Source organism: Streptosporangium subroseum (assembly GCF_900188345.1).
Taxonomy (GTDB): domain Bacteria; phylum Actinomycetota; class Actinomycetes; order Streptosporangiales; family Streptosporangiaceae; genus Streptosporangium; species Streptosporangium subroseum.
Genome location: NZ_FZOD01000013.1, coordinates 1 through 57,344, shown reverse-complemented (window position 1 = coordinate 57,344; position 57,344 = coordinate 1). Strand labels below are relative to the sequence as shown.

The window sequence follows — 57,344 nt, the reverse complement described above, 5'->3', positions numbered from 1 at the left end:
CTGCTGACCACCCACTACCTGGACGAGGCCGACGCGTTGTGCGACCGGCTGGTCATCATCGACCACGGCCTGATCGTCGCCGAGGGCACCCCCGGGGAGCTCAAGAAGGAGGTCGCGGGCGACGTCGTCACGCTCCGGATCGACGACCAGGCCGCCGCCCAGGAGCTTCTGTCCGCGCAGCCGTACATCAAGGAGACCCAGGCGGAGGGCGACGCCCTGCGCGCCTACCTCGACGACGGCGAGCACAACCTGCCCGCGCTGCTCCGCGCCCTGGAGGCCGGTGGCCTGGCGATCCGGTCCATCTCCCTCGACCGGGCCACGCTCGACGACGTCTTCCTGCGGCACACCGGCCGCTCCCTCCGCGACGCCGCCTGACCTCCCGGCCGTCTGACCCCGTTAGGAACCCCCCATGTTTCGACACACCATGCTGTTTCTGGGCTACGAGCTGGGAAATGTCCGTCGCAACCCGGTATGGCCGCTGTTCGGTCTCATGCAGCCCATCCTCTATCTCCTGCTGTTCGCTCCCCTGCTGACCGGCCTGCCCATCGGCGGGAAACCCTCCGGCGGGACGCTCGCCAACGCGCTGCTGGTCTTCACCCCCGGTGTGATGATGATGGTCGCCCTGTTCGGTTCGCTGTTCACCGGTTTCTCCATGATCAACGAGACCCGTAACGGCGTGCTGGAGCGGCTGGCGGTCAGCCCGGCGTGGCGACCGGCGATCATCCTCGGCCGCGTGCTCAAGGACATGATCGTGCTCATCCTCCAGGCGATCCTGGTGATGGGTGTGGCCGTGCTGATGGGCCTGCGGCTGAGCCTGCCGGCGGTGCTCCTCATGCTGCTGCTGATGGCAGCGACCGGCCTCTTCGCCTCCAGCCTCTCCTACGGCCTGGCCCTGTCCATCCGCGACGAGGGCGGCATGTCGCAGGTCGTGCAGCTCTTCACGCTGCCGCTGATGCTGCTCGCGGGCATGATGCTGCCGATCTCGCTCGGACCCGACTGGATGCAGACGGCGGCCAGGTTCAACCCCCTCTACTACTCGGTCGAGGCCGGCCGGGCGCTGTTCGCCGACAACTTCTCCGACGGCTCGATCCCGCTGGCCTTCGGCCTTTTCCTCGTGCTGGCCGTGCTCTCCCTCGGCTGGGCGGTGCGCTCGATGAAGCGCATCGCGGGCTGAACGACCCGCAGGAGCAGGCACGTCAGGGGCAGGCGGGGTCAGGGGCAGGCGGGTCAGTCGAGCTGGCCGGTGAAGACCCCCGCCTGGTCGGTCATCCGTTCGTACTCCTCCAGCCGGGCCCGCGTCCGCAGCGGCGCCGCGTCCGCCATGGCCTCCACCAGCACCATGGCCAGGGCGAGCGGCGCCGCGTGCGAGTCGAACACCAGCCGCTCGCCGACCGGGGCGTCCAGGATCACGTCGGCCTCGAACGGCACGTCACACCGATCGGTGATCACCGCGATCCGCAGACCCATCTCGCGGGCGCTCTTGAGGGCCTGTACGGCCTCGGCCGGGTAGCGCGGCAGGATCACCGCGATCAGCCAGCCCGCTCCCGCCCTGCGCGCGGCGTGCAGTCCGTCCGCGAGCTCGGAGCCGCCGTGGGTCAGCAGGCGGACGTCGGGATGGATCCGGCGGGCGAAGTAGGCGAACGTGGTGGCCAGCCCGCTCGACACCCGCAGCCCCAGCACCGGCAGGGGCTCGCACCCGGCCAGCGTGGTGCCCAGCTCCACGATGGTCGAGGGATCGGCCAGTCCCTGCCGTACGCTCCGCAGGTTCTCGATCTCCACGTCGATCGCGGTCTGCAGGTCGTTGGCCCGCGACGAGCTCCGCCCGCCCACGACAAAGGGCCGCAGCGCCTGCCTGAGCTCCGGGTATCCCGCGAACCCGAGCACCATGGCGAACCTGGTCACCGACGGCTGGCTCACCCCGGCCCGCTCGGCCAGCTCCACGCTGGACAGGAAGATGGCCTCGGCCAGATGGTCTCCGAGGTAACGCGCGATCCGCCGCTGCACGGGCGACAGCCGCCGACCCTCCAGAAGTTGATCGAGTCCGTCCCCCACGCCCCCTCCAACCGCTCGACGCCCCCGAGCATTCCCCCCCGGGCCCCATGTCGTTCATACACCGGGACGGGGCCCGAGGCAGGCCGCGTTCTCAGGATTCGCGCATCGGAATACGGACGTCGCGCTCCTCCGCGACCGTGACGGCGTCGTCGTAACCGGCGTCGACGTGGCGGATCACTCCCATGCCGGGGTCGTTGGTGAGGACCCGGTTGAGCTTCTCGGCGCTGAGTTTCGTGCCGTCGGCGACGGTGACCTGGCCGGCGTGGATGGAACGGCCGATGCCGACGCCGCCGCCGTGGTGGATGGAGACCCAGGCGGCTCCGGAGGCCACGTTGAGCATGGCGTTGAGCAGCGGCCAGTCGGCGATCGCGTCGGAGCCGTCGGCCATGGCCTCGGTCTCCCGGTACGGGCTCGCGACGCTGCCGCAGTCGAGGTGGTCGCGGCCGATCACCAGCGGGGCCTCGATCTCGCCGGAGGCCACCATGTCGTTGAAGCGCTCCCCCGCCAGGTGGCGCTCGCCGTACCCGAGCCAGCAGATCCGCGCGGGCAGTCCCTGGAAGTGGACCTTCTCCTGGGCCATCCGGATCCATCTGGTCAGCGGTTCGTTGTCCGGGAACAGCTCCAGGATCGCCCGGTCGGTCTTGGCGATGTCCTGGGCGGATCCGGACAGCGCCGCCCAGCGGAACGGGCCCTTGCCCTCGCAGAACAGCGGCCGGATGTAGGCGGGCACGAAGCCGGGGAAGTCAAAGGCCCGGGCGTAGCCTGCGAGCTGCGCCTCGCCCCGGATCGAGTTGCCGTAGTCGAAGACCTCGGCGCCCGCGTCCTGGAAGCCGACCATGGCCTCGACGTGCCTGGCCATGGACTCGCGCGCCCTCCGCGTGAAGGCGGCCGGGTCCTTCTCCCGCTCGGCGGCCATGTCCGCGAAGGCCATGCCGGCCGGCAAGTACATGAGCGGATCGTGCGCCGACGTCTGGTCGGTGACGATGTCGATCTCGGCGCCCCTGCGGAGCAACTCGGGAACGGCCTCGGCCGCGTTGGCCTCGACGCCGATGCTCAGCGGCCTGCCCTGGTCACGGGCCTCGTAGGCGAGGCGCAGCGCCTCGTCGAGGTCCTTGGCCTTCACGTCCAGGTAACGGTGCTCGATCCGCCGGTCGATCGACCTCGGGTCGCAGTCGATGCAGATGACCACGCCGCCGTTCATGGTCACGGCCAGCGGCTGGGCGCCGCCCATGCCGCCGAGCCCGGCGGTCAGCGTGATCGTCCCGGAGAGGTCGGCCGACGAGCCGGCGCGGTGGAGGGGTTTCCTGGCGGCGAGCTTGGCGGCGACGGCCACGAAGGTCTCGTAGGTTCCCTGCAGGATGCCCTGGGTGCCGATGTAGATCCAGGACCCGGCCGTCATCTGCCCGTACATGGTCAGGCCCGCGGCTTCCAGACGGCGGAACTCCTCCCAGTTCGCCCAGTCGGGCACCAGGTTGGAGTTGGCGATGAGCACCCGCGGCGCCCACTCGTGCGTGCGGAACACCCCGACGGGGCGGCCGGACTGCACCAGCAGCGTCTCGTCACCCTCCAGCGTGGTCAGGGTGCGGGTGATCGCGTCGAAGGAACGCCAGTCGCGTGCGGCCTTGCCCGAACCGCCGTAGACGACGAGCTCCTCCGGATGCTCGGCCACCTCGGGGTCCAGGTTGTTCTGGATCATGCGAAGCGCGGCCTCCTGTGGCCACCCCTTCGCGGTGAGCGTGGTGCCGCGCGGCGCGCGCACGATCCGGCTGCCGGTCATCGCCGAGCCTCCCCATCAGACCTGAATGAACGCATTCATATTTGTCACTCGAAGGCCACAGGTCAACCCGGCGGACAGAGATCAGACCAAGAACCACAGGTCAGATCGACTCAGAGGAAGGGGGCACTCAGGGCGACGTACCCTGAAATGCCCCCGACCCCTGGTCGCCGTCACGATCATCGCCCCACACTCGTCCCGCACGGACGAGTCCGGGGGTCGAGCTCGGCAAGCGTCCGATGGACGCCCTCACGCGAAGGAGAGGCTCCGCACAGGCGTGGATGCCCGGTTTTCCCGGTGGCGAATCAGCCAATGGCCCCCGTGTCCGAACGATCTCCCTACTCACCCTGCACATTTGCATAATTCGCGCCAAACCTGAGAAGCGGACTAGACCAGCGGCGGACCGCGACCGGGGAGATCGCGCTCTCAGGTGGGGAGCAGGAACTGGGTGGCGGCGAGCTCGCGATAGAGATCGTCGTCGGTGAGCAGCTCGCGGTGGGTGCCGACGGCCCGCACCCGGCCCGCCTCCATCACCACGATCCGGTCGGCGCCGGTCACCGTGGACAGGCGATGGGCGATCACCAGCACGGTCGTCTCCGTCGCCACCTCGGCGATCACCTCGCGGAGCCGTAGCTCGTTGACCGCGTCGAGCTGGGAGGTGGCCTCGTCGAGCAGGAGCAGCCGGGGGGTGCGCAGCAGAGCGCGGGCGATGGCGACCCGCTGGCGCTCGCCGCCGGAGAGCATGATCCCGCGATGGCCGACCCTGGTCTCCAGTCCCTCGGGGAGCCGGGAGACCAGGTCCTCCAGACGGGTCCGCGCGAGCACCCGCCAGATGTCGGCCTCCTCCACCCCCGGCGCGGCGAAGACGAGGTTCTCCCTGAGCGTGCCGTCCAGCACCGGCGCGTCCTGCTCGACGTAGCCGAGGCCGGAGCGGAGCTCGGCCAGCGGCCACTGCCTGATGTCGCGGCCGTCAACCGTGATCGTTCCGGCCTGCTGCTCGTAGAACCGTTCGAGCAGGGCGAACACGCTGGACTTGCCCGCGCCCGACGGGCCGACCAGGGCGGTCAGCCCGCCCGCGGGAACCTCGAAGGAGACGTCGTCGTGGACGATCGGCCGGTCGTCGCCGTAGCGGAAGACCACGCCCTCGAAGCGGACCCCCGCGGGGGTCCTGCCGACGTGGTAGACCGTGTCGTCCGGCTCCTCGGCCGGGAGCTCCTCGATCTCCCGGATCCGCTTCACCGCCGCCAGGCCGTTCTGCACCTGCGTGAATCCCTGGATCAGCTGGCCCATGGGAGCGACGAGGTAGAACAGGTAGAGCAGGAACGCGATCAGCGACGACACCTCCAGCGTGCCGGCGGCGACCCGCGCTCCGCCCACGCCGAGCACGGTCACGAAGGCGAGCTGCGCGGAGAGCCACGCGGAGATTCCGGCGATCGAGGTCAGCCAGGCCACCGCGATGCCCCGGTCCCGCGCCTCCCTGGCCGCCTCTCCCACCGCGGCGATCTCCCGCTCCTCGGCTCCGCTGGCCTTGACCGTGCGGAAGGCCTGCAGCACCCGGTCGAGCACCGCGCCCATCTCGCCCACCGCGATCTGCGCCTGCATGGCGGCCCTGCGGATCCGCGGCATGACCAGGCCCACGAGCGAACCCACCACGGCCAGGACCGCCAGCGTGATGAGCAGCAGCAGCCCATCCATGATCGCCATCATCACGATGGCGCCCACGAGCATGAACACCGCGCTGATCGTCTCCACGACGCCGTCGGTGAACACCGCCCGGAGCAACGTGGTGTCCGAGGTCACCCGGGACAGCAGGTCCCCCGGCTTGAGCTGGTCCACCTGGGGCACTCGCAGCCGCAGCATCCTGTCCACCAGGCTTCGCCGGGCGGAGTACACGATGCCCTCGCCCATTCGCTCCAGCACGTATCTGCCGAGCGCGCCGACGCCCGCGCCCACGAGCACGGCGGCCGTCAGGCCGAGCACCGGCCCGAGCAGGGAGCGTTGCTCGCCGAAGGCGTCGATCACCGTTTTGGCGAGAAGCGGCATCGCCAGCCCGGCCACGGAACCGATGAGGCTGAGCACGCCTCCCAGCAGCAGGGCCCGTCTGTGGGGCCGGATATAGCCGAACAGAAGCCGCCAGGACGCGGTCTCGGGCACTGCGGTCTCCTCTGGACTGAAGTGACCGGCCCCCGGTCGCTGTTCTTCTTGTCTACCTCGCACGCGCTCACCCCGGGCGTTCCGCCCGATTCCATTTCCACAGCCGAAAACCGACCACGTCAACATAAGTTGACGCGATCGATCCTGTCAACCAAAGTTGACGACCAGGAATCCGGAAACGCCTCGGAGAAAGGTCCAGGCACCTCCGCCGCGGGCTCCGAGCTCCTGACCGGCAGGGCGGGAAAGCGGCCCGAATCGCCGAATGCCGGTGTTCCGTTGATCGCTCCCCGATCAACGGAACACCGGCACCCGGTGCGATGGTCTAAAGATCAGCGGCGCTTGACGCCGTACTCCCTGCGCATCTCGGCCACGGTGTCCAGGATCTCGTCCTGGGTCTTGAGCAGCTTCGCCTCGGCCTCCTCGGTCCGGCCCTCGGCGGCCAACCGGCGGTTCCCGGTGCGACGACCCAGCTTCAGCTTGGCCTGAGCTTTCATCGCACGCAGGTTGAGCTTCTCCATGAGACCCATGATCCACACCCTTCGACAGGAAGGCCCGTCAACTGCCCCATAAACGGCCGACTATGCGCCCCAGGACCTTTCCCGTCCCTCCTGAGCCCTCAGCCTCACCACCGGCCCAATCTGGCAGGCATCTCGCCAGGGGCGACGTGCTCGCGGGAAAGGCCGTTGAACGGCCCGCGGTGAAGAGGCTTTCCCCGGTGAGCTCAGCGCCGGGATCGGCGGCGGGTGGAGGGGAGGTCGTGCCGGCCGGAGACGAACTCCTGGAAAGCGATCTTGGCGCGGATCACCGGACGGCGCCAGCGTTCTTCCCGGCGTTCGGCCGTGGCCATCTTGCGGGGCTGGGGACGGCGGGCGCCGGGGGCGAAGAACAGGTGAGCCCAGGGAGATCCCGGGCGGGCCAGCCGTATCGCGCCGGGAACCAGGAGGACCGGGACGAACAGGCCCGCCAGACCGGTCCAGATCTTGCCCTTGAGCAAGGTGATCACCGCGAGCACGAGGTTGGCCACGATGAAACCGGCCGTGATCCACGTTCCCCGGAGCGTGCCGTCGGAGTTCTCCCAGCCCAGCGGGCGCAGGCCGATCAGGAGGAGGCCGGTGACCGCGATCGCGATGAACACGGCGTCGACCGACGCGCGGCCCTCCTCCTCCCAGTAGACGTCGCGCAGGTGCAGGATCAGCGCGAACTCGTCCAGGATCAGGGCGGCGCCGATGCCGAAGACGGCGGCCGTCACGGCATACCAGCCGGCGGAGATGTCCGACATGATCAGACCTGACACCCCGCCGAGCAGGGTCAGCACCACGCCGAACACCACGTGGTGGATGTGCATCTCACCGACGTTGAGGTTGCGGAACCAGCCGATCTTGGCGCGGATGAGCCGGACGTTGATCCTGGTGAGCACGAAGGTGACGATCAGCGCGGCGAAGAAACAGAACAGCGGTAGCCGTTCTGTGTCCACCATGCGTTGCCCGAACAAATCCCCCACTGCTCTACCAGGTTATGCGAGAGATCCGATTATGCGAGGAAACCTCGCAGAAGCGCCGCGGTGCCTTCAAGGTGTTCGGCCACCGCGCGACGCGCGGCGTCGGGATCACCGTTCAGGATGGCCGCCACGATCGCCTCGTGCTGGGTGGCGGCGTGCTCGATGTTGCGGTGGAGCACCGGGATGGCGTTGAGCAGGTCGGTGACCCGGAGCCGGGCGTCGGCGCCGGTCGCGGCGAGCAGCGGAGAGCCGGTCATCTCCGCGATGGCCAGGTGGAAGGCCGTGTCGAGGCGGCGGTAGTCGTCGGGCCCGGCGGAGTTGACCTCCAGCAGTCGCTCCCGCAGCGTGCTCCGCTGCGCCTGGCTCAGCTCGGCGGTGGCGAGCACCTGCGCGGCGCCGCAGTCCACGGCCATCCTGAAGGTGAGCGCGTCGGCCAGGTCGTCGGTGCCCATGTCGTTCACGGCCTTGCGCAGCTCTGTCTGGCTCGGGGGCGGCGGGGCGTAGGTGACGAACGCGCCGCCGTACCTGCCTCGCCGTACGTCGAGGTAACCCGCCTCCTGCAGGGCGCGGATGGCCTCGCGCAGGGTGACCCTGCTGATCCCGAGCTGTACGGCGAGCTCCCGCTCCGGGGGCAGCTTCTCGGTCACCATGCCAAGCTTGATGACCTGGAGCAGGCGTTCCACGGTCTCCTCGAAGGCGTTGCCTCCGCGTACGGGACGCAGTACGGCCGCCAGCCGCGACACCTCGCTCATCCTGCCTCCCCCCTTGACGGTCGCGAGATCTCGCCCAATCCCCCGCGCCCCCTTGACAAGAGACCCCTCATGCATCAATGGTCTGATACTAGCCCAAAGGACTCCGGCGAGGAGAGCGCAGTGGACGTCGGTGAGCTTCACGACGAGGTACGGGCAGGACGAATCGACACCGTACTGCTTGCGGTGGTCGACATGCAGGGTCGCCTGCAGGGAAAACGACTGTCCGCGCGCTACTTCCTGGAAGAGGTGCTGGACCACGCCTCCGAGGGCTGCAACTACCTGCTCGCGGTCGACATCGACATGAACACGGTCGATGGCTACGCGATGTCGTCATGGGAACGAGGATACGGCGACTTCGTGATGAAGCCCGATCTGTCCACCCTGCGGCGGGTGCCGTGGCAGGAGGGTACGGCGCTGCTGATGGCCGACCTGGTGTGGGAGGACGGCTCCGACGTGACCGCCTCCCCGCGGCAGATCCTGCGCAGGCAGCTGGCCCGCCTCCAGGAGCGGGACTGGGGGGCGTTCGTCGGGACCGAGCTGGAGTTCGTGGTCTACGACGACACCTACGAGGACGCCTGGCGGCGCGGCTACCGCGACCTGGCCCCGGCCAACCTCTACAACGTCGACTACTCCCTCCTCGGCACCGCCAGGATCGAGCCGCTGCTGCGCAGGATCAGGCTCGGCATGGAGGGCGCGGGGATGTACGTCGAGTCGGCCAAGGGCGAGTGCAACCTCGGCCAGCACGAGATCGCCTTCCGCTACGCGGACGCCCTCGCCAGCTGCGACAACCACTCCATCTACAAGAACGGCGCCAAGGAGATCGCCTCCCAGGAGGGCCGGTCGATCACCTTCATGGCCAAGCCGAACGAGCGCGAGGGCAACTCCTGCCACATCCACATCTCGCTCAGGAACGGCGACGGGGAGCCGATCATGGCCGGGTCCGAGCCACACGGGCTGTCCGGGATCGGGCAGCACTTCATCGCCGGACAGCTCGCCTTCATGCGCGAGCTCACCCTCCTCTACGCCCCGAACATCAACTCCTACAAGCGGTACGTGCCGGGCAGCTTCGCCCCCACCGCGATCAAGTGGGGCGTGGACAACCGGAGCTGCGCGCTGCGCCTGGTCGGCCACGGGCAGTCCCTGCGGATCGAGAACCGGGTGCCCGGCGGCGACGTCAACCCCTACCTGGCGGTCTCCGCGCTGATCGTGGCCGGGCTGTACGGCATCGAGCACGAGCTGCCCCTTGAGGAGGCGTTCACGGGGAACGCCTACGTCTCGGGCGCCGACACCGTGCCGCCCACGCTCCGGGAGGCGCTGGGGCTGTGGGAGGGTTCGGAGCTGGCCAGGACCGCCTTCGGCGAGGACGTCGTGGCGCACTACGCGAACAACGCCCGGGTGGAGCTGGCCGCCTTCGACGCGGCGGTCACCGACTGGGAGCTTTTCAGGGGATTCGAACGGATGTGAGCGTGAAAATCATTAACCCGGCGACCGAAGAGGTCGTCGCCGACGTCGAGATGGCGGACGCCGCCGAGGTGGACCGGGCGGTGGAGCGCGCCAGGCGCGCGTTCGCCACCTGGCGGAACGTCGGACCCGGGGACCGGGCCCGGCTGCTGCGGAGGTTCGCCGCGCTGGTGGAGGAGCACGCCGAGGAACTGGCCCAGCTGGAGATCGCCAACTCCGGGCACACGGTCGGCAACGCCCGCTGGGAGGCCGGCAACGTCCGGGACGTGCTGAACTTCTACGCCGGAGCGCCCGAGCGCAACCACGGCCTGCAGATCCCGGTGCCCGGCGGGCTGGACGTCACGTTCCGGGAGCCGCTGGGCGTCGTCGGCGTGATCGTGCCGTGGAACTTCCCGATGGTCATCATGACCTGGGGGGTGGCCCCGGCACTGGCCGCGGGAAACACCGTGATCGTCAAACCCGCCGAGTGGACGCCGCTGACCGCCCTGCGACTGGCCGAGCTCGCTCTCGCGGCGGGTCTCCCCGAAGGGGTGCTGCAGGTCCTGCCCGGAATCGGGGAGGTGGCGGGTGCCCGGCTGGTCGACCACCCGGACGTGGCGAAGATCGTGTTCACCGGCTCGACCGAGGTCGGCAAGGAGATCGCGGCGAAATGCGCCGGGCAGGTCAAGCGGATCACGCTGGAACTGGGCGGCAAGAACGCCAACGTGATCTTCGCCGACGCCGATCTGGAGAAGGCGGCGGCGACCGCGCCGTACGCCGTGTTCGACAACGCGGGCCAGGACTGCTGCGCGCGTTCGCGGATCCTGGTCGAGCACTCGGTGTACGACGACTTCCTGGCGCGCCTTTCCGAGGCGGTGCTGAAGGTCAAGGTCGGCGACCCCCGCGACGAGAGCACCGAGATGGGCCCGCTGATCAGCGCCGAGCATCGCGGCCGCGTGGCCTCCTTCGTCACCGGGACTCCCCACCTGCAGGGTTCGTGCCCGTCCGGTCCCGGCTTCTGGTTCCCCGCGACGATCCTGACCCCGCGGACGCTGGACGACCCGGCGTACACCGAGGAGATCTTCGGTCCGGTGGTGTCGGTGGTGCCGTTCGACGACGAGGCGGACGCCGTACGGATCGCCAACGACACGCGGTACGGACTCAGCGGATCCATCTGGACCCGGGACGTCGGGCGCGCGCTCCGGGTGGCGCGGGCGGTCGAGGCGGGCAACCTCAGCGTGAACTCCCATTCGAGCGTCCGCTACTGGACGCCGTTCGGCGGCTTCAAACAGTCCGGGCTCGGACGCGAACTGGGCCCGGACGCCCTGTCCGCGTTCACCGAGACCAAGAACGTCTTCATTTCGGAGGATTGACAGATATGCAGCGTTTGCAGGGCCGGGTGGCCGTCATCACCGGTGCGGGAAGCGGCATCGGCCTGGCCACCGCACGCCGGTTCGCCGAGGAGGGCGCCCACGTCGTGTGCGTGGACCTGGACGAGCCGAGCGGATCCTCGGCCGCGGCCGAGGTGGGCGGCCTGTTCGTCAAGGCCGACGTCACCAGCGAGAGCGACGTCATCCGGATGTACCAGACCGCGTTCGACACCTACGGCAGCGTGGACATCGCGTTCAACAACGCGGGCATCTCGCCGCCGGACGACGACTCGATCCTGGAGACCGGCCTCGACGCCTGGCGCCGGGTCCAGGAGGTCAACCTCACCTCGGTCTATCTGTGCTGCAAATACGCCATCCCCTACATGCAGCGCCAGGGCAAGGGCTCGATCATCAACACCGCGTCCTTCGTGGCCGTGATGGGATCGGCCACCAGCCAGATCTCCTACACCGCGTCGAAGGGCGGCGTGCTGGCCATGTCCCGCGAGCTCGGCGTGCAGTTCGCCCGCGAGGGCATCCGGGTGAACGCCCTCTGCCCGGGACCGGTGAACACGCCGCTGCTGCGGGAACTGTTCGCCAAGGACCCCGAGCGGGCGCAGCGCCGCCTGGTGCACATCCCGGTCGGCCGGTTCGCCGAGGCCTCCGAGATCGCCGCCGCGGTGGCCTTCCTGGCGTCGGACGACGCCAGCTTCATCACCGGGTCGGAGTTCCTGGTGGACGGCGGCATCTCGGGCGCGTACGTGACCCCGCTGTAGCCGCTCGGGGACGTACGCCACCGCCGCCTTCGAGCGTGTCGTACCTCACCGCCGCTTTCAAGCGGTGTGTCGTATCTCTGCTTTTGAGGGTGCGTCGTACCTCACCGCCATCTTCGGGCGTGCGTCGCGCTTCGCCACTCCCCGGGGTGTCGTACCTCACACTCCCGGCGTCAAGCGGGTGCCGCATGTCACACCGCCGTCATCGATAACGTGCCGGGACGTGGGCATAATGTCCCACGTCCCGGTATCCCGTAAGAGAGAGATCATGTCCCGTCCCGTCATCGGAATCACCTGTTACGTCGAGCCCGCGAAGTTCGCCGCCTGGGAGATGAGCACCGCGCTCCTGCCGTACGACTACGTCGACCACGTGGTCCGCGCGGGCGGGCAACCGGTGATCCTGCCCCCGGCGGGCGACCCCTCCGCCCTGGTGGGGCGCCTGGACGGGCTGATCCTGGCCGGTGGCGGAGACGTCAGCCCGGCGCGGTACGGCGAGGCCCCGCACGAGCGGACCGGCTACGTCCGTGATTTCCGCGACGAGGCCGAGCTCGGGGTGACCCGGGCGGCCCTGGAGCGGGGCGTCCCGTTCCTGGGGATCTGCCGGGGCCTCCAGATCCTGAACGTCGCCCTCGGCGGCAGCCTCCACCAGCACCTTCCCGACGTCGTCGGCCACCCGGGGCACGCCCCGGCCCCCGGTCGCTACGGCCGGATGCCCGTACGGCTGGAGCCGGGCGGCCAGATCACCAAGATCTTCGATACCGAGAGCGTGGACGTGGCCCACTCCCACCACCAGGCGATCGACCGCCTGGGGACGGGCCTGACCGTGACCGCCTACGCCGAGGACGGCACGATCGAGGCCGTCGAGCTGGTGGACCACCCGTTCGCCCTCGCGGTCCAGTGGCATCCCGAGACCGAGGACGAGTCCGCCCTGTTCGAGGCCCTGGTCGAGCACATCCGCCTCTGAACGAGATCGCCGCCTTCGTTTCGGGTCATCGGATCCGCCACGACTCGTTCCTGAGCGAGGATGCGCGCCAACGGTGGCCGCCGATCCCCGGGACCGGTCGAGCGAGGTGGGTGAGACGCCGGAGAAGGAGCGTCACCGCGAAGGGATTTCGCCGGGCAGGTGCGGGCCGTTAGGCTGGTCGCAACACCGATGAATCCCGTGCGGGAGAGCGTCCTGACAGCCAGACCAGGACCCCTGAAGGAGCAAGCCCTCCCCGCGAACCTCTCAAGGCAAAGGACCGTACGGGTAGGTGTCCTCTGGAAAGCAGGCCCCGCGGCCTCGCCGAAGGTGAAAGTCCGGCAAAAATCGGGCGAAACTCTCAGGCACCCATGACAGAGGGGGAGGATGCTCTCATCTGTCCCCTGCCTGAGGTGCGAACATGTCCCGACCTACGCCGCTGCGCGGCGTCCACGAGACCCTCGGCGCGACGCTGACCGATTTCGCGGGCTGGCTGATGCCGCTCCGCTACGGCAGCGAGTCCACCGAGCACAACGCGGTCCGCCAGGCGGCAGGACTGTTCGACCTGTCCCACATGGGCGAGATCTTCGTGACCGGCCCGCAGGCCGGCGAGGCCCTCGACTATGCGCTGGTCGGCTACATCTCCGCCGTCGAGCCGGGCCGCGCCCGCTACACGATGATCGTCGACGCCGAAGGCCACGTGCTGGACGATCTGATCGTCTACCGGCTGGCCCCCGACGAGTTCATGGTCGTCGCCAACGCCTCCAACTACCCCCGCGTCGCCGCCGAGCTCACCGACCGCGCCAAGTCCTTCGACGCGACGGTGGACGACCGCTCCGAGGAGTACGCGCTGATCGCGGTCCAGGGCCCGCGGGCACAGGCCATCCTGGGCGAGCTCACCGACGCCGACCTCGACGGGCTCAAATATTACGCGGGGCTGCCCGCCACCGTGGCCGGCCGCGAGGCGCTCGTCGCCCGCACCGGTTACACCGGCGAGGACGGCTTCGAGCTGTTCGTCCCGGCCGCTGACGCGGAGCCGCTCTGGGCGGCGCTCACCAAGGCGGGCGAGCCGTACGGCCTGATCCCCGCCGGACTGTCCGCACGCGACACCCTCCGCCTGGAGGCGGGCATGCCGCTCTACGGCAACGAGCTGTCGGCGGAGCACACTCCGTTCGACGCCGGGCTGGGCCGTGTGGTGAGGTTTGACAAACCGGGCGACTTCGTCGGCCGGGCCGCCCTGGAACCACTCAAGGACGTCCCGCCGACCCGCCGCCTGGTCGGATTGATCGCGACCGGCCGCAGGGTGCCCCGCCACGGGTATCCGGTGGTCGTCACCGGTGGCGGTGACGTCGTCGGCGAGGTCACCAGCGGAGCGCCCTCCCAGTCACTGGGCAGGCCCATCGCGATGGCCTATGTGGACAACGGCCTGTCCACCGGCCTGGCCGTGGACATCCGGGGTAGCCACGAGGCAGTCGACGTCGTCGAACTGCCTTTCTACAGGAGGAAAAAGTGAGCAGCATTCCCGAGGACCTGCAGTACACCAAGGAACACGAGTGGATCGCCGGCGTCGACGACGGCCTGACCCTCACCGTGGGCATCACCGCATATGCCGCCGAGGCGCTGGGTGACGTGGTCTTCGTACAGGTCCCCGAGGCCGGTACGACGGTCGCCGCCGGCGACGCGGTCGGCGAGGTCGAGTCGACCAAGTCGGTGAGCGACATCTTCGCCCCGGTCAGCGGCGAGATCGTCGAGGTCAACCAGACGGTCGTGGACGACCCCTCGCTGGTCAACAGCGACTCCTACGGCGACGGCTGGTTGTTCCGCATCCGCATCGAGGGCACCGCCGACGACCTGCTGTCGCCCGAGGAGTACACCGCGCTCACCTCCGGTGAGTCATAAAATCTCCCATCTTGCGCCGTGATCACGCGTACCGACGCGTACGCGTGATCACGGCGATGTTAAGGACCGGATCAGTCAACGACCCCGGCCTGAAGGTCAGGGCTTGAGGTGCCGTACCGCGCACCGATGGCCTCGCGTTGACCAGCCCGAGTCGATCATCGTGGAGGAGGTGCATTCGATTGACTACGTTTCTTGTGAGTGAGAAGACCCACCAAGCCGTGCTTCCTCAGCGGCTTGCTCTGGAATCGGTGGGAGCAGACAACCCCGGGGGTGGGGACGAAACGGCTCACCGACTCCCGGCCATGCCGGGCACTGGCATGGAACATGGGCGAGGGGAGATCGGTTCGGGCGGCACCCGCCTGCACCGGCGTCACCCCGAGGGCGCTTCGGTGTCCGAGGGAGCGAACCGTGAGGTTCACCCGGTCGTGTTCGTTCTGGACAAACACGACCAGCCGCTGGATCCGTGCCATCCGGCCCGTGCTCGCCGTCTGCTGGCGGCGGGTCGGGCGGTGGTGGCCCGGCACACCCCGTTCGTCATCAGGCTCAAAGACCGCACCGCCGCCGACTCCACCATCCAGGGCGTGCAGGTCAGCATCGACCCCGGCAGCAAACACACCGGTATCGCCGTATTCACCGAACACGGCGGAGACCGCAGCGGCGGGTACGCACTGCAACTCGACCATCGGGGCGGGCAGATCCGCGACAAGCTCACCGCGCGCTCGCAGTACCGGCGGCGACGCCGCAGTAAGAACCTGCGCTATCGCGCGCCCCGGTTCAAAAACCGGACCAAGCCGAAGGGTTGGCTCGCGCCGTCCCTGCAACACCGCGTCGACACCACCATGTCCTGGGTGGGACGGCTGAGAAGCTGGGCCCCGGTCACCGCCATGCACGTGGAGAAGGTCGCCTTCGACACCCACGCCTTGTCGGCGGGCAAGCCGCTCGAAGGGGTCGACTACCAGCAGGGCACCCTCGCCGGATACGAGGTCCGGGAGTACCTGCTGGAAAAGTGGGGGCGTGCCTGCGCCTACTGCGGCGCCCAGAACGTGCCGCTGAACCTCGACCACCTGCACGCGCGCTCCCGAGGCGGCTCCGACCGGATCAGCAACCTCGCCCTGGCCTGCATCCCGTGCAACCAGACCAAGAACGCCACCCCGATCCAGGAGTTCCTGACGACCAGGCCCGCGCTCCTGACGAAGATCCTCAAGCAGGCGAAGGCCCCGTTAGGAGACGCTGCCGCGGTCAACGCGACCCGGTGGGCGTTGTGGCGGGCGTTGGAAGCGACCGGCTTGGCGGTGGCCACGGCCTCGGGCGGTCGGACGAAGTGGAACCGATCGCGCACCGGCGCGCCGAAGTCACACACCCTCGATGCGCTGCACGTCGGCGACCTGGAGACGGTGACCGCCTGGCCGTCCATCGTTTTGGTGGTGAAGGCGACCGGGCGCGGCACCTACTGCCGCACCCGCACCGACGCCTACGGATTCCCCCGGTTGCGGCTGCCCCGGATCAAGCAGGTCAAGGGGTTCACCACCGGCGACCTGGTCGGCGCGAACGTACCGACCGGTAAGAAAGCCGGGGTTCACACCGGCCGGGTCGCGGTCCGCTCCACCGGCCGTTTCAACATCACCACCCGGCACGGCACCGTTCAAGGCATTCACCACCGCCATGTTCGACTGCTTCAGCGAGCCGACGGCTACGGCTACACCACCCACCCAGAGGCGCGGGACCGTTCCGTGTTTTCTCCCGGTCCTGAAGGATCGGGTTTCCACGCTGGAGGTAATCGATGACGATCAGTGTCTTTGATCTTTTCAAGATCGGAATCGGCCCGTCCAGCTCGCACACCGGCGGCCCGATGGCCGCCGCCCACAAGTTCGCCCGGGGGCTCAGCCAGGACGGGCTCCTGGAGAAAACCGCCAGGGTCGAGGTCATCCTGTACGGCTCGCTCGGGTTGACCGGCAAGGGCCACGGCAGCGACAAAGCCGTCCTGCTCGGCCTGACGGGCGAGAAGCCCGAGCTCGTCGACGTCGACACCGTGGACGAACGGCTGGCCGCCATGCGAACGTCCGGCAGGATCTCCCTGTACGGCTCCCACGAGATCCCCTTTGTCATCGGCGAGGATCTGGTCTTCGAACGCAAGATCTCCCTTCCCGGCCACCCCAACGGCATGCGCTTCACCGCCTTCTCCGAGACCGGAGAGGTCCACCGCGAGAAGGTCTACTACTCGGTGGGCGGCGGTTTTGTCGTGGACGAGAACGCCACGGGCGCCGACCGGATCAAGCAGGACGACACCGTGGTGCCGTACCCCTTCCTGTCGGCCGTCGAGCTGCTCGCCCACTGCCGCGAGACGGGCCTGTCGATCTCCGGGCTGATGCTGGAGAACGAGAAGGCCTTCGGCCGCACCGAGGCCGAGATCCGCGCCCAGCTCCTCCGCCTCTGGCAGGTCATGTCGGAGTCCGTACGGCGGGGCATCGCCAAGGAGGGCGTGCTGCCCGGCGGCCTGAAGGTCCGCCGCCGCGCCCACCAGCTCCACCGGCAGCTGCAGAGCGAGTCCCCGGACAAGGACTCGCTGCAGACGATGGACTGGGTCTCGCTGTTCGCCCTCGCCGTCAACGAGGAGAACGCCGCCGGCGGCCGGATCGTCACCGCCCCCACCAACGGCGCAGCGGGCATCATCCCCGCGGTGCTCACCTACTACGACCGCTTCACGCGGAAGTCCGACGACGAGGGCGTGGTCCGCTTCCTGCTGACCGCCGGAGCGATCGGCGTGCTGTTCAAGGAGAACGCCTCCATCTCCGGCGCCGAGGTCGGCTGCCAGGGCGAGGTCGGCTCGGCCTGCTCGATGGCCGCCGCCGGGCTCACCGAGGTGCTGGGCGGCACCCCCGAGCAGGTGGAGAACGCCGCGGAGATCGGCATCGAGCACAACCTGGGCCTCACCTGCGACCCGATCGGCGGCCTGGTCCAGATCCCGTGCATCGAGCGCAACGCGGTGGCCTCCATCAAGGCCATCGCCGCGGCCAGGATCGCGCTGCGCGGCGACGGCCGGCACTTTGTGTCCCTGGACAAGGCGATCAAAACGATGCGCGACACCGGTCGCGACATGCTCGACAAGTACAAGGAGACCAGTCGCGGCGGCCTCGCCGTGAACGTCATCGAGTGCTGATCGACCCCTCCACCCCTCACCGGCCCACCCGTTCGACAAACAGACCAATCACCGCAACCTTCGCTATCTCGTACAAGGCCATCTGATCTCGCACCTATGCTGGGTGGCCTTGTCGGAGAGACTCAGGAGGTTCTGGTGTCAACGGGAACGCCCCCGGCGAGTCGCGCTCCGCGCTTGCTCCGCTTCCTCGGCGCACACTGGCTCTTCCTGGCCGCTCTGCTGGCCGGCGGCGGGCTCCGGGCCCTGGCCGTGCTGGGTTACCGGCCGGCCCTGTGGTTCTGGGCAGACTCCTTCGTCTACCTCGGCGGAGGGCTCGACCCCCGGCCCATGGAGTCGCGCCCGTCGGGCTACTCGCTGTTCCTGTGGATGCTGCGACCGCTCTCCAGCGTCCAGGCCGTGGTCGTGGTCCAGCACCTGCTCGGGCTGGCCGTGGCCGTCTGCGTCTACCTGCTGCTGCGCCGTCTGGGCGGACTGCCCGGATGGGGCGCGACGCTCGCCGCGCTGCCCGTGCTGCTGGACGTCCACCAGGTCCAGCTCGAACACCTCGTCATGGCGGACCTGCTCTTCCAGTTCCTGGCGGTGCTCGCGGTCACGCTGCTGCTGTGGTGGCGGCGCCCACCGGTGTGGATCGCGCTGCTCGCCGGGATCCTGCTGGCCGCGGCGACCGTCACCCGGACGATCGGACTGCCGCTGATCGCCGTGGCACTGGTCTGCATGCTGATCCGCCGGGCCGGGTGGAAGGCGATCACCGCCGCCACGCTGGCCGCCGTGATCGGCCTGGGCTCCTATGCCGTCTGGTTCGGATCCGAGTACGGGAGCTACGGGCTGACCCGGGGCAACGCCTTCCTGTGGGCGCGCACCGTCACCTTCGCCGACTGCGAGAAGATCAAGCCCGCCGGGCCGGAGGCCGCGCTCTGCCCCACGGAGCCGGTGAGCGAACGAGCGGCGCCGCCGGTCTACATCTGGGACGGCGACTCCCCACTGAACAAGATCAAGGGCACCTGGGCCGAACGCGACAAGCTCGCCGGCGCCTTCGCCACCCAGGCCATCCTGGCCCAGCCCCTGGACTTCCTCCGGGCCGGCCTGACCGACGTGGCCCACATCTTCGACTGGGACCGCCGCGTCTACCCCGTCCCCGGCCCGCAGAGCGCGTACGTCTTCCCCGACGACGCAAAGCCCTTCCCCAAGGGGGTCGCCTCGCAGGGAAAGACCGCCGAGGAGCTGACGACGGCCTACCAGGGCGTCTCCGGCGCGCCCTCCCTGGTCGAGCCGTACGCCGGCTGGCTGCGCGCCTACCAGCAGAACGGCTTCGTGCGTGGCCCATTCCTGGCGGTGATCCTGCTGGTGGGCCTCGTCGGCGTCCTGATGCGCCTGCGGCGGCTCGGCGGCGCCGTACTGCTGCCGTGGGCCGCGGGGACCATGCTGCTGGTCCTGCCGCCCTTCATCGCGGCCTTCGACCACCGCTACGTCGTGCCCGCCCTCCCGCTGCTCTGCCTGGCCGCCGGTCTGGCCTTCGGCGCCCGGCAGGAGAGCCCCGAGCATGAGGAAGCAGGGAGCCGACGGCCCCGGCACGGCAGGTCCCGGCACGAGGAATCCCCGATCGAGGAGTCCCAGCCCGAAGAGATCCGGCACGAGGAATCCCCGATCGAAGGGTTCCACCCCGAAGGACTCCAGCGCGAAGGGGCCCTGCGCGAGGCACTCCTGCGCGAAGGGCTCGCGCGTGAGGAATTCCAACGCGAGGGGCTCCTGCGTGAGGGATTCCAACGCGAAGGACTGCAGCGCGAGGGGCTCCAGCGTGAGGGACTGCAGCGCGAAAGTTCTCCTCGCTCGGTGTTCTGGCACGAGGAGTCCGCGCGTGAGGAGTCCCCGCACGAAGGGTTCTGGAAGGATGAGCCCCGGCGCGAAAGGTTCCTGCGCGAGCGGTCAGCGGCGGCGGACGTGCAGGCGGACGACCGCCCCCAGTTCAGGATCCCCGAGCACCCCGCGAACCTTGCCGACGGCGCCCTTGTTGAGCCGCGTCACGAGTTTGCCGACGTCGGCCGTAGGCGCACAGCTCACCCTGATCCGAACCCGCTCGTCCCTTACGAACCTCACGCGAGCACGGCTGAGCCCTTCGATTTCTTCAAGGGCGCCGACGAGCATCGCGGTCCCGGCCTTGGTGCGCCTCCCCCAGCGCCTCCAGCCGACGGCGTGTAGAAGCCACCGGATCGCGAGCAGCGCCAGCACGACCAGCGTCAGCGCGACCAGCCACCCCGCCCACGGATGCTCGGCCAGCCTGCCGGGGAACTCCCGGCGCAGGATCCGCTCCCCACTCGGCAGGCTGGGAATCCTGCCCCATCCCCGCAGGAAACCGTAGAGCCCGGCTCCGGTCAGCACCGCCCCGGTGACGGCCAGGCCGATCCGGTTGCCCAGGTATGCCTTCATCAGCCCCTCCTGCGCAGCCGTACCACGACCTCGCCCCCGCACATCGCGCCCAGGCCCGCCAGCCGGTCGCCCACCGCCGCGCCCACCCGGCGCAGCAACGGCCCGGTCCTGTCCGCATCGGTGAACACGGTGACCTCGACGTCCTGCGAGGTGAGCCGTACCCGCGCCCTGCCCACCTCGTTCACCGACTCGGCGGCCTGCCGCAGCGTACGGCGGAGCCCGGACCTGGTCAGGCCCATCACCGTCAGGGGGTCCCCGGACTCCAACGGCACCAGCCGGGTCCGTCCCGGCACCGCCGCCAGCCCGAGCAGCAGGAGCCCGACCACGATCAGGAGAAAGGCCACGGCGACGGTGGCGGGATCCGACCAGCTCCAGGCCCCGGCCCCGTTGACGAGCCTCCTGTACGGCACCCGCCCGACCGGCGAGCCCATCATCAGGCCGACCGTCATCACGGCCGCGGAGGACAGCACGACGGACGCTGTCAGAGCCACCACCACGCCCGCCGGAGACCTCCCCGGCCTCAGCATCCGCACCGACCTGCGACGCACCGTGTGCAGGTGTTCGCCGGCGGCCCTGGCCCCCGCGCCCGCCAGGGGTTCCTGGAGAGTAGTCGTCACCCGGACATGTGTACGCGGCCTCGCGTTCCCCGGCGGGGTTCAATCGCCCACTTGCACGATCTCGGGATCGTCCGGGCAGGAGAATTTACCGCCGAATCCTTAACATGAACGATGCTCATATTCTGTCGCGTCGGGTTATCCTGCCGTTATGGACGATCGACAGCGCTACGACCAGGCCACCGCGCACCTGGATCCGCCCTTCGCCGTTCTCGACCTCGCGGCCTTGCGCTCGAACGCCTCCGGCATGGTCCAGCGGGCCGCCGGCAAGCCGATCAGGGTCGCCAGCAAGTCCATCAGGTCCCGGCCCGTGCTTGAGCGAATCCTCACCATGGACGGGTTCACGGGGACCATGGCCTTCACCCTGCCCGAGGCGCTCTGGCTGGTCTCCACCGGAGTGCGCGACGTGCTCGTCGCCTACCCGACCGCGGACCGGGCCGCGCTGGCCGAACTGGCCTCCGACGCCGGCGCGGCACAGGAGATCACGGTGATGGTGGACCGGATCGAGCACCTGGACCTCATCGAGGCCGCGGTCGCCGACGTCCAAAGTCGCAACCGCCACGAGATCCGGGTGTGCCTGGACATCGATGCGAGCTTCGTCGCCTTCGGCGGCAGGTTCCGGGCGGGCGTCCGCCGCTCCCCCATCCGCGAGCCCGAACAGGCCGCCGACCTGGCCGCCGCGACCGCCAAGCGGCCCGGATTCCGGCTGGTGGGCCTCATGGCCTACGAGGCGCAGATCGCCGGAGTCGGCGACGACCCGCCGGGCAACCCCGCCCTCACACAGGCCATCCGCTGGATGCAGGCCCAGTCCCGGCGAGAGCTGATCATGCGCAGGGGCCGGATCGTCCAGGCCGTCCGCCAGATCACCGAGCTGGAGTTCGTCAACGGCGGCGGCACCGGCAGCATCGAGAAGACCGTCCGCGAGAAGGCCGTCACCGAGGTCGCCGCGGGATCGGGTTTCTTCCACCCCCGCCTGTTCGACTTCTACCGCGGCTTCACCGGCCGCCCCGCCGCCCTGTTCGCCCTGCCCGTCGTCCGCCGCCCCGCACCCGACGTCGTCACCGTCCTCGGCGGAGGCTACTCCGCCTCCGGCTCCCCCGGGCAGAACCGCCTACCCCAGCCCTACCTGCCGTGCGGACTGCGCTACGACTCCGACGAGGGTGCGGGCGAGGTCCAGACCCCCCTGCTCGGCCAGGCGGCCGAGGACCTGCGCATCGGCGACCGCGTCTGGTTCCGTCACGCCAAGGCCGGCGAACTCTGCGAACGCTTCGCCAGCCTGCACCTGATCGACGGCGACAAGGTCGTGGACGAGGTCCCCACCTACCGAGGCGAGGGCCGTACCTTCCTCTGACCCTCGAACCCTCAACCGGCGGATCCATCGCGAACAGGCCGGATCACCGTCGACCTCCGGCCCCCGGATCCTCGACCCACAGCCCACCGCGAAAAGCCGGATCACCGTCGACGTCGCTCACCACGGGCGCCGCTCCACCGCCGGCCTACCGCCGGCTTATCGTCGGCGCCGCCAAAGCATGATCACCGCGCCGATCGCCAGCACCGCCCCCACACCGATCAGAACCGGTGCCAGGTTCGGCTGCTCATCCGTCCACAGGCCCTCGGGCTCGCCCTCGAACCTGGCCGGCCGCGCCGCCGCCCCGTTCACCAGGTCGCCGACCTGCGCGACGAAGTGCTCCACGTCCGACCTGACCTTCGCCACGCCCCGCTCCGCGACCCGCTTCGGGCTCACCCGGTCCACGATCGCGTCCACCGTCTGGGCCAGCTCCCCGCGCGTGCGCTCGATCTGCCGCTCCAGCTCCGCAGGATCGGTGTCCGCCATGGCTCTCCTCTCATACCCCCTTGACATTGATCAGTCTGTCAGGTCCGACCCTCTCACGACACTTCAGGCAGCCCGGTAAGTTGGCCGGGGAACGATTCCTCGGAGGAAACCTTATGAAACTCGAGCCCGGCGACGCCGCCCCGGACTTCACGCTTCCCGCCGCCGACGGCGCCACCGTGTCCCTGGACACCTACCGTGGCAAGCGGGTCATCCTCTACTTCTATCCCGCCGCGATGACCCCCGGCTGCACCAAGCAGGCCTGCGACTTCCGCGACAGCCTCGCCTCCCTGACCGCGGCCGGCTTCGTGGTCCTGGGCGTGTCGAAGGACAAGCCGAAGAAGCTGGCCGAGTTCGTCGAACGCGACGCCCTGACCTTCCCCCTCCTGTCGGATCCCGAGCTGGAGGTCCACAAGGCCTACGACGCCTACGGCGAGAAGATGATGTACGGCAAGACCAGCGTCGGCGTCATCCGCTCCACCTTTGTCATCGACGCCGACGGCAAAATCGAGAAGGCCCTCTACAACGTGAAGGCCACCGGCCACGTGGCCCGCCTGCGCCGCGAACTCGGCCTCGATTAAATGCCTCATTTCGCCATTTAATATGGCCTGCGCATGCCCCAAGAATTGTCAGTCCCATTGCCTAACCTTGGGGCATGCCCATCAAATACAAATACACCCCCGAAATGCTGGCCGCAGCGGCGGTCATCTCCCTCAGCATCGCCGACGTCCTCCGCCATCTCGGCATCACCATCGCGGGCGGCAACCACGCCCATATCAGCCGCCAGCTGAAGCACTTCGGGATCGACACCTCCCATTTCCACAGGGTCGCCCCGAACAAGGGTCAGCCCTCGCCACAGCGCCGTCGACCAGAACAAGTTCTCGTCATGCTGCCAGAAGGCAGTCCCCGCCCCGGCCCCAGACAACTCCGACGGAGCCTGATCGCAATCGGGGTGCCACACCGCTGCGCGGGCTGTAAGATCGAAGGTGTCTGGCAAGGTCGGCCGCTGACACTGCACGTCGATCACATCAGCGGCGACTGGCTTGACAACAGAAAAGAAAACCTACGATTCCTCTGTCCTAATTGCCATTCGCAGACAGAGAATTTCGCAGGAAAAAGCAAGGGGTCGTAGTCCAATAGGCAGGAGACACACGGTTTAGGTCCGTGCCAGTTCGGGTTCGAATCCCGACGGCCCTACAAATAGAAAACAATTAGCCATCATTTCTGGCCGACAGGAGCCAATGCCCCTGTCGGCCAGAAGTGTATCTGTTTAAATTATTACCTCACCCATAAATGCGCTTGGTCAAGTTTCACTAGGGCTCACGCAGCAAATCGACTGTCATTTGAGTTCAGCCTCATAGAAGACCAAACTGCGAGTTTCGCCGACAGGGTGGCGGAGCCGGGCGAACAGTCGCCCGCCATGTTTAATCAACGGGACGGCAGAGATCTCCCACGAGCCCGTAGCTGTAGCTCACCGAGCAGAGAGCGGGCGAACCGGACGAGCACCCGCATTGATCACGGTGAGCCGCGCATGACACTACAAGAAGGATCGTCCCATGTGGCGGGTCTGGGCCGTCGGATCGCGCGGCGCGTTCTCACTCGCCGCGCGACCCGGCGTTGTTGTGATTGATCACCACAAACAATCTCCCTTTACTCACCCCGAAGGGTGCTCCCAGCAATCATCCTTCCGGAAGAGGCGTAAAGACTGCGTAAGTAGGACAAAATGTGCGACCTGGGTCGTACATCAGGTTCCCCCTTGAGGGGGAAGGGCTTTGATCTCCACGTACGTATCGTGGTGATGTGTTCGGCAGACTACGCGCCTGGAGTCGGCGCCATCCCGGGACCGTGGACGCCTTGTGGCTGACACCGTTCCTGCTGGTATCGCTGCTCAACGCGCGGGCCGTCGCCGTGGATGACAAGGTGGTCTGGGGCGGTCTCGACTTCGGATTGCCGGGGTTCCTGGGGCTCGGGTTGCTGCTGATCGTGCCGCTGTTCTGGCAGCGCCGACGTCCCCTGACGGTGTTCGCGATCGTCTCGCTGGTGAGTTTCGGCCAGTGGCTCATCGGCGTCCATCCTCTTTTCTTCAACCTTTCCGTGCTCATCGCCATGTACGCCGTGGCGTCCCGCCGCCCGCCGCGCTGGGCGGTCACCGCGGGCCTGGTGGCCGAGCTGGGGCTCCTCCTCTCCTTCGGGCAGATCACGGCGAATCCCGACCTCACCAGCTTCGCCAGCGCCTCGGTGTTCGTCGTCGCGATCTGGATCACGGGGATCTACGCCAACACCCGCCGCCGCTATCTGGAGAGCCTGGAGGAGCGGGCGGAGCGGGCCGAGCACGAGCGTGACCAGCAGGCCAGGCTGGCCGCGGCGGCCGAGCGGGCCCGGATCGCCCGCGAGCTGCACGACGTGGTCGCGCACAACGTGAGTGTGATCATCGTTCAGGCCGACGGGGCGGGTTACGCGATCGACACCGATCCCGAGCAGGCGCGCAGGGCCATGCAGGCGGTGTCGGCCACGGGGCGGCGGGCGCTGGCCGAGATGCGCAGGATGGTGGGCGTGCTGCGGACCGACGGCGTTCCCGAGGAGTACGCGCCGCAGCCGAGCCTGTCGCAGCTGGACGATCTGGTGGCGCAGGTGTGCTCGTCCGGGCTGCCCGTCGATCTGCGGGTCACCGGCGTCCCGCAGGAGCTTCCCGAGGGCGAGCAGTTGACGGTGTACCGGATCGTCCAGGAGGCGCTCACCAATACCCTCAAACATGGCGGCCCCGGCAGCAGGGCCACGGTTGAGATGGAGTACGGCGTGCGTGAGCTGCTCTTACGGGTGACCGACGACGGTCGCGGCGCCGCGGCGCCTGGGCGCGAGGGTGGGCACGGCCTGGTGGGCATGCGAGAGCGGGTCGCCATGTTCGGCGGGACCGTGGAGGCCGCGCCCCTGACGGGGGGCGGGTTCCGGGTGACCGCTCGGCTGCCGACGGGTGAGACCGGGGAGAGTCGGGCGGCTTGAGCGAGCAGGTGATTCGCGTGATGCTGGTCGACGATCAGGAGCTGTTGCGCGCCGGGTTCCGCATGATTCTCAGCGCGCAGCCCGGGATCGAGGTCGTCGCGGAGGCGGCCAACGGGGTCGGGGCCGTCGAGGCCGCGCGGACGACGGCGATCGATGTCGTGCTGATGGATGTGCGGATGCCGGTCATGGACGGTGTGGAGGCGACCCGGCTCATCTGTGCGGCGGGCGAGAGGCCCCGGGTGCTGATCCTGACCACGTTCGATCTGGACGACTACGCGTTCGCGGCGTTGAAGGCGGGCGCCTCGGGGTTTCTGCTGAAGGATGTGCCGCCTCCGGACCTGGTCAGCGCGATCCGCTCGGTGCACAGCGGGGACGCGGTGGTGGCGCCGAGTACGACGCGGCGGTTGCTGGAGCGTTTCGCCGTGCATCTTCCCTCTCCCGGGGCGGCCGAGCAGGCGAGGCTGACCGGGCTGACCTCGCGGGAGCGGGAGGTTCTCGTGCTGGTGGCCAGGGGACTGTCGAACACGGAGATCGCGGTCCGGCTGAGTCTGGCGGAGGCGACGGTCAAAACGCATCTGGGCCGGGTGCTGGCCAAGCTGAGCCTGAGGGATCGGGCCCAGGTGGTCGTGTATGCCTACGAGACGGGACTTGTGACGCCGCATTCAACGGATTAGGGACGACCGGGCCGCCTGTTTTTCCTCGCTTACCCAGCCTAATAATCTACACTTTGAGTACTAAAGTGGACATTTATGATCAATTGGGCTGGTTTTCTCCCTACCGCTCTGCTCGTGTCCCTCATCCCCGGCGCGAATCAGCTTCTCGGCCTGAGCAACGCCGTACGTCACGGCACCGCGTATGCCCTCGCTGGAATCGGCGGGCGGCTGGTCGCCTTCATCATCCTCATCGGGCTGGTCGTGGCGGGGCTCGGCGCGGCGCTGACGGCATCGGCCACCGCGCTCACGGTGATCAAGTGGGTGGGCGTCGTCTACCTCGCGTGGATCGGGTTCTCGAGTCTGCGGCGCGCCTGGCGGGCCCCACCCGCCGCGACTGCCTCGGCTGCCTCGGCCCCCGCGGCCGGCAGGGGACTGCGGCCGCTGGTCATCAACGAGTTCGTCGTCGCGATCAGCAACCCCAAGGCCCTGTTGCTCTTCGCCGCGTTGCTGCCCCAGTTCACCGGTGGGCCGAAGGGCGGGACCGACGCACAACTGGCCATGCTCGGGGGGGCCTACCTCGGCATCGAGCTCCTCGTCGGCCTCACCTACGTCGGACTCGGCAGCCGTATCGGAGCCACCGGCATCCCGGCTCGGACCCAGCGCAGGGTCGATGTCGGCAGCGGCGTGTGCTTCCTCGGCCTCGCCGGGATCCTCGCCGGGGACAACATCGTCTGAGCCCGGACCGACCCGGGCCCGCAGGTCTCGGCCGAATGGCCGAGGCGGGGCTACCCCGCAGGTAGGACCGGACCGTCCGGGAGAGTCCTGCGGTGGAGGGGAAGTCCGTCCGCCAGCCCGATGAATCCCGTTCGCCCCGTCAATAGCGTTTGTCCAGCCATAACGCATACGTTGCCGAGGAGAACTGACGTGACCATCACCGGAGAGGTCGGCGCGTGGAACGCGCGGGAGAACACGGCACCGGCCGTGACGGCCAGGGGGCTCACCAAGGTGTACGGCCAGGGGGACACTGCCGTACACGCCCTCCGAGGGGTGGACGTCTCCTTCGCGACCGGCGCCTTCACCGCGATCATGGGCCCTTCCGGATCGGGCAAGTCCACGCTGATGCACTGCCTGGCCGGGCTGGACACGGTCAGCGCCGGGCAGGTGCACATCGGAGACGTGGAGCTCACCGGGCTGGGTGACAAGCAGCTCACCCTGCTCCGCCGCGAGCGGATCGGTTTCATCTTCCAGGCGTTCAACCTGCTGCCCACGCTGACCGCCGAGCAGAACATCCGGCTCCCGTTGGAGATCGCCGGGCGCCAGGCCGACGGCGAGCTGTTCGACCGGGTCGTGGAGACCGTGGGCCTGCGTGACCGGCTCGGCCACAAGCCGACCGAGCTGTCAGGCGGCCAGCAGCAGCGCGTCGCGGTGGCCCGTGCCCTGATCAGCAAGCCGCAGGTCATCTTCGCCGACGAGCCGACCGGCAACCTGGACTCGCGCAGCGGTGCCGAGATCCTGTCCTTCCTGCGCACGTCGGTACGGGAGCTCGGCCAGACGATCGTGATGGTCACCCACGACCCGGTCGCGGCCTCCTACGCCGGACGCGTGGTGTTCCTGCGTGACGGCCTGCTGGTCAGCGAGCTGACGGAGCCGAGCCCGCAGTCCGTACTCGACATGCTGATCAAGCTGGAGGCCTGAGGTGCTGAGGACGACCCTGGCCGGGTTGCGGGCGCACAAGCTGCGCCTGCTGCTCACCTCGCTGGCGATCGCCCTGGGGGTGGGCTTCATCGCGGGCACGTTTGTGCTCACCGACACCATCGAGGTGGGCTTCAGCCAGAAGTTCTCCGCGGCGGCGGACAAGGTCGATGTCTCCGTGCTTCCCGTGCGGGGCGAGAGCACCGGCGTGGCGCGGCCCATGTCCGGCGCCGTACTGGAGAAGATTCGCGCCGTCGGCGGCGTGGCCGACGCCCAGGGGCTCGTGCAGGGCACGTCCGCCCTGATCGGCAAGGACGGCAAGGCCGCCGGGGACGTCCCCACGGCGGGCATCTCCATCCCCGAGGGTTCGCTGAACCGCACCTCGATCACCAGCGGCGCCGCCCCGAAGACCGCGACGCAGGCCGTACTCGACGAGAACACCGCCGAGGCTCGCGGCTTCAAGATCGGTGACACCGTCGCGGTGCTGGACTCCAAGAACGCCAGGCACGAGTTCACGGTGGTGGGCCTGTTCGACGCCGGCCTCGACCAGCAGCTCCTCTACAGCGGCGCGGTCGGCTACACCACCGAGACCGCCAAGGCGATGACCGGGGCGAAGGGCTTCAAGGAGATCGACGTCCTCGCCTCGGAGGGCGTGACGCAGGAGGCGGTGCGCGGTTCGGTCGCCGCGGCCCTGGGCACGGGTTACCAGGTCAGGACCGGGGAGCAGTACGCCGCCGACCTGGCCCGGAGCAACGGCGCCGACACCCAGCTGCTGACGCTCGGCCTGCTGATGTTCGGCCTGGTGGCGATGTTCGTGGCCGCGCTGGTCATCTACAACACCTTCAACATCCTGGTCGCCCAGCGGACCCGCGAGATGGCCCTGCTGCGCTGCATCGGGGCGACGCGCGGGCAGGTGTTCGGCTCCATCGTGCTGGAGTCGGCCGTGGTCGGCCTGCTCTCGTCGGTGCTGGGCCTGCTGCTCGGCTACGGGCTGGGCGCGGGGGCGCTCGCCGTACTCGCCGGGGCCGGCACGTCGCTGCCCTCCACCGGGAGCGCGGCCCTGACCACGCGCACGATCGTTCTCGGCCTGCTGATCGGCCTCGTCGTCACGGTGGGGGCGGCGCTGCTGCCCGCGCGGTCGGCGACGAAGGTCGCACCGATCGCGGCGCTGCGCTCGCAGGTCGAGGAGCACACCTTCAAGGCCGGCCTGTTCCGCGTGATCTTCGCGGCGCTGCTCCTGGTCGTGGGCGTGGGCGCCACGGTGGCCGGGGTGGGCATGGTGCCCGGCGAGGTCGCGCTCCTCGCGGTGGCCGCGGGCGGTTCCTTCGTCTTCCTCGCGGTGCTGGTTCTCGGGCCGGTGATCGTCAAGCCGCTCGGCGCCTTCGTGGGCTGGCTGCCCGCCAAGCTCTCCGGGGTGCCGGGCAGGCTCGCCGTGGACAACTCCCGGCGCAACCCGAAGCGGTCGGCGACCACCACCGTCGCGCTCACCGTGGGCGTGACGCTGATGACGCTGATCGCGGTCCTCACCGGCACGATGCGGGTGACGTTCACCCAGCAGCTCGACGACCAGTTTCCCGTCGACTACATGGTCCAGACCCAGGACCGCGGATCGGGGCTGCCCCGCGCCCTGGCCGAGGACCTGCGGACCAGACCCGAGCTCACCTCGGTCGTCGCGTCCCGCGAGACCTCCGCCAAGATCGGGGACAAGGAGTATCAGGTCGGCGCGTTCACCGCGGGATCGGACTTCAGGCCGAAGCTCGACGCGGGCTCGATCGACGTCCTCAAGCCCGGGACCGCGGTCGTCTCCGACTACGACCTCAAACAGCTCGGCGTCAAGGTCGGCGATCGGATCCCGGTACGGACCACGGAGGCGGGCACGGTCGACCTCACGATCGTGGGCACCTTCGACTCCGGGGAGAGCAACCTGACCGGCGTGACCGTGCCGGCGGAGGAGTTCGACCGTTACTTCGGCCCGGTCGACGACAGCTGGGTGATGATCAACGCCAAGGACGGCGTCAGCCCCGAACAGGCCCGCAAGGCGGTCGACGCGGCGGCGCAGCCGTATCCCACGGCCAAGGTCGCCAGCTCCACCGAGCTCCGGGGCGCGTTCGACGAGACGCTCGACATGATGCTGATGATCATCACTGGCCTGCTGGGCCTGGCGGTCCTCATCTCGCTGCTGGGCATCGCCAACACGCTGTCCCTCTCGGTCCACGAGCGGACCCGGGAGTCGGCGCTCCTGCGGGCGCTCGGTCTGACCCGGCCCCAGCTGCGGCGGATGCTCGTCGTCGAGGCGCTGATCCTGGGGCTCATCGGCGCGCTGGTCGGCGTGGTGCTCGGCATCACGTTCGGCTGGGCCGCGGGGCAGACACTGGCCGCCGACGTCGTGTTCCAGTTGCCGGTCCTGCAGATCCTGGCGTTCGTGGCACTGTCCGGCCTGGCCGGGGTGCTCGCCGCGGTGCTTCCGGCCCGCAGGGCGGCGCGCGCCTCCATCGTGGGATCGCTCGCCGCCGGCTGACCGGAGCCGTCCGAACGGGCAACCGACCAGAACCCGCGAATCGGCGACCGGCCGAGGAGGTCCGGGCGAACGGCTGACCTGAGCCGTTCCAGCCGGTGGTCGACCGGAGCCATCCCCGTGACCGGGACGCCTTCCGTCGGGGGCGGCGCCCCGGTCACCACCTACAGCGGGCACCCCGACAACCGCCTCCGGTCCCCCTCGCAGCGGACGTTCCGCGAACAATCCCGTTGAGGCGGTCCTGCTCACCGCCTACCGAGGGCGGCGTCCCGGCCACTGCTCGGCCACCGTCTCGGGGTTGAGCAGCGGCCGGATGACAAGCTCTCCGGTGGCCCTGTCGATGACCACGCATCCGGCCCCGACCGTGTCGGGCAGCACGCTGGGATCGTCGGCCTCGGGCTCCTTCGACCAGGCGACATAGCCCTCCTTGAAGGCATAAATCCTGATCTCGGTGGCAGAGCCCGGATTCCGGACGCCGTTGAAATACTCCTCCGCGACGGCCCTGGCCTGGTCGGGATTCACAGTCGCCTTCCCTCCCTGTCGATCACGACGCAGAAGACGCCGGTCACCGATTCGTACGGCGGGTCGACCGCCATGTGCCCCCGCTGCGCGTCGATCCAGATCACCTCTCCGTCGAAGTTCACCGCGTTCCACGCGTGGCTGCCACCGGCCGGCCAGCGGGTGATGATGATGGCGGCGGCCCCGTGTCCCCCGGCCAGCAGCGCCTGGGCGATCGGGACGTAGGCGTGCCGCCCCTGCCCCACATACTGGAACCGCTGTCCCAGCCATCTCTCGGCCCTGGCCGCTCCACCGGCCTCGCCGCTGAGCAGCGGCTTGCCGACCCGGTCGTACTCGGGCCGCCGGGGCGCGGCCACGGCCGGCACACCGTGCCAGGTGGACATCACCGACAGCGCGCAGTCGACCGCGTTGGTCGCCCTGAACGGGTCCTCCGCGGCCCCGGCCCCGTTGATCAGCCTGATCCACATGCCCCGGGGGTCCGGGAAACGGCGCGGGACCCCCTGTTCGGTCACCGGCACGGCTCGTACCATGTCCTCCTCGGTCTGCGGGTCGGGCCGCGCCAGCCCACCGGCCACGCCGTACGGCCTGCACCGGTCCAGCACCGCGGGCCGCCACTGCATCCGCTGCGTGCGCTCGGGCTCCCGCGTCCGCTCGGACTCCCGTGCCCGCTCATGCTCCCGTACTCGCTCGGTCTGTTGCGGCCCCGCAGCCGCGACCGGCACCTGCGCCTCCAGCTCGAAGTCCCGCCACCGCTTCCCGTCCGCGGTCACGACGGGGTTGTAGATGCCCGCAGGCAGAAAACACTCAGTCACGCGGTCCCCCTCGCCCAGCCACCGAGAGCCCGATGGTAAGGCGACCGACCGCACCACGCAGGCCAGTTGACCAGATCGGGGGCCTGGCGTTCTTCCTCGTCTCCTGCGGGGCGCACCGGGGCCGTGCCGGCCGCGACGGGCTGCGGCGGGGCATTTGCCCTCGGGTGAGCAGTCCTCCGCTCGGGGCGGACCTCGATGGTCCAAATCCTGCGTTTGCCGCACAGGGGACAGAAGAGGGGCCCCTGGCCGGCGACGTCGCCGGCCAGGGGCCCCTCTGTGATCAGCCTATGTCAGCCGTCGTTCTCCGACGACGGGATGTAGGCGCCCGGCACCTGGTCCGGCGTGTAGATCTTGTCCTCACCCGGGTAGGGCTTCGTCCACCCGTACGACTCGTACCACGAGAAATGGTTCATCTGCTCGGGGTTGGCGGAGTCGGGCCTGGCGGTGGGTCCGGTGAACGGCTGCTGCGCCTTCCATGCCTCCCAGATCGCCGCGATCTCCTGCTTGTCCGCCGGCACCGCCGTCGGCACCGCGACCGCGGCCTTCAGCTTCTGGTTCTGCGGCGCAGGGGTGTCCAGGCCGCAGGCGGGCGGGGTCTTCAGACCCGCGGTCAGCGAGGTCCGGTTGGGCAGCGCGGTGAACGGCGTGAAGTCCGGCTTCTTGGCGAACGCCCCGCTCATCGGGGTGGCCGCGCTGTCCTTCTGGTTCATCGGCTGGATCCCGAGGATCTGCTCGATGGTGCGGACCATGGTGATCTGCGTGTAGTAGCGGCTGTCCACCTTGCCGCGCTGGGCCCAGGGGCTGATGATCTGGATCGGGGCACGGTGGCCGTCGACGTGGTCGAGGCCGGCCTGGGAGTCGTCCTCGACGACGAAGATCGCCGAGTCCTTCCAGTACTCGCTGTGCGAGATGGTGTCGACGATCTTGCCGACGGCCAGGTCGTTGTCCGCGACCTGAGCGGGCCCGTTCGCCGGACCACCGGTGTGGTCGCTGGAGAGCCAGAACATGTTCAGGTTCGCCGGCCCGTTCTTCTCGAAGTCCTGCTTCCAGATCTCGGACCGGTAGATGTCCGGGACACTGGTGTCGAACTTCGGGAAGCCGTGCACCGACACGTCGTTGAGCGACGGGATCGGCGAGGACGAGTTCAGGGTGTAAGCGGTGTTCTGCCCGGTCGCCTGCATGTTCTTGGTGTCGCAGTACAGGTTCTGCCAGCTCGCGTCGGCCGGCTTGGTCAGGAACTGCTGGAACTCACCGAAGTTCCGCACGGTCTTGCCCGCCGCCTGCGCACCGGTCCAGATGAAGCCGGTCCGCTGGTGGCCGAGAGCGTCGTCCTCGGTGTCGTAGCTGCGCAGGTACTCGCCGGCGCTGGACTCGGTGTACTCCGGGTTGTCGGCCTGCATCAGCCAGTTGTGGCCCTCGGCGGAGTTGGTGCCGATGTCGTAAGTGTTGTCGTACAGCCCGAACTGACTCGCCAGCGCGTGCTGGTTCGGCGTCACGTTCTCGCCGTACTGGGCCAGCGACGGGTCGCCGTTGCCACGCGGGTCGTCACCGAGGACCTGGTCGTAGGTCCGGTTCTCCTTGACGATCAGGAAGACGTGCTTGATGGTCGAGGGGTCGCCGAGGCGCTTCGGGACCGGCTCGGCCTTCTGCTTGTTGCCGTGGGCCACCTTGACGTCGTTCTTGCCCCAGCCGTTCTGCGCGAAGACCGTGTCCGTGGACTTGGCGATCTCCTTGTCGGACGGCAGCTGGAACCGCTGCAGGCTCGACGTCGTGTCGTGGGTGCCGTGCCCGGCGGCGGTGGTGGGGCGGAGGGCGTCGACACCGCGGGTGTTGGAGACCAGCACGTCGTTGCCGACGGTGGTGATCTCCGCGGGGAAGTAGCCCGTCGGGAGCAGGCCGACGTAGCTGACCGGCTCCTGCGGCGTCGTGTACCGGTAGACGGCGACCGCGTTGGCGCGGCCGAGCGTCACCAGCAGGTGACCGTCGTCGGTGAGCGTCACGGCGTCGGGCTCGTAGCCCACCGAGGCCTGCGGCCACGGCTGGGTGGCGATGGTCTGGACGACCTTGTCCTTGGCGGTGTCGATGACCGACACGTCGTTGGTGGCGGTGTTGGTGACGAACACCACCCCGTTCTTGGCGTACATGGCGGTCGGGTGCAGACCGACGTCGATGCTCGCGGCGGCGGCAGCCGGGTTCGCCAGGTCGATGACGCTGACCGTGCCGGTGGTGGTGGCACCGGTGTTCGGGTCGGCCGGCACCTGGGTGTTGTAGGAGTTGATCGTGGTGTCGCCGGGCTTCGCCGGACGCCCGCCCTCGTTGCTGACGTAGAGCTTGTCGCCGACCATGACCATGCCACGCGGGGCGTTGCCCACGACCCAGCTCTGCTTGACGGCCCCGGTCGCCGCGTCGAGGGCGACCACCCGGTTCTGGCCGTTGACGGCGACGTACACGGTGGAGCCGTCGGCCGAGAACACCGGCTGAGCCACCAGCGCGTGCTTGGGCCCGTCCGCCGGGATCTTGATGGACGTCGGGTTGGCGAGGGTGCCGTCGGGGTTCACGGTGAACTTGGTGAAGCCGTCGGTCTGGCCAAGCCACACCTGCGAGCCGTCGGGCGAGTACGTAGGGCCTTCCTGGCCCACGTCGTTGCCGCTGATGCGCAGGTTCGCCGCCGCGTTGTTGCCGACGAGCTGCTGCACCTTCCAGTTCTTCAGGTCAACGATGGCGAGCGCCATCCCGCCGTCGGTGACCGAGGCCGCGAGGTGGGCGCCGTCCGGGCTGACCGAGGACGACATGATCTTGCCGTTGTTGATGACGAGGCTGTCACCGATCGGCTTGACGTACTGGTCGCCGGACACGACCAGGCCCTTGTCGGTGGTCTGGCCGACCTGGTCGGTGCCGAACATATCGGTGGAGGCGTAGGCGATGCCCCCGCCGGCGACGACGAGAACGGCGGTGGCGGCCGCGAGGAGCCGGCCAGTCGGCCGACTGAAGCGCCCGAGACGGGCCTTCGAAACGCGCTGGCGCGTGACGTGCATTGATTATTCCTTCGTAGTGCTTGCGAGCAGGTCGACGTTCCCGTCGAACTGCCACAGGGGGTTGGGCGCGTCCCCGGTCGGGGTGCGCACCTGGAAGTAGCCGTTGACCTCCTTCGGCCCGTCTCCATCGGCGACGTACCGCCCGTCTGCGGTGACGTCGAGCTGGTAGATGGCGTTGCCCACGGCGGTCGCGCCGGGGAGGCGCCAGGACACGACACACCGCCAGTCGTTGCCCGCTCCCTGATCGAGGACCCGGGAGCCGCCCTTGTCGCAGGACGCGGTGGCCTGCAGCTGGGCCTCGGTGACGTCGGGGCGATGGAGCTCCCGCGTCTGCAGCCGGTAGAGGTGGGCGTACGCCGTGGCGAGCGAGTCCTGCAGCTTCCCCTTCTCGATCCCCGAGCCCGTGGCCGGGGTCGCGACGGAGATCACGCCGAAGGTGAGGGCGACCAGTGCGACCAGCGGCACCACCCCCGCCACGAGGACGCGCCGACCCGACCCGTCGTACGCGAGGTCGGTGAAGTCGCGGCGCAGGAACAGGCGGTAGGCCAGCGCGGTGGCGGTGACCGCCCACGCGAGGCTCACCGCGAGGCCGATGAGGAGGGGTCCCGCCTGCGCCGGGCTGGTGAAGAGCCCGCGCCAGGCGAGGAAGGCGTGGCTCGGCAGGGCCAGCTGCACGGCCACCGGCAGCGGGAGCAGCTGCGCGAGCTGCAGCACGAGGGCGAGGAGCGCGGGCATCAGCAGCCCCATCGGGGAGCGGCCCAGGGCCACCGAGCCGAGGAGACCGACCGCGGCGAATGCCAGCGTCGGCGCCAGCACGCAGGCCCACGCGAGCAGGACCGTGCCGGCCGCGTCCGCCGGGGCGAGGAGATGGCCGTCCAGGCCGGCGAGCGGTTGGTTGCCGACCGCGGCCAGGCCGCCGGCGATGCCCGACGCGGCCAGTCCGGCCACGAGCAGCAGGATCACGGTGAGGCTGGCAAGGGTCTTCGCCACGAAGATCCGCTGCGGGGAGCGCACCGCCACGAGGAGATGGCGCCAGGTGCCCAGCCGGTCCTCGACGGCGAAGACGTCGCCGGCGACCAGCGCCGTCAGCAGCGGGAGCGCCCAGCTGCACGAGAAGTCCAGCACCACCAGCGCCCCCGACCAGCCGGTCGCGTTCATCCAGCGGCCGAAGACCGTGTCGGTGGGCAGCGAGCTCTGCAGGCTCACCACGGCCACGAAGGCCGCCGGGGCGAGCCAGCAGGCGAGCAGCAGCAGGCGGATCCGCCACTGGGAGAGCAGCTTGGCCAACTCGAACCGGTAGGCGTGCGTCACGGGCGCCGGCCGGGCGCCGACCCGGGGTTGGGTGACGGTCTCGGTCATCGCGGGTCCTCCTGATCGGTCTGCGCGGGCATGGTGCCGGTCCCGGTCAGGGCCAGGAACGCGGCCTCGAGCGGCGCCACCACGGGACCCAGCTCTCGGAGCGCCACGCCGGCTCGCACGAGCCGCACGACCAGCTCGTCGAGGGCCGTCACCGGCCCGCGGACGACGACGTCGGCGTCCGGCCGTTGACCGGGGTCGCGGCCGGGCATGACGTGGAGCCCGGGTGTCTCCGAAGCCAGCCGGTGGGCGGCCACCGGGTCAGAGGTGAGCAGCCGGTAGTCGAGCTCGCCGCTCTCGGCGGCGAGCTTGCTCACAGGCCCGGAGAAGACGACCCGTCCGGTGGCGAGGATGGTGACCTCGGAGCACAGCGCGGCGAGGTCGTCCATCCGGTGGCTGGAGAGGACCACCGCGGTCCCGTCCGCGGCGAGTCCGGTGATGACGCGGTGCACGTGGTGCTTGCCGGCGGGGTCCAAACCGTTGGCCGGCTCGTCGAGGACGAGCAGTCGCGGCTTGGTGAGCAGCGCGGCGGCCAGCCCGAGCCGCTGGCGCATCCCCAGGGAGAAGCCCCGGATACGGTCGTCGGCGACGTCGGTGAGCCCGACCTGCTCCAGCGCGTCGTCGACGCCGGCGGCGCGCCCGGCGTCGTACCCGCGCAGTGAGGCCAGGGCCGAGAGGTTCTGCCGAGCGGTGAGCGAGGGATAGAGCCCGGGCCCGTCCACGAAGCCCGCGACGCCGTCGGGTACGGCGAGCGTCCGCCCGACCGGCGTACCCAGGATCTCGAGGCGGCCGCTGTCCGCGACCGCCAGACCCAGCAGCAGGCCGAGGAGCGTCGTCTTGCCCGCGCCGTTCAGGCCGACCAGGCCATGGACCTGCCCACTCGCCACGTCGAGGTCGACGCCGTTGAGCGCCATCACATCACCGAAGGACTTCGTGACCCCGCGAGCCCGGACCGCGGGGGGCCTGTGCGTGTCGGTCTCTAGCATCCGCTGTCCTTCCTCGACACCCGGCACTGGTCGCAGGTTTGGCGGCCGATGCAGCAGCGAGAAACTTAGGTTTGCTAAAGATCTAAAAAGTGTTTATTGCGACAACAAAGTATTTATGCCATGTGAACAGACATACAGTATTCATTCGGACACACCCCCAAATGTTCATATGAATGACAGGTTTTCGTTGATCAAGTGCCATCGCCGTCCTGTCCGGTGCGGCGCCACCTCTGGATGGAGCCGACAGGCGGCGAACGCGGTTTCGCGTTCGGCGACGGCGATGCCGCGCCGGCCCGTGCCCCGCCGAGGTGTTCACGCAAGGCACCCGAACTGGCCATTCATCCGCCACGCGTGTGCGTTCGCCTTTGCATCCGCTCGCGGCTCGGTTGTCCGGCATGCCGCCGGCACGGTGCGCGGCGCGGAACCAGGACAGTGACGCGGACCGAGGCCGTCCCGGAGTTCACAACACCCCAAGGAACCCCGGGCCCGCAATTCGCGATATGGACAAATAGATAGAAAGATCGCAAAGCACATTAAACTACCAATAAGTGACATAAATATTTAAAACACCACAAAATACCAAGAGTCACCGAGACGATCACCACAGGTCACCACGGTGGTTCAAAGTGTTACCGCAGGCCGGCAGCCGGCCCGATCGGTCCATACGGCGCTTGTCGGCTGGTATGCCGTGACCGCGGTGCTTGCGGTTACCGGAGTTGGGGCAGGAATCTACGGCGGGCGAGGGCGACCGTTGTCTTAGCGACGAGCACGGCGATGAAGGCTGTGATCGCGAGCAGTACGCACCAGGCCCACACCGTGTGCCCGGCGGGTCTTCCGTAGTTGATCCAATGCAGGGCGAAGGTGGCGACGGCGGCGTACGGGAAAGCGAACGACCAGAACGCGGGGCCGAACGACAACTGGCGGTACACGGGGATCAGCCGGAGTTGGACGATGACGGCGAGCACGGTGAAGCCGCCGAACACCAGGGCGGCGGCGTCGACCTTGTCATGGGTGATGGCCAGATAGGCGAGGCCGCCGAGAGCGGGCGGCGCGACCTCGATGGCCAGGGTGGGCGTCAGCGGGGCAGGCAGGCGGGGGCGGAACAGTAGCCGGGCCATGATGACGGAGCCGATGAGAAGCCACGACACGACGCCGATGCCCATGAACGCGTGGGCGATGTCGGTCCAGCCGGCGCGGGCGGCACCGATGGAGGCGATGAGTCCTCCGGCGACGGCGGGCAGGACGTAGCCGGAGTGCAGCCGGTCCAGGTCGAGTTCTTCGGTGATCCATTGGCCGAGGATCCACCCGGCCAGGATGGTGGTGGCGACGGCGAAGACCGCGAACAGCCACCGGCCGGCGGTGGGGGTATGGGGCATCAGACCGATCGCCAGGAGCATGCCGACGATCGGGATCAGCGACACGAACGGCGCCAGCACCGGATCGGCCAGTTCGGCGCGCCAGCCGCCGGACCGGTGCGGAACCTGCGACACGTAGCCGACGATGAGCACCAGCCACACGACGGCGGTGACGATGAACAGGACGTCGGCCACCAGCGCGGGCGCCACCCCCAGCATGGCCGCGTACCCCCAGCAGGTGGCCAGACCGGCCAACCCGTAGGAGATTCCAAACATGTTCGAGGTGATCCCGACCTGGGGCTGAGCTGTCCGCGTTTTCATCGAGCCCTCCACCTGTCCGCGTGTTCGTCGAGCCCTCCACCGCGAATACCGGCGGCCGCGTTCCCCCTGCGAATTCGCTGACGCTGACTGTGGCTGTCTGGGCGACGTCGTGGATCCGGCCGCCTGTCAGTTCGACCTACCCCGAGAACCTGCGCATTTATCACATGCGTGATCCATGCCAGACAAGATCAGACCGCCATCGGGCCATGGAAAGACCATGCGTCACCTGGCCGCACCGCGGCTTCAGGCGCGGCGGCGCCGGCGCCGCCCAAGTCGGTTGTGACCGGCAGTGCGAGCCTGACGAGGCGCGGGTAGGAGGGAATCCGCACATACAGATCGTTCAAGATGAACCGGTGAGGGGTTTGGCCGCGGTGTCAGCCGCCGGCCGGCCGCTGCGACGGCCTGATCACCACCCGGTGGAGGACCGCCTCATCGTCCGGCATGTGCGGCGACTTCTTCATAGGAGCGGGTGCTCAGACGTCTTCTGCCGCGCTCGCGTCGTGGACCAGCAGAGCGATCTGGACGCGGTTGTTGAGATCCAGCCGGGTCAGGATTCGTGACACGTGCGCCTTCACCGTCGGCAGCGCCAGATGCAACTCCCGCGCGATCTCCGCGTTGGAGCGGCCACGCCCGACCGCCCGGGCCACCTCCCGCTCCCGCTCGGCCAGCAGTGCCAGCCGGGCCCGGGCGACGGCGGCCCGGTCGTCCTGCCCGGAGTCGCCCGCCACCCGCACGATGAGCCGGCGAGTGACGACGGGGGAAAGTACGGGGTCCCCGGCGGCCACGGTCCGGATGGCCGTGACGATGTCCTGCGGCGGGGTGTCTTTGAGAAGGAACCCGGCCGCACCGGCGCGCAACGCCCGCAGTACGTGCTCGTCGGTGTGGAAGGTAGTCAGGACCAGTACCTCCGGAGCGTCTGGCTGGGCCCGGAGCGCCTTGGTGGCGGCCGGTCCGTCGACGCCCGGCATCCGGATGTCCATCAGCACCAGGTCTGGTCCGTACGCGGCCACCAGCGCGGGCACCTCCGCCCCGTCGGCGGCCTCCGCGACGATCTCGATGTCCGGGGCACCGCCCAGCATCAGGCGCAGCCCGGCCCGCACAATCGCGTCGTCGTCGACGAGCAGGACACGGATCACTCGCGTACTCCTCCTCATCCCTGGCTTGCGGTGGATGCGATGTCCGCCGTCGGCCAGGGTAGCCAGGCGCAGACTCGGAACCCGTCGTCGGCAGGGCCGGCCCTCAGCTCGCCGCCTGCCAGTCGAGCCCGTTCGGCCAGCCCGATCAGTCCCTGCCCGCCGCCTTCGCCTCTGCCCGCGCCCGAAGCCGTTCCGGGCGGCAGTGCGTTGCGGATCTCAACCGTCAGCCTGTCCGCCGGGCCCCCGGTCACCCGTACCGCGACCGCCGCACCGGGCGCGTGCTTGCGCGCGTTGGTCAGCGCCTCCTGCACGATCCGGTAGGCCGTCCGCCCTACCACGGGCGGCGGCGCCGGCCCGTCCGGCGGTCCGGTCAGCTCGATCCGGCCGCCCGCCGCCCGTGCCTCCGCCACCAGCCGGGGCAGGTCCGCCAGTTCCGGTTGCGGTCGCTCGCCCCCCGCCGGCCCTGCGTGAAGCACCCCGATCACCTCGCGTAGGTCGCGCAGGGCCAGGTGGGCGCTCTCCCTGATCACCCCGGCAGCCCGCGCGATCTCCGCCCGGGGCGCGTCCGTGTTGAACTCCAGAGCCCCGGCGTGCACGCTCATCAGCGACAGCCGGTGTCCCAGCACGTCGTGCATCTCGCGGGCGATCTCCTCCCGCGCCTCTCGTCGGGCCCGCTCCGCTCGCAGCTCCGCGTCCGCCTCGGCCAGTTCCGCGCGCTCCCGCAGCGAAGCGATCAACTGCTGCCGGGACCGCCGGAACAGCCCCCACCCGATGGCCCCGGCGATCAGAGCGAAGTACGTCAGCGCCGAGCCGGCCCGTTCCCCGGGCAGCTCGGACAGCCGCCATAGGAAGGCGGGAAGCGGGGCGAAGGCCAGCGCCGCCACCCACGCCGTGGCTCGCCACGGCCGGGCCGCGGCCACCGTGAACACCGCCACCATCGCCGGACCGGTCAGATAGTGCGCTTGGGTGCCCGCCAACAGCAGCGCCACCGCCAACGACACCGGCCAACGCCGCCGCAGAAGTACCGCCGCGCACCCCAGCCCTCCGACCACCTGATCTGCGGCTCGCCACACGGGATCGAGGTCGGCCGCGACAGGCACGGACTGCGAGCTGACGGCGGCAAAGCATGTGGCGAAGAGGAACAATCCCAGGTCTGCGGCCCAGTCCCGGCGGGTGCGGTCGATGCGGCGCATGGCCGGTAATCTACGTGGCCCCACCTGCGACCGGGCGTCCGTGCCGCAACCGAATACTTAAGTACGACCCTCGGCCGCCGGCGGCCGACTTTGGTCATCGCACGGCCGTCCTAAGCTCGATCCGCACCCGGCATCGCCTGCCTATCGTGGGGCCATGACCTCCACCAACCCGAAGTCCCCCGTGGCGGCCCTGTCGGGTCTGCTCTGCTTCGTCCTTGTCGTCGGCGGCGCGAGCGGCCTCCTGCACGAGTGGCTCGACTGGATCCATTTCATGGGTTTCGTCCGGCTCCTTGCCCCGGACGGCTACGAGATCTACAGCTACGTCGTCATGATCGTCCTCGGCTTCGCGATAGGCGCGGCCGGCAACGCACTCACCCGGCGAGACCGCGGATGAACCACTCCGGGCGACCGCCTCAGGGACCGGGCCAACGGCGCGGGAAGCGACGCAACGGCAGCGGCTCTGGCCGTCACCGCACAACCCACCTGCCAATTCGCCGATCCGAGCACCACATCGCCGCCAGGGGGTGGCTCCGTCACCGGCCTCAGGGACTTGGAGGTCTTTCAGGTCCCTCGTTCCGCTGTCCGTGCCACTCCACGTGCCCGGCGACAGCACCAACTCGTCAACGAGCCGGGCTGCTCCGGCTCAGCGGGACGGGCGGGCGAGCAGCCCCGTGAGCAGTACCTCGAATATCTCGCGCAGAGTCGAGGTGAAGTCGAGTCGCATGGCCGCCAGCGAGGGGTCGGCCTCGTAGGCGGCCAGCATCGCGGCCGAGGGCTGCGCGTGGGTCCACACCGCGCCGGTCGCCATGGTCGCGGCGCCGGCGAACCGTATCGCGTCGTGCTCGCCGAGCTCCCGCACGTGCTCGCGCACCAGCCGGACCAGTACGTGCGCGTTCGCGACGATGGCGTGCTTGTACTCCGCGGCGACCTGCGGGGAGACGTTGCGCTCCAGCACCGCGGCCTGCGCGCCGATCAGGTCGCACAGCACCGGGCGGGCCGCCAGCGAGGCGGCGAGCGTGGCGGCCACCTGGTCGCCGCGCTCGAACGGCGCCGCGTCGGCGTCGACCGCGGCGGTGAGCGCGCCGTCGAGGTGCTCCAGCCACTCCTGCAGGGCGACGTCGAGCAACTCCAGCAGCACGGCCTCGCGGGACTCGAAGTAGCGCAGGACGTTCGACTTCGCCAGGCCGACGCGCCGGCTCAGCTCGTTGAGGCTCAGCTGCGCCACCGGCATCTCGGCCAGCATCGCGGTCGCGGTGTCCAGGATCGCCCGCCTGCGCTCCGCGCGCTGCTCCTCGCTGCGTGCACGTTGGAAGGTCGCCATGCCAGCAGTCTACAGACCGGCGGTCCCTTGTTAACAGACTGGCGGTCCGCTATTGTTCAGAGCAACAGACCGCCAGTCTCTAAAAAATCTCGCAGGAGTCTCCATGTACACCGTCCCCGACCAGAGCGGGAAGTTCGCCGTCGTCACCGGTGCCAACAGCGGCACCGGCAAGGAAGCCGCCCGGCGCCTCGCCGCCGCCGGGGCACGCGTGGTGATGGCCGTCCGCACGGTCGCCAAGGGCGAGCAGGCCCGCGCCGAGATCCTCGCGCGGCACCCGCACGCCAACCTTGAGATCCGCCGGATCGACCTGGCCGACCTCGCCTCGGTCAAGGAGTTCGCCGACGGGCTCATCGCCGACGGCACCCCCCTGGACCTGCTGATCAACAACGCCGGGGTGATGGCTCCGCCCACCCGCATGACCACGGCCGACGGCTTCGAGCTGCAGTTCGGCAGCAACTACCTCGGCCCCTTCGCCCTGACCGTCCGGCTTCTACCGACGGTGCTCGCCGCCGCCGCGCCGCGCGTGGTCACCATGAGCAGCGGCACGGCCCACTACGGCCGGATCACCTTCGAGGACCTGCAGTGGGAACGCCGCTACAGCCCCAACCGCGCCTACGCCCAGTCCAAGCTCGCCGATTTCATGCTCACCCGGCACCTCGCCGCCGTCGCCGCCCAGCGCGGCTGGAACCTGATGAGCAACGGCGCCCACCCCGGCTACACCCGCACCAACCTCCAGACGGCGGGCGCGAGCCTCGGAGGCGGCAAGCCGTCGCGCCTGCAGGCTCTGCTCAACAACGTCGTGCCCTCGCAGGGCGTCGAGCCGGGCACCGAGCCGCTGCTGTACGCCGCCACCAGCCCCGAGGCCGTCACCGGCGGCTACTACGGTCCCGGCAAGTGGGGCGGCCTGGTCGGCCCCACCGTCACCGCCCGCCCGCCCCGCAGGGCTCTGGACGCCGTGACCAACGCCCGCCTGTGGACCGAGGCCGAACGCCTCACCGGCGTCACCCTGGCCGCCCACGTCGCCTGACCGAGGCCGGAGCCGGGTTCAGGCGACCTCGACGGTGATGGTGTGCCAGCCGGTGGCCCCGTCCGGAACAACGTCGGCCAGGGCCTCGGTCTGGGTGTAGCCGGTGGCGTCGGTGGCTCGCACCTGGATGGTGTGGCTTCCCCGGACGGCGTCCCAGTCGTCGATCACCCACTGGCGCCAGGTGTCGGCCGTCGGCGCCTCGGCCAGCCGGGCCTGACGCCACGGCCCCTGGTCGACGCGCACCTCGACCGCGTCCACTCCCTTGTGCTGTGCCCAGGCGACGCCCGCGATCACCGTACGGCCCGCCGGGATGCCGTCGCCGTCATGCGGCAGGTCGATCCGCGACTCCGTCTTGATCGGTCCCTTGGCCGACCAGCCCCTGGACGTCCAGTAGGCCTCCTCCTGGTCGAACCGGCTGACCTTGATCTCCGTCACCCACTTGGTGGCCGAGACGTAGCCGTAGAGGCCGGGGACGACCTGCCGGACCGGGAAGCCGTGGTCCACGGGGAGCGCCTCGCCGTTCATCCCGAAGGCCAGCATCGAGTCGCGACCGTCGAGGACGATGTCGATCGGGGTGCCGGAGGTCCAGCCGTCGGCGGAGGTGTTGAGCAGCATGTCCGCGTTCTTCTGGATGCCCGCGTCGCGCAGGAGGTCCGCCATGCGGACGCCCAGCCAGCGGGCGTTGCCGATGTACGGCCCGCCGACCTCGTTGGAGACGCAGCACAGCGTGACGTCGGCCTCCTCGATGGAGCGCTTCATCAGGTCGGCGAAGGTGAGTTCGACGGGCCGGTCCACCAGGCCGTAGATCTTCAACGTCCAGTTGCGGGGGTCGACCTGGGGCACGATGAGGGCGGTGTCCACCCGGTAGAAGTCATTGTTCGGTGTGATGAACGGCGACAGTCCCTTGATCTTGAAGTCGACTCCGGCGGGAAGCGGGGCCATCGGGACCGCGGGTCGCGGCAGCGTGAGGTCGACCCTGGCCTCGCTCACCGCCGCCCGTCCCGACAGCATCCGCCCGGCCACCCCCGCCACTCCGGCGACGACGGCGCCCCCGAGCACTCCGGTCAGCAGTCCTCGCCGGTCGAACGAGCGGAGGTCGTTGCCCGCCCGCATGATCGGCGGCACCGGCGCGCCCTGCCGCTCCGCCGTCCCCGTACCACTCTCCGCGGAGAAGGACGAGCCGGAAGGGGCTGCGCCGGGAACGGGCGAGCCGGAGGCAGGGAAGCTGGAAGCGGGAGGGCTGGAGACGGACGAGCGGGAAGCGGACGGGGTAGGGACGAAGGCGCGGTTGGTGAGGCGGTGGAGCGCGAACATGGCGGCGCCGACGCCGGCCAGTGTGGGGACGACGTCCACGACGCCCGCGCCGGGGCGGGTCAGGACGGCGATGATCCCGATGACACCGAACGCGGCCAGGCCCGCCAGGCCGTACCGGATCTCGCGGAGGGCGAGGATGCCAAGACCGGCGGCGAGCGCCGCGACGACCACGAAGATGCCGAGCAGCAGGATGTTCTTGTCGTTCTCCCCGAAGGCGCGGATCGCCCAGTCCTTGAGCCCGGCCGGGGTGAGGTCGACGGCGGCGTTGCCGACCGCGATGACGGGGAAGGCCGAGGCTTTCACCACGCCCGCGACCAGCAGGGAGACCCCGACCGCCACAGCACCGGATACCAGGCCGATCAGCGCCGCTGCCCACAGGGGCGTGCGCCTGTTGCTCTTCATGCTCTGACGCTACGCCCCCTGGGGACCGTAAGATCTTACGCGCCGATTACAGCCTGGCCCGGACCCGCCGCCATCGGGCCTCCCGACCCTCCGCAGCGTCGATCGATCTTGATGTTCGCCGACGCTCGTGCCGCCCGGCCCTGAGAGGAGCCCGGGGACCCGGCGCCCTCCGCAGCGTCGATCGATCTCGGTCCTCGCCGACTCCCGTGCCGCCGGGCTCCCGAGGGGACCGGCTATCCGACCGCTTCCACGAGGATCGGGACCAGGGCGCGGAAGGCGCGGCCCCGATGGCTGATGGCGTCCTTCTCCTGCGCCGACAGCTCGGCGGTCGTCCGGCTCTCCCCCTCGGGCACGAAGATCGGGTCGTAGCCGAAGCCGTTGCTCCCGCGCGGCGCGTCGATGATCACGCCGTACAGCGCACCCTCGGCCACCCGCTCCTCCCCCGAAGGCAGGGCCAGCGCGGCGGCGCACGCGAAGTGGGCGCCGAGGCGCTCGCGCGGCACGTCCGACACCTGCGCCAGCAGCAGGTTCAGATTCGCCTTGTCGTCACCGTGCCTGCCGGACCAGCGAGCGGAGAAGATGCCCGGCATGCCGTTCAGCGCGTCCACGCACAGGCCGGAGTCGTCGGCGATCGCGGGAAGACCGGACTGCTTGGCGACCGCGTGGGCCTTGAGCAGGGCGTTCTCGGCGAACGTCAGGCCGGTCTCGGCGACGTCGCCGATCTCGGGGAACTCCTCAAGGCCGACGATCTCGATGGGCACCGAGGCGTCGGCCAGAATCCGGCGGAGCTCGACGATCTTTCCTGCGTTACGGGTGGCCAGGACCACTCGCGCGCTCACGCCAGCGTCTCCCGCTGCAGGCGGGTGAGCTCCGCGCACCCGGCGATGCCGAGGTCGAGCAGCTCGTCCAGCGCGGCGCGGTTGAACGGCTTGCCCTCGGCCGTGCCCTGAACCTCGACGAACTCGCCCGATCCCGTCATCACGACGTTCATGTCGGTCTCGGCCGCGACGTCCTCGGTGTAGCAGAGGTCCAGCAGCGGCGTGGATCCGACGACGCCTACCGACACGGCGGCGATCGAGTCGATCAGCGGGTCGCCGCTGCACATCTTCCGCTCGCGCATCCAGCTCACCGCGTCGGCCAGCGCCACGTAGGCTCCGGTGATCGCGGCGGTACGGGTGCCGCCGTCCGCCTGGAGCACGTCGCAGTCGATGACGATCGAGTTTTCGCCCAGGGTCTTGTAGTCGACGCAGGCCCGCAGGGAACGGCCGATCAGGCGGGAGATCTCGTGCGTCCGGCCGCCGATCTTGCCGCGCACCGACTCGCGGTCGTTACGGGTGTTCGTGGCCCGCGGCAGCATGGCGTACTCGGCCGTGACCCAGCCCTGGCCGCTGCCCCGGCGCCAGCGTGGCACGCTGTCCTGCACGGAGGCGGCGCAGAGCACCTTGGTGCCGCCGAACTCGACGAGCACCGACCCTTCGGCGTGAGCGAGCCAGCCACGGGTGATGGTGACGGGGCGGAGTTGATCGGGAGAACGTCCATCTGCGCGAGCCATGAAACTCACCCTAGGTCATACGTGACCCCACTCCGTGCGAGCTCCGTCCGTCCCCCGAACCCGCCCCGGGAGGCGTCCTCCAGGATTTGACCGCAGTCGTTCCAGGGCACGAGGTGGGTCAGCACCAGGGTTCCCACGTCCGCCCTCGCCGCGTGCTCGGCGGCCTGCCGGCCGTTCAGATGGAGATCATGGGGAAGGCCCGGCTTGTCCAGGAACGAGGCCTCGCACAGGAGCACGTCGGCCCCCGCGGCGAGCTTGACCAGCTCGGCGGACTCACCGGTGTCACCCGAGTAGGCCACCGAGCGCCCGCCGTACGAGACCCTGAACCCGTAGGTCTCCACCGGGTGGTTCACCAGCGCGGCCGTCACCTCGAACGGACCCACCTCGAACACCCCGGGCGTCAGCCCGATGAAGTCGAAGGCGGTCTCCAGCCGTGGTTCGTCGGGCATGGCGTAGGCGGACGACAGCCGTTGCGGCGCGTCGGCGGGAGCGTAGACCGGCACCCGGGGCAGCGGGCCCTGCGGGGAGTAGGTGCGCACCACGTGGTAGGGACACATGTCGAGGCAGTGGTCGGCATGCAGGTGGGACAGGCAGATCGCGTCCACGTCGTAGAGACCGATGTGCCTCTGCAGCGCGCCGAGCGCGCCGTTGCCGAAGTCCAGCAGCATGCGGAACCCCTCGGCCTCCAGCAGATAGCAGGAGGAAGGGCTGTTCGGGCCGGGGAAACTTCCCGAGCACCCGATGATTGTCAATTTCAAGGCGGCCTCCTACTCTCCCATTGCGACGCTACGCGTCACGGTTCGGGCACCGGTGACCGGCGCCTTCTCACGCCGCTCATCCGCTGTGCCCCTCCGGTCCTCGGTTCAGATCGCCGGAGCGTCCTCACGAGAGCCATCCAGTCCATTGGTGGAAACATCCCCCACTACTGCGACTTCGACCGCTTCGATCTCAGGCCCGAGGAACCTGCGTCCGAGTTGGGCGAAGACGCTCGCGTCACCGGTGGCACGGAAACGGTGCTCAGGCTCGCCCCCTACGGCGGCCATGCCCCGGTCGTGCAGGATCCGGTAGACGTCCTTGGCCGTCTCGTCGGCGCTGGACACGAGGGTGACCCCGTTTCCCACGACGTAGGAGATCGGCCCGGTGAGCAGTGGGTAGTGCGTACATCCCAGAATCAACGTGTCGCATCCGTCGTCCAGAATCGGCTTCATGTAATCGCGGATGACCTCGATGAGCTCGTCGCTCATCGTCTCTCCCCGTTCCACGAACTCCACCAGCCGGGGAGCCGCCACTCCGGTCAGCCGGACGTCGGGTGCCGCGGCGAACGCGTCGTGATATGCCATCGACTCGATCGTGGCCCGGGTCCCGATCACTCCGACCCTGCCGTTGCGGGTGGCCCGTACGGCACGGCGCGTCGCCGGTTGGATCACTTCGACGACCGGCACGTCATAGCGTTCGCGCGCGTCCCGCAGCACTGCCGCGCTGGCGCTGTTGCACGCGATCACCAGCATCTTGACGTCGTGCTCGACGAGGTGATCCATCACTTCCAGCGCGTAGGAACGGACCTGCGCGATGGTCTTGGGGCCGTACGGCTGCCGCGCGGTGTCGGCCACGTAGAAGATCGATTCGTTGGGTAACTGATCGATGATCGCCCTGGCCACCGTGAGGCCGCCCACACCACTGTCAAATATTCCAATACTCGCTTGCGACACGGTTCCCAAGGTTAGGCGACCTGGGCCGATAGATCACGGTAAGAATCCTCACATCGACGATTCTCAGCTCGGCGGCAGCCGTTTCACCGTGCCCGGCCCGAAGGCCGGCGCGCGGCCCCGGCGGGCGGGGCCGCGCCCGGACCGATCACGCCGGTTCCGGCCGTCGCCGACTCAGCCGCGCCCGACCCGGGCCAGTTGACGGGACTGGGCGACCAGGCGACCGGTGGAGTCACGGACCTCCACGTCCTCGTCGAACCAGCCGTCGCTGATCATGCGGCCGCTGCCGAGCAGGGTGAGCCAGCCCGGAGCGGGTAGGGCGCGCAGGTGCCAGGTGAGGTCGACCGTGGGCGCCCAGCCGCGCTCTCCGGCGGAGAAGACCACCGGAGGAAGCGCGTCCACGGCCAGGGCCAGCACGTACGGGTCGGGATCCTGCGGCTCGGCCATCCGGAAGTAGGCGCGACCCTCGGGGCGCCCGGTGGGCCTTCCGTCAAGCCAGCCGATGGTGGGCGGGTCGAACGCCATCTCCATCTGCGCGTTGAGCGTCATGTTCGACTCGGGCTTGGGATCGGGCAGCCTGACGCACTGCTCCAGAGGCGGCATGACCGCCGAGGGACCGTCCGTCCAGTCGGGGACGACGTCGGCGAGGGTCGCCGTTGTGACGAGGGTCTCAATGAAAGACCTGTCGTCCTGGATCAGGGTGGCGCGGGTCATCGTGGCGGTGCGACCGGCCTTGATCTGTTCCAACCGCACCCGGGCGGGACCGGGCTTGGGCGCGCGCAGGAACTGCGCGCTGGTGGTCACCGGGTGCTCGTGAGAGGAGGCGTCCACGACGGCGCGCAGGATCACGGCCATCAGGTAACCACCGTTGAGCGGACCACCGATCGAGTATCCGGGGTCCAGCGACACGTCGTAGGTGTTCTCGTCCACCCGGACGGCCCGTGTCGCCTCGTCGAACTTCGTCATCCACGCTCCCGAACCTTGTTCTAGAGGGCTCACCCTACCCATTCCGCGTGAACCCCGCCTCCCCGGCCTCCCACACGTGCCGCCAACAGGGAGAACACGCTTTCGCCAAAAGACCGGTAACCATTTTCAGAGAGGTGCCGGAAGGTTCTCGGAGCCGCTTTCCGCAGGCCTCGGAGAGGTTCGCGAGGAGGGTCGTGGAGGGCCCTCGGGGGGGATTTCCAGGGGCCGGGGGCGGCGGATCCCGATGATGCCGGGGTCCATCCGCAACTCGGGCGACCGGGCGAGCCGATTGTTCATAACAATGTTCCGGCTCTTCTATGACGTTCTGTAACGGCGGGGATTTGGTCTTCCGAGACGCCATGGCCACCGTCGAAAACGACGGGATCGTGCCGATGAAGCTGGTCCAGGCCCTGGAAGGGCCTGATTCGGCTTAGACGAAGCAATCACGCAGTTAGTTCAATGCAAGCCGATTGCTAGCAATGTGCACTAACTTACTTCTCTATATCCGAGAAACCCACATTGTGAGTGAGCATGCCTGCCAATAACCCCCCCGACCAGTCGCCTACGCCGGATGAGCAATCCGACAGGACGATCGCCTACCGCAGGAACGAGGGTGGGCAGCAGAACGATCAGCCGTACGCCCAGAACCATCCCCAGCAGGGCGGCTACCCGCAGCCGGCCCAGCCTGGATACCCCCAGCCCGGCTACCCGCAGCAGCCTGGCTATCCGCAGCGGAACGCGGGGGGCCAGGCCCAGCCCGGCTACACCCAGCAGACCCCGGGGGGCTACCAGCAGACCCAGCCCGGCTACACCCAGCAAGGCCACCAGCAGCCCGGCTACCAGCAGCCGGCCTACGGACAGCAGGCTTACGGCCAGCAGGCCGGTGGACAGCAGCCCGGCTACGGGCAGCCGGCCTATGGGCAGCCCGCCTACGGACAGCAGCCCGGCTGGCAACAGCAGGGCCCCGACTACCTGAGCACCGGACAGCCACCCGCACCGCCCACCCGCAAGGGTGGCAAGGGCTGGCTGCTCGCGGCGATCGCCGCGCTGATCGTGGTCCTCGTGGGCGGTGGCGGCGTCTTCGCGGTCAACCTGCTCAGTGGCGGCGGCACGCAGCCGCATGACGTCCTGCCCGGCGATGCCATGGGGTACGTGCGTCTCGACCTCGACCCGGCGGCGAACCAGAAGCTGGCGCTGTTCGGCATCGCGCGGAAGTTCACCGTCACCAAGGACTCCTTCAGCGGCGACGACCCGCGCGCGGCCATCTTCGACCTGATCAAGAAGGACAACCAGGACCTCGGCAAGATCGACTACGCCGCCGACGTCCAGCCCTGGCTCGGCGACCGCATCGGCCTGGCCGTGCTCGCTCCCCCCAAGGGCAACCCCACGCCCGGCGTCGTGGTGGCCGTTCAGGTCAGCGACGAGGCCGCGGCCAAGACGGGGATCGCCAAGCTGATGGGCGAGGAGAAGTACGGCATCGCCTTCCGCGAGGACTACGCGCTGCTCGCTCCCACCCAGGCGGAGGCCGACCGGGCCGTGAGTGCCCCGCCGCTGGCGGAGAACGCCAACTTCTCCGACGACCTGAGCGCCCTCGGCGAGACCGGCGTGCTCTCCTTCTGGGTGGACGCGGGCAAGGTCGCGGCGCTCGCGCCCGAGCTGGCCGCCGCGGACGACACCGCCCTCGCCCAGATCAAGAACCTTCGCGTGGCGGGCGCACTCCGCTTCGACGGCGACTACGTCGAGCTGGCCGGCATCAGCCGGGGCGCGCAGGGCCTGGACATGGGCGCTCCCGAGCCCTCCCGGATCAGCGCGCTTCCGGCCTCCACCGCCGGTGCGATCTCGATCTCCGGCCTCGGCGACGTGATCGGCAAGCAGTGGGCGGAGATCATGAAGTCGGCCGAAAAGACCGGCGGCGTGTCCTTCAAGCAGTTCGCCGACCAGGCCCAGCAGAAGTACGGGCTGGCGCTCCCCGACGACCTGGCGACGCTGCTCGGCAAGAACCTCACCCTGGCCCTGGACGGAACCGGCCTCGACGGCGACCAGCCCAGGTTCGGCGCCCGGATCGTCACCGACCCGGCCAAGGCGCAGGAGGTCGTCGGCAAGATCGAGAAGTTCCTGGCCGACTCCGGGACCGCTGTCCCGCAGCTCGCCAAGGTCCCCGGTGACGGCACCTACGTCCTGGCCAGCGCGCAGGACTACGCCGCCGAGCTCGCCAAGGACGGCGCGCTGGGCGACAGCGAGAGCTTCAAGATCGCGATTCCCAATGCCGGCGAGGCGACCTTCGCCGTCTACGTCGATCTGGACAAGGTCGAGAAGCTTTACCTCCAGGGCCTGCAGGGCGACGACAAGGCCAACCTCCAGACCCTACGCGCCGTGGGCATGAGCGGCACCCAGTCCGGCGGCGACTCCTCGTTCGCCCTGAGGGTCCTGTTCAACTAAGCGGCTCCAGCCGGTGATCGGCGATCTCAGCTGACCGGAGACGACAAGGGCGGGCGCCCCCATCGGGGACGCCCGCCCTTGTCGTCGGCCCTGTCATCTCAGGGCCCGTTCACATCAGAAGCCCGTTCGTCTCGGAGCCCGTTCGTCTCGGAGCCCGTCCACATCAGAAGCTCGTCATCTCAGGGCCTGTTCACGCCGGGAACCCGTTCGTCTCGGAGCCCGTTCGCTCTCGACCCCGTCGTCTCAGGGCCTGTTCACACCAGAGCCGGATCCATCCCGGGATTCGTTCACGGCGGGGCCGGTCACGCCCAGAGCTGGCCTTCGAGTCGCTCCTCGGCCTCGTCCAGCGTCCCCTCGTAGGCGCCGGTGGACAGGTATTTCCACCCGCCGTCCGCCACCACGAACGCGATGTCGGCCCGCTCCCCCGCCTGAACGGCCTTGCTCGCCATGCCGAGGGCGGCGTGCAGGGCCGCGCCGGTGGAGACACCGGCGAAGATGCCCTCGGTGCTCAGCAGCTCTCTTGTGCGCCGGAGCGCGTCGGCGGAGGAGACGGAGAAGCGCGTGGTCAGGACATCGGGATCGTAGAGCTCGGGGATGAAGCCCTCGTCGACGTTGCGCAGGCCGTACACCAGCTCGCCGTAACGCGGCTCAGCGGCGACGATCTTCACGTCGGGGACGCGCTCGCGCAGGAACCGGCCGACGCCCATCAGCGTGCCCGTGGTGCCCAGACCGGCCACGAAGTGGGTCACGGACGGGAGGTCCTCAAGGATCTCCGGGCCCGTCGACTCGTAGTGGGAACGCCAGTTGGCCGGGTTGCCGTACTGATAGAGCATCACCCAGTCCGGGTTCTCCGCGGCCAGACCCTTGGCGACCCTGACCGCCTCGTTGGAGCCGCCCGCCGCGGGAGAGGAAATGATCTTCGCCCCCCACATTCGCAGAAGCTGACGGCGCTCCTCTGAGGTGTTCTCGGGCATCACGCAGATCAGCTTGTAGCCCTTGAGCCGGGCGGACATCGCCAGCGAGATTCCGGTGTTGCCGCTCGTGGGTTCGAGGATGGTGCAGCCCGGCTGGAGGAGCCCGTCCTTCTCGGCCTGCTCGATCATCCACAGCGCCGGGCGGTCCTTGATCGAACCTGTCGGGTTGCGGTCTTCGAGCTTGGCCCAGATCCGCACGTCCTGCGAGGGGGACAGCCGGGGCAGCCCGACCAGGGGCGTGCGGCCGACCGAGTCGATCAGTGAGTCAAAGCGCATGATGTACGGCTTCCGCATCGTGCCAACGAACAGGGAACATCAGCGGGCGCCGCCGGCCCGGTGGGGCAGGCGGCGCTGTGCGACTAGCGGGCGCCACCGGCCACGGCGGGCAGGACGGTGACCGTGTCGCCGTCCGCGACCGGGGTCTCCAGCCCGCCCAGAAAGCGGACGTCCTCGTCGTTCAGGTACACGTTCACGAAGCGGCGCAGCGCGCCCTTGTCGATCAGACGGTCCTTCAGCCCGGGGTGCCCGGCCTCCAGATCGTCGATCAGCTCCTGCAGCGTGGCGCCCTTGGCGTCCACGGCCTTGGCTCCGTCGGTGTAGGTGCGCAGGATGGTCGGAATGCGGATCTCGATGGCCATCGCGGGTCAATCTCCTTGTGTCGTCAGTCGTCATGGGAGTGCCGCCCACCGGATTCAGAACACCGGCGGGCACGGGAGGATTCCGGAAAACCGGGTCAGCGACAGTCGTAGACGACGACGGACGGGGTGTGCGCGAACAGGAAGTTCTGTACCGGCGCGACATCCGCTTGCCGCGCCCACGCACCGGGACGCGAGAGCACGACGTCCTCCGGGCTCGGGTCAGCGGTCAACATGCTTGCCAGTTTACCCATCCCCGCACGGCCGTATCGGTCAGCGGGCCGCCGATCACCCCAAAGTGATCGTGACCTCTTCCTCGTTCACGACCCCGTCGACGATCCGGTACGAGCGGAACTCCGCCTTCTCCCCCAGCTCCTCGCGGGTGGAGACCAGCACGTAATGGGCGTTCGGCTCGGAGGCGTAGCTGATGTCGGTGCGGGAGGGGTAGGCCTCGGTCGCGGTGTGCGAGTGATAGATGATCACCGGCTCCTCGTCGAGGTCGTCCATCTCCCGCCAGACGCGGAGCTGTTCCAGCGAGTCGAAGCGGTAGAACGTGGGCGACCGCTCGGCGTTCTCCATCGCGACGAACCGCTCGGGGGAGTCCGAGCCGATCGGCCCGGCGACCACGCCACAGGCCTCGTCCGGGTGGTCGGCCCGGGCATGCGCGATGATCTTGTCAACCAGTTCCCGAGAGATGGTGAGCATGTCTGGAAGTTACCAAAGGGCACGGACCAGGGTGTCCTGGAGGTAGGTCAACCAGTCGTAAGTGACATACGCCGGGTAGCGGGGGTCGTCCTCCGGCATCTCGGCGATCTCGTCATGGACCTCCTCGGTCACCTCCAGCCGGGTGCCCAGCGCCAGCCGTACGTCGTTCAACGCACGCATCCACGCCTGTGCCTGCTCCTGGGTGAGCTCCACCCGGCCGGGCTCGGCGCTGTCGAGCATGGTCTGGGCGTCGGCCCGCTTGCCGTCGCGCAGGGTCGCCTCGGTGTAACGGCGGAACTCCGCGGACTGCTCATGATCCTCGTAGGCCGAGGGGAACAGCCGGGCCAGCACCGGATCGGTGGACTGCTCGGACGAGCCGATGCCGAGCGCCCGCTCCAGGGGATCGTCCCCGGTCTCCCCCGGCTCGATCAGGCCGAGGATCTGGGAGACCAGCGAGCGCAGGATCGAGACCTCGGCCGCGTCGAAGACCGTGATCACACCGCCCCTGCGTCCAGGCATGAACCCCGAGCTCACTTCTCACCCACCACTCTTCGCCGGCCTCTCGGGAGGCTCGAACGCCGCCCGTCGCGCGACGAGCCACACCTGGTCCGACCGCTCATGAGTCCCGCTGAACGGTCGCCCACAGGCCGTAGGAGTGCATGATCTGCACGTCGCGCTCCATCTCCTCGCGGGTGCCGCTGGACACAACGGCCCGGCCCTTGTGATGCACGTCCAGCATCAGCTTCTCCGCCTTCTCCTTCGAGTAACCGAAGACGGACTGAAAGACATAAGTCACATAGGACATCAGGTTGACCGGGTCATTCCAGACGATGGTCAACCATGGCAGATCGGGCCGTACGTCGATTGACGGACGCTCGACCTCCGTTGGAGCGGTGCTACCCACATTCACCAGTCTGCCCTACCCCGGCCTTAGTCTTCGACTCATGACGATGGCCATGAGCAGTGCGTTGCTTACTGATCACTATGAGCTGACGATGCTGGAGGCCTCATTGCGCAGCGGGGCCGCATCGCGGCGTGCGGTGTTCGAGGTCTTCGCGCGGCAACTGCCCGGAGGACGGCGATACGGGGTGGTCGCGGGGACCGGCCGCGTGCTTGAGGCGCTGGAGCGTTTCCGCTTCGAAGACGAGGATCTCGCCTTCCTCCGGGACAACCAGGTGGTCGACTCCCGCACCCTGGAGTTTCTCGCCGGCTACCGGTTCTCCGGACACCTGTACGGCTATGCCGAGGGGGAGTGTTACTTCCCCGGTTCCCCGATCATGACCGTGGAGGGCACGTTCGCCGAGGCCGTGCTCCTTGAAACGGTGATCCTGTCGGTCCTCAACCATGACTGCGCGATCGCCACCGCGGCCTCCCGGATGATCCACGCCGCCGGATCCAGGCCGCTCATCGAGATGGGCTCGCGGCGCACCCACGAGATGTCGGCCGTGGCCGCCGCCCGGGCCGCCTACCTGGCCGGGTTCTCCGCCACCTCCAACCTCATGGCCGGGCACGCGTACGGCGTGCCGACCGCCGGGACCGCGGCCCACGCCTTCACGCTCCTGCACGACTCCGAGGAACAGGCCTTCCAGGCCCAGATCAACTCGCTCGGCACCGGCACCACGCTGCTCGTGGACACCTACGACGTGGCGCAGGCCGTACGGACCGCGGTGGAGCTGGCCGGTCCCAGCCTGGGCGCCGTCCGCCTCGACTCCGGCGACCTGGCCCAGGTCGCCCACGAGGTCCGCGAGCAGCTCGACGCGCTGGGGGCGCACAAGACCCGGATCATCGTCACCAGCGACCTGGACGAGTACGCCATCGCGGCACTGGCCTCCGCCCCCGTGGACGTCTACGGCGTCGGCACCTCGCTCGTCACCGGCTCCGGCTCGCCCACGGCCGCGCTGGTCTACAAGCTCGTCGCCCGCGAGGACGCCGACGGAATCATGCGGCCGGTCGCCAAGAGGTCGGTGGGCAAACCCAGCAGGGGTGGTCGCAAGGACGCCTTCCGCAAGCTCGACGCCACGGGAACGGCGATCGCCGAGCTGGTCACCGTCGCAGGCGACCGGCCCGCGGATGCCCGCCCGCTCCAGGTCCAGCTGGTCAAGGACGGCGAGGTCGTCGGCCGGGAGACCCTGGAGAGGATCCGCGGGCGACACCGCGACGCGGTCGCCGAACTCCCGGCCCCCGCCCATCAGCTGTCCCGGGGTTACGCCGCGATCCCGACCATGTTTGACTAGGGCCCGTGGCCACCGCATTGATCATCACCGATGTCCAGAACGACTTCTGCGAGGGCGGCAGCCTGGCGGTGGGCGGCGGCAGCGAGGTGGCCGCCGCCATCTCCCTGCACGCCGCCTCACATCATTACGACCACGTCGTGGCCACCCGGGATTTCCACGTGGATCCCGGCGGCCACTTCTCCGCCGAACCGGACTACGTGAACACCTGGCCCACCCACTGCGTGGCCGGCACTTCGGGTGCGGACTTTCACCCGGCCCTCGACACGGCACGTGTCGAGGAGGTGTTCAGCAAGGGCGCCCACGCCGCCGCCTACAGCGGCTTCGAGGGCGCCTCCTCCGACGGCTCAAACCTCGCCGACTGGCTCTCCGAACGCCAGGTGGACACGGTGGACGTCGTCGGCATCGCCACCGATCACTGCGTGCGGGCCACCGCCCTGGACGCGGCCAGGAACGGCCTGGCCGTACAGGTGCTGCTGGATCTGACCGCCGGAGTGGCCGCTTCGACCACCAAGGCCGCCCTGGCCGAGCTCGACTCCGCCGGAATCCTGCTCACCGGCACCCCGGTGGTCCGCTCAGCCTGACCGACGCCCTCAGCTCGGCGGCATCCCCAGCCACTGAATGACCCGGTCGAGCTTCCCGTCCATGACCCCGAAGTTCTCCTTGAGCTCGCCGACATCGTGCTTGAGGCCGGAGACATCCTCCTTGAGGACGGAGACGTCCGTCTTCAGCTCGGACACATCCGTCTTAAGGACAGCGACGTCCGTCTTGAGCTCGGAGACATCCGTCTTAAGGACAGCGAC

At 69.2% G+C, this 57,344-nt stretch carries 54 protein-coding genes, 1 tRNA gene and 2 riboswitches (1 of these 57 running past the window's edge); of the genes, 25 read left to right on the top strand and 30 right to left on the bottom strand.

Features of this window, described 5'->3' with window-relative positions; genetic code table 11:
- Both CHC08_RS15680 and CHC08_RS15675 read left to right on the top strand, forming a co-directional pair.
- Positions 1-375: the end of an ATP-binding cassette domain-containing protein gene (locus tag CHC08_RS15680; protein WP_089208016.1), read on the top strand. The gene continues 585 nt to the left of window position 1, outside the view; 375 of the gene's 960 nt are visible here — the last part of the coding sequence; its start codon lies off the left edge, out of view; it ends in the stop codon at positions 373-375.
- 34 nt (positions 376-409) lie between these two features.
- Entirely contained in the window at positions 410-1,174 is a 765-nt protein-coding gene (locus CHC08_RS15675) for an ABC transporter permease (RefSeq protein WP_089208015.1), read from the top strand.
- A 53-nt stretch (positions 1,175-1,227) separates the two neighbouring features.
- Here CHC08_RS15675 and CHC08_RS15670 read toward each other — a convergent pair whose 3' ends face one another.
- From CHC08_RS15670 to CHC08_RS15645, 6 genes are all read right to left on the bottom strand, one after another.
- The gene (locus CHC08_RS15670; RefSeq protein WP_089208014.1) at positions 1,228-2,052 is read right to left on the bottom strand and encodes a MurR/RpiR family transcriptional regulator; all 825 of its coding nucleotides are present in this window, start codon (positions 2,050-2,052) and stop codon (positions 1,228-1,230) included.
- Positions 2,053-2,143: 91 nt separating this feature from the next.
- Positions 2,144-3,829, bottom strand: a complete 1,686-nt coding sequence (hutU, locus tag CHC08_RS15665) for a urocanate hydratase (RefSeq protein WP_089208013.1) — start codon at positions 3,827-3,829, stop codon at positions 2,144-2,146.
- A gap of 423 nt (positions 3,830-4,252) precedes the next feature.
- Positions 4,253-5,980, bottom strand: coding sequence for an ABC transporter ATP-binding protein (locus CHC08_RS15660; RefSeq protein WP_089208012.1), 1,728 nt, complete (start codon positions 5,978-5,980; stop codon positions 4,253-4,255).
- Between the two features lie 329 nt (positions 5,981-6,309).
- Positions 6,310-6,507: a hypothetical protein gene (locus CHC08_RS49585; RefSeq protein ID WP_204358685.1), complete on the bottom strand. Its 198-nt coding sequence runs from the start codon at positions 6,505-6,507 to the stop codon at positions 6,310-6,312.
- Positions 6,508-6,701: 194 nt separating this feature from the next.
- Positions 6,702-7,457: a hypothetical protein gene (locus CHC08_RS15650; RefSeq protein ID WP_089208010.1), complete on the bottom strand. Its 756-nt coding sequence runs from the start codon at positions 7,455-7,457 to the stop codon at positions 6,702-6,704.
- Positions 7,458-7,510: 53 nt separating this feature from the next.
- Positions 7,511-8,230 carry a FadR/GntR family transcriptional regulator gene (locus tag CHC08_RS15645; protein ID WP_089208009.1) on the bottom strand — a complete coding sequence of 240 codons (720 nt, stop codon included), beginning with the start codon at positions 8,228-8,230 and terminating at the stop codon, positions 7,511-7,513.
- Positions 8,231-8,350: 120 nt separating this feature from the next.
- On the opposite strand from CHC08_RS15645, the gene CHC08_RS15640 reads away from it, so the two are divergent.
- The 9 genes from CHC08_RS15640 to CHC08_RS15600 all read left to right on the top strand — a co-directional run bounded on the left by CHC08_RS15640 (position 8,351) and on the right by CHC08_RS15600 (position 20,023).
- Positions 8,351-9,694 (top strand): glutamine synthetase family protein, encoded by a 1,344-nt coding sequence (locus CHC08_RS15640; RefSeq protein ID WP_275937174.1) that lies wholly within the window; start codon positions 8,351-8,353, stop codon positions 9,692-9,694.
- Between the two features lie 2 nt (positions 9,695-9,696).
- Positions 9,697-11,043, top strand: coding sequence for an aldehyde dehydrogenase family protein (locus tag CHC08_RS15635; protein ID WP_089208007.1), 1,347 nt, complete (start codon positions 9,697-9,699; stop codon positions 11,041-11,043).
- A gap of 5 nt (positions 11,044-11,048) precedes the next feature.
- Positions 11,049-11,813 (top strand): 3-oxoacyl-ACP reductase, encoded by a 765-nt coding sequence (locus tag CHC08_RS15630; protein ID WP_089208006.1) that lies wholly within the window; start codon positions 11,049-11,051, stop codon positions 11,811-11,813.
- Between the two features lie 265 nt (positions 11,814-12,078).
- Positions 12,079-12,774: a gamma-glutamyl-gamma-aminobutyrate hydrolase family protein gene (locus CHC08_RS15625; RefSeq protein ID WP_089208005.1), complete on the top strand. Its 696-nt coding sequence runs from the start codon at positions 12,079-12,081 to the stop codon at positions 12,772-12,774.
- 191 nt (positions 12,775-12,965) lie between these two features.
- Positions 12,966-13,064: riboswitch (glycine riboswitch) on the top strand.
- Positions 13,065-13,159, top strand: a riboswitch (glycine riboswitch).
- 33 nt (positions 13,160-13,192) lie between these two features.
- Complete coding sequence (gene gcvT, locus CHC08_RS15620) at positions 13,193-14,284, top strand: glycine cleavage system aminomethyltransferase GcvT (protein WP_089208004.1); 1,092 nt, start codon at positions 13,193-13,195, stop codon at positions 14,282-14,284.
- Positions 14,281-14,670, top strand: coding sequence for a glycine cleavage system protein GcvH (gcvH, locus tag CHC08_RS15615; RefSeq protein WP_089208003.1), 390 nt, complete (start codon positions 14,281-14,283; stop codon positions 14,668-14,670). Before gcvT ends, gcvH begins: the two co-directional genes overlap by 4 nt.
- Positions 14,671-14,987: 317 nt before the next feature.
- On the top strand, positions 14,988-16,454 hold the full coding sequence (iscB, locus tag CHC08_RS15610) for an RNA-guided endonuclease IscB (RefSeq protein WP_245878338.1): 1,467 nt from the start codon (positions 14,988-14,990) through the stop codon (positions 16,452-16,454).
- Positions 16,451-17,827 (top strand): L-serine ammonia-lyase, encoded by a 1,377-nt coding sequence (locus tag CHC08_RS15605; RefSeq protein ID WP_089208002.1) that lies wholly within the window; start codon positions 16,451-16,453, stop codon positions 17,825-17,827. Before iscB ends, CHC08_RS15605 begins: the two co-directional genes overlap by 4 nt.
- A 135-nt stretch (positions 17,828-17,962) precedes the next feature.
- Positions 17,963-20,023 carry a hypothetical protein gene (locus CHC08_RS15600; protein ID WP_179282056.1) on the top strand — a complete coding sequence of 687 codons (2,061 nt, stop codon included), beginning with the start codon at positions 17,963-17,965 and terminating at the stop codon, positions 20,021-20,023.
- Positions 20,024-20,250: 227 nt separating this feature from the next.
- On the opposite strand, the gene CHC08_RS15595 is transcribed toward CHC08_RS15600, so the two are convergent.
- A complete protein-coding gene (locus CHC08_RS15595) occupies positions 20,251-20,868 on the bottom strand; it encodes a DUF6286 domain-containing protein (RefSeq protein WP_143653231.1) in 618 nt (205 codons plus the stop codon).
- Positions 20,869-21,016: 148 nt separating this feature from the next.
- On the opposite strand from CHC08_RS15595, the gene CHC08_RS15590 reads away from it, so the two are divergent.
- Positions 21,017-22,216 (top strand): amino acid deaminase/aldolase, encoded by a 1,200-nt coding sequence (locus CHC08_RS15590; protein ID WP_089208000.1) that lies wholly within the window; start codon positions 21,017-21,019, stop codon positions 22,214-22,216.
- 156 nt (positions 22,217-22,372) lie between these two features.
- Here the strand turns inward: CHC08_RS15590 and CHC08_RS15585 are convergent, their stop codons facing one another.
- A complete protein-coding gene (locus CHC08_RS15585) occupies positions 22,373-22,699 on the bottom strand; it encodes a DUF3618 domain-containing protein (protein ID WP_089207999.1) in 327 nt (108 codons plus the stop codon).
- Between the two features lie 113 nt (positions 22,700-22,812).
- On the opposite strand from CHC08_RS15585, the gene bcp reads away from it, so the two are divergent.
- From bcp to CHC08_RS15545, 8 genes are all read left to right on the top strand, one after another.
- Positions 22,813-23,277, top strand: a complete 465-nt coding sequence (gene bcp / locus CHC08_RS15580) for a thioredoxin-dependent thiol peroxidase (RefSeq protein ID WP_089207998.1) — start codon at positions 22,813-22,815, stop codon at positions 23,275-23,277.
- A gap of 74 nt (positions 23,278-23,351) precedes the next feature.
- Positions 23,352-23,828 carry an HNH endonuclease signature motif containing protein gene (locus tag CHC08_RS15575; RefSeq protein ID WP_089207997.1) on the top strand — a complete coding sequence of 159 codons (477 nt, stop codon included), beginning with the start codon at positions 23,352-23,354 and terminating at the stop codon, positions 23,826-23,828.
- Positions 23,819-23,893 (top strand) — tRNA-Leu (locus tag CHC08_RS15570). Before CHC08_RS15575 ends, CHC08_RS15570 begins: the two co-directional genes overlap by 10 nt.
- Before the next feature lie 603 nt (positions 23,894-24,496).
- On the top strand, positions 24,497-25,696 hold the full coding sequence (locus CHC08_RS15565) for a sensor histidine kinase (protein ID WP_245878337.1): 1,200 nt from the start codon (positions 24,497-24,499) through the stop codon (positions 25,694-25,696).
- Positions 25,697-25,704: 8 nt separating this feature from the next.
- Positions 25,705-26,370, top strand: a complete 666-nt coding sequence (locus CHC08_RS15560) for a response regulator (protein ID WP_218825329.1) — start codon at positions 25,705-25,707, stop codon at positions 26,368-26,370.
- A gap of 114 nt (positions 26,371-26,484) precedes the next feature.
- Positions 26,485-27,084 (top strand): LysE family translocator, encoded by a 600-nt coding sequence (locus tag CHC08_RS15555; protein WP_218825324.1) that lies wholly within the window; start codon positions 26,485-26,487, stop codon positions 27,082-27,084.
- A 189-nt stretch (positions 27,085-27,273) separates the two neighbouring features.
- Positions 27,274-28,044: an ABC transporter ATP-binding protein gene (locus tag CHC08_RS15550; RefSeq protein WP_089207995.1), complete on the top strand. Its 771-nt coding sequence runs from the start codon at positions 27,274-27,276 to the stop codon at positions 28,042-28,044.
- A 1-nt stretch (position 28,045) separates the two neighbouring features.
- Entirely contained in the window at positions 28,046-30,559 is a 2,514-nt protein-coding gene (locus CHC08_RS15545; RefSeq protein ID WP_089207994.1) for an ABC transporter permease, read from the top strand.
- Between the two features lie 249 nt (positions 30,560-30,808).
- Here CHC08_RS15545 and CHC08_RS15540 read toward each other — a convergent pair whose 3' ends face one another.
- From CHC08_RS15540 to CHC08_RS15505, 8 genes are all read right to left on the bottom strand, one after another.
- Positions 30,809-31,078 (bottom strand): hypothetical protein, encoded by a 270-nt coding sequence (locus CHC08_RS15540; protein ID WP_089207993.1) that lies wholly within the window; start codon positions 31,076-31,078, stop codon positions 30,809-30,811.
- Positions 31,075-31,887, bottom strand: coding sequence for a toxin glutamine deamidase domain-containing protein (locus tag CHC08_RS15535; RefSeq protein WP_245878336.1), 813 nt, complete (start codon positions 31,885-31,887; stop codon positions 31,075-31,077). Before CHC08_RS15535 ends, CHC08_RS15540 begins: the two co-directional genes overlap by 4 nt.
- Positions 31,888-32,177: 290 nt before the next feature.
- Positions 32,178-34,922: an alkaline phosphatase family protein gene (locus CHC08_RS15530; RefSeq protein ID WP_089207992.1), complete on the bottom strand. Its 2,745-nt coding sequence runs from the start codon at positions 34,920-34,922 to the stop codon at positions 32,178-32,180.
- Between the two features lie 3 nt (positions 34,923-34,925).
- Positions 34,926-36,281, bottom strand: coding sequence for an ABC transporter permease (locus CHC08_RS15525; RefSeq protein ID WP_089207991.1), 1,356 nt, complete (start codon positions 36,279-36,281; stop codon positions 34,926-34,928).
- The gene (locus CHC08_RS15520; RefSeq protein ID WP_089207990.1) at positions 36,278-37,264 is read right to left on the bottom strand and encodes an ABC transporter ATP-binding protein; all 987 of its coding nucleotides are present in this window, start codon (positions 37,262-37,264) and stop codon (positions 36,278-36,280) included. Before CHC08_RS15520 ends, CHC08_RS15525 begins: the two co-directional genes overlap by 4 nt.
- Before the next feature lie 707 nt (positions 37,265-37,971).
- The gene (locus tag CHC08_RS15515; RefSeq protein ID WP_143653230.1) at positions 37,972-38,940 is read right to left on the bottom strand and encodes an SLAC1 family transporter; all 969 of its coding nucleotides are present in this window, start codon (positions 38,938-38,940) and stop codon (positions 37,972-37,974) included.
- Between the two features lie 473 nt (positions 38,941-39,413).
- The gene (locus tag CHC08_RS15510) at positions 39,414-40,094 is read right to left on the bottom strand and encodes a response regulator transcription factor (RefSeq protein WP_089207988.1); all 681 of its coding nucleotides are present in this window, start codon (positions 40,092-40,094) and stop codon (positions 39,414-39,416) included.
- Positions 40,091-41,269: a sensor histidine kinase gene (locus tag CHC08_RS15505; RefSeq protein ID WP_089207987.1), complete on the bottom strand. Its 1,179-nt coding sequence runs from the start codon at positions 41,267-41,269 to the stop codon at positions 40,091-40,093. Before CHC08_RS15505 ends, CHC08_RS15510 begins: the two co-directional genes overlap by 4 nt.
- Before the next feature lie 154 nt (positions 41,270-41,423).
- Between CHC08_RS15505 and CHC08_RS15500 the strand changes: the two genes are divergently transcribed.
- Positions 41,424-41,663, top strand: coding sequence for a hypothetical protein (locus CHC08_RS15500; RefSeq protein WP_089207986.1), 240 nt, complete (start codon positions 41,424-41,426; stop codon positions 41,661-41,663).
- A gap of 249 nt (positions 41,664-41,912) precedes the next feature.
- Here CHC08_RS15500 and CHC08_RS15495 read toward each other — a convergent pair whose 3' ends face one another.
- The gene (locus tag CHC08_RS15495; RefSeq protein WP_089207985.1) at positions 41,913-42,590 is read right to left on the bottom strand and encodes a TetR/AcrR family transcriptional regulator; all 678 of its coding nucleotides are present in this window, start codon (positions 42,588-42,590) and stop codon (positions 41,913-41,915) included.
- 103 nt (positions 42,591-42,693) lie between these two features.
- Here CHC08_RS15495 and CHC08_RS15490 point away from each other — a divergent pair, with 103 nt between their 5' ends.
- Positions 42,694-43,617, top strand: coding sequence for an SDR family oxidoreductase (locus CHC08_RS15490; RefSeq protein WP_089207984.1), 924 nt, complete (start codon positions 42,694-42,696; stop codon positions 43,615-43,617).
- A gap of 18 nt (positions 43,618-43,635) precedes the next feature.
- On the opposite strand, the gene CHC08_RS15485 is transcribed toward CHC08_RS15490, so the two are convergent.
- From CHC08_RS15485 to CHC08_RS15460, 6 genes are all read right to left on the bottom strand, one after another.
- On the bottom strand, positions 43,636-45,333 hold the full coding sequence (locus CHC08_RS15485) for a molybdopterin-dependent oxidoreductase (RefSeq protein ID WP_089207983.1): 1,698 nt from the start codon (positions 45,331-45,333) through the stop codon (positions 43,636-43,638).
- 233 nt (positions 45,334-45,566) lie between these two features.
- Complete coding sequence (gene rdgB / locus CHC08_RS15480) at positions 45,567-46,172, bottom strand: RdgB/HAM1 family non-canonical purine NTP pyrophosphatase (RefSeq protein WP_089207982.1); 606 nt, start codon at positions 46,170-46,172, stop codon at positions 45,567-45,569.
- Entirely contained in the window at positions 46,169-46,885 is a 717-nt protein-coding gene (gene rph, locus CHC08_RS15475; protein WP_089208119.1) for a ribonuclease PH, read from the bottom strand. The genes rdgB and rph overlap by 4 nt, the downstream gene beginning before the upstream one ends.
- 5 nt (positions 46,886-46,890) lie before the next feature.
- Entirely contained in the window at positions 46,891-47,643 is a 753-nt protein-coding gene (locus CHC08_RS15470; protein WP_089207981.1) for an MBL fold metallo-hydrolase, read from the bottom strand.
- A 105-nt stretch (positions 47,644-47,748) separates the two neighbouring features.
- Entirely contained in the window at positions 47,749-48,594 is an 846-nt protein-coding gene (murI, locus tag CHC08_RS15465) for a glutamate racemase (RefSeq protein ID WP_089207980.1), read from the bottom strand.
- 171 nt (positions 48,595-48,765) lie between these two features.
- The gene (locus CHC08_RS15460; RefSeq protein WP_089207979.1) at positions 48,766-49,557 is read right to left on the bottom strand and encodes a thioesterase family protein; all 792 of its coding nucleotides are present in this window, start codon (positions 49,555-49,557) and stop codon (positions 48,766-48,768) included.
- A 531-nt stretch (positions 49,558-50,088) separates the two neighbouring features.
- Between CHC08_RS15460 and CHC08_RS15455 the strand changes: the two genes are divergently transcribed.
- A complete protein-coding gene (locus CHC08_RS15455; RefSeq protein WP_089207978.1) occupies positions 50,089-51,996 on the top strand; it encodes a DUF3352 domain-containing protein in 1,908 nt (635 codons plus the stop codon).
- Positions 51,997-52,298: 302 nt separating this feature from the next.
- Here the strand turns inward: CHC08_RS15455 and CHC08_RS15450 are convergent, their stop codons facing one another.
- The 6 genes from CHC08_RS15450 to clpS all read right to left on the bottom strand — a co-directional run bounded on the left by CHC08_RS15450 (position 52,299) and on the right by clpS (position 55,214).
- A complete protein-coding gene (locus tag CHC08_RS15450; RefSeq protein WP_089208118.1) occupies positions 52,299-53,246 on the bottom strand; it encodes a PLP-dependent cysteine synthase family protein in 948 nt (315 codons plus the stop codon).
- Between the two features lie 83 nt (positions 53,247-53,329).
- On the bottom strand, positions 53,330-53,608 hold the full coding sequence (locus CHC08_RS15445) for a MoaD/ThiS family protein (protein ID WP_089207977.1): 279 nt from the start codon (positions 53,606-53,608) through the stop codon (positions 53,330-53,332).
- Between the two features lie 95 nt (positions 53,609-53,703).
- A complete protein-coding gene (locus CHC08_RS49580; RefSeq protein ID WP_162641340.1) occupies positions 53,704-53,841 on the bottom strand; it encodes a hypothetical protein in 138 nt (45 codons plus the stop codon).
- A 52-nt stretch (positions 53,842-53,893) separates the two neighbouring features.
- A complete protein-coding gene (locus CHC08_RS15440; RefSeq protein ID WP_089207976.1) occupies positions 53,894-54,310 on the bottom strand; it encodes a M67 family metallopeptidase in 417 nt (138 codons plus the stop codon).
- 9 nt (positions 54,311-54,319) lie between these two features.
- Positions 54,320-54,829: a DUF2017 domain-containing protein gene (locus CHC08_RS15435; protein ID WP_089207975.1), complete on the bottom strand. Its 510-nt coding sequence runs from the start codon at positions 54,827-54,829 to the stop codon at positions 54,320-54,322.
- Between the two features lie 97 nt (positions 54,830-54,926).
- Positions 54,927-55,214: an ATP-dependent Clp protease adapter ClpS gene (gene clpS, locus CHC08_RS15430; RefSeq protein ID WP_089208117.1), complete on the bottom strand. Its 288-nt coding sequence runs from the start codon at positions 55,212-55,214 to the stop codon at positions 54,927-54,929.
- A 40-nt stretch (positions 55,215-55,254) separates the two neighbouring features.
- Between clpS and CHC08_RS15425 the strand changes: the two genes are divergently transcribed.
- Both CHC08_RS15425 and CHC08_RS15420 read left to right on the top strand, forming a co-directional pair.
- A complete protein-coding gene (locus CHC08_RS15425; RefSeq protein WP_089207974.1) occupies positions 55,255-56,544 on the top strand; it encodes a nicotinate phosphoribosyltransferase in 1,290 nt (429 codons plus the stop codon).
- A 5-nt stretch (positions 56,545-56,549) separates the two neighbouring features.
- On the top strand, positions 56,550-57,125 hold the full coding sequence (locus CHC08_RS15420) for an isochorismatase family protein (RefSeq protein ID WP_089207973.1): 576 nt from the start codon (positions 56,550-56,552) through the stop codon (positions 57,123-57,125).
- 9 nt (positions 57,126-57,134) lie between these two features.
- Here CHC08_RS15420 and CHC08_RS15415 read toward each other — a convergent pair.
- A partial coding sequence (locus CHC08_RS15415; protein ID WP_420823567.1) for a hypothetical protein occupies positions 57,135-57,344 on the bottom strand: 210 nt, incomplete at its 5' end.

Coding starts and splice junctions, on each gene's coding strand:
- CHC08_RS15675 (WP_089208015.1), top strand. CDS start 410: ATGTTTCGACACACCATGCTGTTTCTGGGCTACGAGCTGGGAAATGTC.
- hutU (WP_089208013.1), bottom strand. CDS start 3,829: ATGACCGGCAGCCGGATCGTGCGCGCGCCGCGCGGCACCACGCTCACC.
- CHC08_RS49585 (WP_204358685.1), bottom strand. CDS start 6,507: ATGGGTCTCATGGAGAAGCTCAACCTGCGTGCGATGAAAGCTCAGGCC.
- CHC08_RS15650 (WP_089208010.1), bottom strand. CDS start 7,457: ATGGTGGACACAGAACGGCTACCGCTGTTCTGTTTCTTCGCCGCGCTG.
- CHC08_RS15645 (WP_089208009.1), bottom strand. CDS start 8,230: ATGAGCGAGGTGTCGCGGCTGGCGGCCGTACTGCGTCCCGTACGCGGA.
- CHC08_RS15630 (WP_089208006.1), top strand. CDS start 11,049: ATGCAGCGTTTGCAGGGCCGGGTGGCCGTCATCACCGGTGCGGGAAGC.
- CHC08_RS15625 (WP_089208005.1), top strand. CDS start 12,079: ATGTCCCGTCCCGTCATCGGAATCACCTGTTACGTCGAGCCCGCGAAG.
- gcvT (WP_089208004.1), top strand. CDS start 13,193: ATGTCCCGACCTACGCCGCTGCGCGGCGTCCACGAGACCCTCGGCGCG.
- iscB (WP_245878338.1), top strand. CDS start 14,988: ATGGAACATGGGCGAGGGGAGATCGGTTCGGGCGGCACCCGCCTGCAC.
- CHC08_RS15605 (WP_089208002.1), top strand. CDS start 16,451: ATGACGATCAGTGTCTTTGATCTTTTCAAGATCGGAATCGGCCCGTCC.
- CHC08_RS15590 (WP_089208000.1), top strand. CDS start 21,017: ATGGACGATCGACAGCGCTACGACCAGGCCACCGCGCACCTGGATCCG.
- CHC08_RS15585 (WP_089207999.1), bottom strand. CDS start 22,699: ATGGCGGACACCGATCCTGCGGAGCTGGAGCGGCAGATCGAGCGCACG.
- bcp (WP_089207998.1), top strand. CDS start 22,813: ATGAAACTCGAGCCCGGCGACGCCGCCCCGGACTTCACGCTTCCCGCC.
- CHC08_RS15575 (WP_089207997.1), top strand. CDS start 23,352: ATGCCCATCAAATACAAATACACCCCCGAAATGCTGGCCGCAGCGGCG.
- CHC08_RS15530 (WP_089207992.1), bottom strand. CDS start 34,922: ATGCACGTCACGCGCCAGCGCGTTTCGAAGGCCCGTCTCGGGCGCTTC.
- CHC08_RS15525 (WP_089207991.1), bottom strand. CDS start 36,281: ATGACCGAGACCGTCACCCAACCCCGGGTCGGCGCCCGGCCGGCGCCC.
- CHC08_RS15520 (WP_089207990.1), bottom strand. CDS start 37,264: ATGCTAGAGACCGACACGCACAGGCCCCCCGCGGTCCGGGCTCGCGGG.
- CHC08_RS15515 (WP_143653230.1), bottom strand. CDS start 38,940: ATGAAAACGCGGACAGCTCAGCCCCAGGTCGGGATCACCTCGAACATG.
- CHC08_RS15510 (WP_089207988.1), bottom strand. CDS start 40,094: ATGAGGAGGAGTACGCGAGTGATCCGTGTCCTGCTCGTCGACGACGAC.
- CHC08_RS15505 (WP_089207987.1), bottom strand. CDS start 41,269: ATGCGCCGCATCGACCGCACCCGCCGGGACTGGGCCGCAGACCTGGGA.
- CHC08_RS15500 (WP_089207986.1), top strand. CDS start 41,424: ATGACCTCCACCAACCCGAAGTCCCCCGTGGCGGCCCTGTCGGGTCTG.
- CHC08_RS15495 (WP_089207985.1), bottom strand. CDS start 42,590: ATGGCGACCTTCCAACGTGCACGCAGCGAGGAGCAGCGCGCGGAGCGC.
- CHC08_RS15490 (WP_089207984.1), top strand. CDS start 42,694: ATGTACACCGTCCCCGACCAGAGCGGGAAGTTCGCCGTCGTCACCGGT.
- CHC08_RS15485 (WP_089207983.1), bottom strand. CDS start 45,333: ATGAAGAGCAACAGGCGCACGCCCCTGTGGGCAGCGGCGCTGATCGGC.
- rph (WP_089208119.1), bottom strand. CDS start 46,885: ATGGCTCGCGCAGATGGACGTTCTCCCGATCAACTCCGCCCCGTCACC.
- CHC08_RS15460 (WP_089207979.1), bottom strand. CDS start 49,557: ATGACGAAGTTCGACGAGGCGACACGGGCCGTCCGGGTGGACGAGAAC.
- CHC08_RS15455 (WP_089207978.1), top strand. CDS start 50,089: ATGCCTGCCAATAACCCCCCCGACCAGTCGCCTACGCCGGATGAGCAA.
- CHC08_RS15450 (WP_089208118.1), bottom strand. CDS start 53,246: ATGCGCTTTGACTCACTGATCGACTCGGTCGGCCGCACGCCCCTGGTC.
- CHC08_RS15445 (WP_089207977.1), bottom strand. CDS start 53,608: ATGGCCATCGAGATCCGCATTCCGACCATCCTGCGCACCTACACCGAC.
- CHC08_RS49580 (WP_162641340.1), bottom strand. CDS start 53,841: ATGTTGACCGCTGACCCGAGCCCGGAGGACGTCGTGCTCTCGCGTCCC.
- CHC08_RS15440 (WP_089207976.1), bottom strand. CDS start 54,310: ATGCTCACCATCTCTCGGGAACTGGTTGACAAGATCATCGCGCATGCC.
- CHC08_RS15435 (WP_089207975.1), bottom strand. CDS start 54,829: ATGCCTGGACGCAGGGGCGGTGTGATCACGGTCTTCGACGCGGCCGAG.
- CHC08_RS15425 (WP_089207974.1), top strand. CDS start 55,255: ATGACGATGGCCATGAGCAGTGCGTTGCTTACTGATCACTATGAGCTG.